The organism is Actinomadura sp. SCN-SB (genome assembly GCF_043906805.1).
In the GTDB taxonomy this organism is placed as follows: Bacteria; Actinomycetota; Actinomycetes; order Streptosporangiales; family Streptosporangiaceae; genus Spirillospora.
This window is the reverse complement of record NZ_JBIMPP010000070.1, coordinates 1-40,721: the sequence shown is the minus strand read 5'-3', so window position 1 is coordinate 40,721 and position 40,721 is coordinate 1. Positions and strand designations below refer to the sequence as shown.

Annotated in this window: 34 protein-coding genes, 1 tRNA gene, 1 pseudogene and 3 riboswitches; of the genes and pseudogenes, 17 read left to right on the top strand and 19 right to left on the bottom strand. The window is 67.2% G+C overall.

Translation table 11 applies throughout. The annotated features are described in order from the left end of the window. A partial coding sequence (locus ACGWYJ_RS32205; RefSeq protein WP_395110209.1) for a hypothetical protein occupies positions 1-1,496 on the top strand: 1,496 nt, incomplete at its 5' end. A gap of 1,070 nt (positions 1,497-2,566) precedes the next feature. Here the strand turns inward: ACGWYJ_RS32205 and ACGWYJ_RS32200 are convergent. Then, positions 2,567-2,631, bottom strand: a tRNA-Lys gene (locus tag ACGWYJ_RS32200). 789 nt (positions 2,632-3,420) lie between these two features. Between ACGWYJ_RS32200 and ACGWYJ_RS32195 the strand changes: the two genes are divergently transcribed. Both ACGWYJ_RS32195 and ACGWYJ_RS32190 read left to right on the top strand, forming a co-directional pair. Next, positions 3,421-4,377 carry a hypothetical protein gene (locus ACGWYJ_RS32195; protein ID WP_395110208.1) on the top strand — a complete coding sequence of 319 codons (957 nt, stop codon included), beginning with the start codon at positions 3,421-3,423 and terminating at the stop codon, positions 4,375-4,377. 216 nt (positions 4,378-4,593) lie between these two features. Continuing rightward, positions 4,594-5,646, top strand: coding sequence for a hypothetical protein (locus ACGWYJ_RS32190; protein ID WP_395110207.1), 1,053 nt, complete (start codon positions 4,594-4,596; stop codon positions 5,644-5,646). Positions 5,647-5,756: 110 nt separating this feature from the next. Here ACGWYJ_RS32190 and ACGWYJ_RS32185 read toward each other — a convergent pair whose 3' ends face one another. Continuing rightward, positions 5,757-6,704, bottom strand: a complete 948-nt coding sequence (locus ACGWYJ_RS32185; RefSeq protein ID WP_395110206.1) for a hypothetical protein — start codon at positions 6,702-6,704, stop codon at positions 5,757-5,759. 502 nt (positions 6,705-7,206) lie between these two features. On the opposite strand from ACGWYJ_RS32185, the gene ACGWYJ_RS32180 reads away from it, so the two are divergent. Both ACGWYJ_RS32180 and ACGWYJ_RS32175 read left to right on the top strand, forming a co-directional pair. Then, on the top strand, positions 7,207-8,766 hold the full coding sequence (locus ACGWYJ_RS32180) for an LVIVD repeat-containing protein (protein ID WP_395110205.1): 1,560 nt from the start codon (positions 7,207-7,209) through the stop codon (positions 8,764-8,766). Positions 8,767-9,104: 338 nt separating this feature from the next. Beyond that, positions 9,105-10,979: a PA domain-containing protein gene (locus tag ACGWYJ_RS32175; protein WP_395110204.1), complete on the top strand. Its 1,875-nt coding sequence runs from the start codon at positions 9,105-9,107 to the stop codon at positions 10,977-10,979. A 76-nt stretch (positions 10,980-11,055) separates the two neighbouring features. On the opposite strand, the gene ACGWYJ_RS32170 is transcribed toward ACGWYJ_RS32175, so the two are convergent. Both ACGWYJ_RS32170 and ACGWYJ_RS32165 read right to left on the bottom strand, forming a co-directional pair. Then, the gene (locus tag ACGWYJ_RS32170; protein WP_395110203.1) at positions 11,056-12,495 is read right to left on the bottom strand and encodes an MFS transporter; all 1,440 of its coding nucleotides are present in this window, start codon (positions 12,493-12,495) and stop codon (positions 11,056-11,058) included. Between the two features lie 221 nt (positions 12,496-12,716). Then, positions 12,717-13,577: a CHAP domain-containing protein gene (locus ACGWYJ_RS32165; protein ID WP_395110202.1), complete on the bottom strand. Its 861-nt coding sequence runs from the start codon at positions 13,575-13,577 to the stop codon at positions 12,717-12,719. 13 nt (positions 13,578-13,590) lie between these two features. Beyond that, positions 13,591-13,742, bottom strand: a riboswitch (cyclic di-AMP (ydaO/yuaA leader). Positions 13,743-14,356: 614 nt separating this feature from the next. Between ACGWYJ_RS32165 and ACGWYJ_RS32160 the strand changes: the two genes are divergently transcribed. The 3 genes and pseudogenes from ACGWYJ_RS32160 (at position 14,357) to ACGWYJ_RS32150 (ending at position 17,221) form a co-directional block, all read left to right on the top strand. After that, positions 14,357-14,962: a TetR/AcrR family transcriptional regulator gene (locus tag ACGWYJ_RS32160; protein ID WP_395110201.1), complete on the top strand. Its 606-nt coding sequence runs from the start codon at positions 14,357-14,359 to the stop codon at positions 14,960-14,962. 308 nt (positions 14,963-15,270) lie between these two features. Next, positions 15,271-15,346, top strand: a riboswitch (cyclic di-AMP (ydaO/yuaA leader). A gap of 24 nt (positions 15,347-15,370) precedes the next feature. Beyond that, positions 15,371-16,135: pseudogene (locus ACGWYJ_RS32155) on the top strand (CHAP domain-containing protein); the annotation flags it as partial. 162 nt (positions 16,136-16,297) lie between these two features. Then, positions 16,298-17,221: a C40 family peptidase gene (locus ACGWYJ_RS32150; protein WP_395110213.1), complete on the top strand. Its 924-nt coding sequence runs from the start codon at positions 16,298-16,300 to the stop codon at positions 17,219-17,221. 52 nt (positions 17,222-17,273) lie between these two features. Here ACGWYJ_RS32150 and ACGWYJ_RS32145 read toward each other — a convergent pair whose 3' ends face one another. Further along, entirely contained in the window at positions 17,274-17,771 is a 498-nt protein-coding gene (locus ACGWYJ_RS32145; protein WP_395110200.1) for a peptidoglycan recognition family protein, read from the bottom strand. Between the two features lie 608 nt (positions 17,772-18,379). Continuing rightward, positions 18,380-18,528: riboswitch (cyclic di-AMP (ydaO/yuaA leader) on the bottom strand. 297 nt (positions 18,529-18,825) lie between these two features. Here ACGWYJ_RS32145 and ACGWYJ_RS32140 point away from each other — a divergent pair. Next, positions 18,826-19,131, top strand: a complete 306-nt coding sequence (locus ACGWYJ_RS32140; RefSeq protein WP_395110199.1) for a metal-sensitive transcriptional regulator — start codon at positions 18,826-18,828, stop codon at positions 19,129-19,131. 505 nt (positions 19,132-19,636) lie between these two features. Here the strand turns inward: ACGWYJ_RS32140 and ACGWYJ_RS32135 are convergent. Continuing rightward, positions 19,637-20,422 carry an AraC family transcriptional regulator gene (locus tag ACGWYJ_RS32135; protein WP_395110198.1) on the bottom strand — a complete coding sequence of 262 codons (786 nt, stop codon included), beginning with the start codon at positions 20,420-20,422 and terminating at the stop codon, positions 19,637-19,639. A 149-nt stretch (positions 20,423-20,571) separates the two neighbouring features. Between ACGWYJ_RS32135 and ACGWYJ_RS32130 the strand changes: the two genes are divergently transcribed. After that, the gene (locus ACGWYJ_RS32130; protein WP_395110197.1) at positions 20,572-22,044 is read left to right on the top strand and encodes an MFS transporter; all 1,473 of its coding nucleotides are present in this window, start codon (positions 20,572-20,574) and stop codon (positions 22,042-22,044) included. Positions 22,045-22,092: 48 nt separating this feature from the next. Here ACGWYJ_RS32130 and ACGWYJ_RS32125 read toward each other — a convergent pair whose 3' ends face one another. Beyond that, complete coding sequence (locus ACGWYJ_RS32125) at positions 22,093-22,272, bottom strand: hypothetical protein (RefSeq protein WP_395110196.1); 180 nt, start codon at positions 22,270-22,272, stop codon at positions 22,093-22,095. Between the two features lie 212 nt (positions 22,273-22,484). Here ACGWYJ_RS32125 and ACGWYJ_RS32120 point away from each other — a divergent pair, with 212 nt between their 5' ends. From ACGWYJ_RS32120 to ACGWYJ_RS32100, 5 genes are all read left to right on the top strand, one after another. Continuing rightward, positions 22,485-22,691, top strand: a complete 207-nt coding sequence (locus ACGWYJ_RS32120; protein WP_395110195.1) for a heavy-metal-associated domain-containing protein — start codon at positions 22,485-22,487, stop codon at positions 22,689-22,691. A 1-nt stretch (position 22,692) separates the two neighbouring features. After that, complete coding sequence (locus tag ACGWYJ_RS32115; RefSeq protein ID WP_395110194.1) at positions 22,693-23,655, top strand: hypothetical protein; 963 nt, start codon at positions 22,693-22,695, stop codon at positions 23,653-23,655. A 33-nt stretch (positions 23,656-23,688) separates the two neighbouring features. Further along, positions 23,689-26,013 (top strand): heavy metal translocating P-type ATPase, encoded by a 2,325-nt coding sequence (locus tag ACGWYJ_RS32110; RefSeq protein ID WP_395110193.1) that lies wholly within the window; start codon positions 23,689-23,691, stop codon positions 26,011-26,013. Positions 26,014-26,289: 276 nt separating this feature from the next. After that, positions 26,290-27,123, top strand: a complete 834-nt coding sequence (locus ACGWYJ_RS32105; RefSeq protein ID WP_395110192.1) for a F510_1955 family glycosylhydrolase — start codon at positions 26,290-26,292, stop codon at positions 27,121-27,123. A 168-nt stretch (positions 27,124-27,291) separates the two neighbouring features. Beyond that, entirely contained in the window at positions 27,292-27,834 is a 543-nt protein-coding gene (locus tag ACGWYJ_RS32100) for a GNAT family N-acetyltransferase (protein WP_395110191.1), read from the top strand. Positions 27,835-27,888: 54 nt separating this feature from the next. Here the strand turns inward: ACGWYJ_RS32100 and ACGWYJ_RS32095 are convergent, their stop codons facing one another. The 5 genes from ACGWYJ_RS32095 to ACGWYJ_RS32075 form a co-directional block, all read right to left on the bottom strand. Then, a complete protein-coding gene (locus ACGWYJ_RS32095) occupies positions 27,889-28,509 on the bottom strand; it encodes a M23 family metallopeptidase (RefSeq protein WP_395110190.1) in 621 nt (206 codons plus the stop codon). A gap of 259 nt (positions 28,510-28,768) precedes the next feature. Beyond that, entirely contained in the window at positions 28,769-29,992 is a 1,224-nt protein-coding gene (locus ACGWYJ_RS32090) for an IS110 family transposase (protein WP_395110212.1), read from the bottom strand. A 319-nt stretch (positions 29,993-30,311) separates the two neighbouring features. Then, a complete protein-coding gene (locus tag ACGWYJ_RS32085; RefSeq protein WP_395110189.1) occupies positions 30,312-31,094 on the bottom strand; it encodes a transposase family protein in 783 nt (260 codons plus the stop codon). Positions 31,095-31,137: 43 nt separating this feature from the next. Further along, the gene (locus tag ACGWYJ_RS32080; protein ID WP_395110188.1) at positions 31,138-31,677 is read right to left on the bottom strand and encodes a carboxymuconolactone decarboxylase family protein; all 540 of its coding nucleotides are present in this window, start codon (positions 31,675-31,677) and stop codon (positions 31,138-31,140) included. Positions 31,678-31,775: 98 nt separating this feature from the next. After that, positions 31,776-33,239 (bottom strand): MFS transporter, encoded by a 1,464-nt coding sequence (locus ACGWYJ_RS32075; protein ID WP_395110187.1) that lies wholly within the window; start codon positions 33,237-33,239, stop codon positions 31,776-31,778. A 245-nt stretch (positions 33,240-33,484) separates the two neighbouring features. On the opposite strand from ACGWYJ_RS32075, the gene ACGWYJ_RS32070 reads away from it, so the two are divergent. Together ACGWYJ_RS32070 and ACGWYJ_RS32065 are read left to right on the top strand one after the other, a co-directional pair. Next, a complete protein-coding gene (locus tag ACGWYJ_RS32070; RefSeq protein ID WP_395110186.1) occupies positions 33,485-34,675 on the top strand; it encodes an MFS transporter in 1,191 nt (396 codons plus the stop codon). 532 nt (positions 34,676-35,207) lie between these two features. Further along, positions 35,208-35,468, top strand: a complete 261-nt coding sequence (locus ACGWYJ_RS32065) for a hypothetical protein (protein WP_395110185.1) — start codon at positions 35,208-35,210, stop codon at positions 35,466-35,468. Positions 35,469-35,628: 160 nt separating this feature from the next. On the opposite strand, the gene ACGWYJ_RS32060 is transcribed toward ACGWYJ_RS32065, so the two are convergent. From ACGWYJ_RS32060 to ACGWYJ_RS32030, 7 genes are all read right to left on the bottom strand, one after another. Next, positions 35,629-36,849, bottom strand: coding sequence for an Ig-like domain-containing protein (locus ACGWYJ_RS32060; RefSeq protein ID WP_395110184.1), 1,221 nt, complete (start codon positions 36,847-36,849; stop codon positions 35,629-35,631). A 157-nt stretch (positions 36,850-37,006) separates the two neighbouring features. Continuing rightward, a complete protein-coding gene (locus tag ACGWYJ_RS32055; RefSeq protein ID WP_395110183.1) occupies positions 37,007-37,354 on the bottom strand; it encodes a hypothetical protein in 348 nt (115 codons plus the stop codon). Further along, entirely contained in the window at positions 37,351-38,202 is an 852-nt protein-coding gene (locus ACGWYJ_RS32050; protein ID WP_395110182.1) for a ferric reductase-like transmembrane domain-containing protein, read from the bottom strand. Before ACGWYJ_RS32050 ends, ACGWYJ_RS32055 begins: the two co-directional genes overlap by 4 nt. 37 nt (positions 38,203-38,239) lie before the next feature. Further along, positions 38,240-38,428 (bottom strand): hypothetical protein, encoded by a 189-nt coding sequence (locus ACGWYJ_RS32045; protein WP_395110181.1) that lies wholly within the window; start codon positions 38,426-38,428, stop codon positions 38,240-38,242. Positions 38,429-38,611: 183 nt separating this feature from the next. Further along, positions 38,612-38,890, bottom strand: coding sequence for a sensor histidine kinase (locus tag ACGWYJ_RS32040; RefSeq protein ID WP_395110211.1), 279 nt, complete (start codon positions 38,888-38,890; stop codon positions 38,612-38,614). A 24-nt stretch (positions 38,891-38,914) separates the two neighbouring features. Beyond that, positions 38,915-39,973, bottom strand: coding sequence for a histidine kinase dimerization/phospho-acceptor domain-containing protein (locus ACGWYJ_RS32035; RefSeq protein ID WP_395110180.1), 1,059 nt, complete (start codon positions 39,971-39,973; stop codon positions 38,915-38,917). Continuing rightward, positions 39,970-40,698 carry a response regulator transcription factor gene (locus ACGWYJ_RS32030; RefSeq protein ID WP_395110210.1) on the bottom strand — a complete coding sequence of 243 codons (729 nt, stop codon included), beginning with the start codon at positions 40,696-40,698 and terminating at the stop codon, positions 39,970-39,972. Before ACGWYJ_RS32030 ends, ACGWYJ_RS32035 begins: the two co-directional genes overlap by 4 nt. Positions 40,699-40,721: the final 23 nt, after the last annotated feature.

Genomic DNA, 40,721 nt, shown 5'->3' with positions numbered 1-40,721 from the left:
AGGATTTGCTGCACCTAGCGGCGGTCCACGCTCCTCAAGCACTCGCGCTGCGGGTCAGTCAACTCGTCCCTGCCACGCTGCGATTGGGCCGGCAGCCCATGGTGCTTAATGCCCTTGGTCCGACTTTGGTCCCAGCGCTGCGCGAAGTCATGGAACGCTTGCTAGAAACCCTCTCGGCGCAACTGGAGATCGTCCCGCGAGCCGCTGGTGCAACGCTTTTGGAGATACCACAGAACGATGAGGCGCAAGCGGCAGCGGTGCGCACCTGGCATAGCCTTCTCCGTATGCTGCTGACAACGGCCAGCGATGTCGTGTTCAACCTTGTGGACTCCGTCGTCAGCAGCGCGCTGGCCGATCAGCAGTATCGCGTGCTGGTGGCGCAATCTTTGCTGGTCACGGATCCCGAGACGCACTGGCCTCGCGTCCGAACTCTCATGGCAGAGGACAACGAGTTCGGGCGTCGCGTGGCCCGGGCGTGCGCGGAGACCCACGTGACACCGCTCGTGCAAGAGGGCCTCGACGAGTCGGGTGTGGCCGACCTCTACCTATCCCTCAGCGCGCTGTTCGTCCCGGAGGATGATCCAGAACCGCAGTACGGCGTGGGTTGGATCAGCCCTGATGACCAAGCACGGAAATGGCGTGATGATCAGCTCCGCGAACTGAGCCGCCTAGGTACGGCGGATGCGGTCCGACAGCTGCGTCGCCTCGCGGCTCGCTACCCGAATCGCATCGCTGTTGCGGCGGCCCTCGTCGCTGCGGCACGACAGTATGCGATCATGAATTGGGCCTTGGTGCGAGTGGAGGACGTCATACAGGTCCTGCGGGATCCATCACGGCGCCTTGTGCACTCGAGCGCCGCCTTTCTGGACGCAGTCATGGAAGTTCTTGAAACGATCGGTGAGGAGCTTCCACCCCATGGCGAGCTCCTCTGGGACCGTATTCCCGGCAAGCGTCCGGGGAAAGCAGCTCCGACCGGTACGGACAGCGAGGCGCGCCCAGATGTCTGGCGGCCGAAGCCGGAAGCCGCCCTCTGCGCCTACCTCGCCCACGAACTCAACCTTCGTATGGCCGGTGATCGAATCGCCGTTAACCGAGAAGTCCTGATCCAACCCAACGACGCGTACGGGGCGGGCGATCGCACTGACATCCTGCTGGAAGCCTTCCCCTCACCGCAGCACGGTCCGAGCGCCACGCCCGTGAAACTCGTGGTCGAGGTCAAGGGCTCGTGGAACGCAGATCTCATGACTTCGCAGGATGAACAATTGGTGAGCAGGTACTTGCCTGAAGTAGGAGCCGACGCAGGAATTTATATTGTCGGCTGGTATCCAATCGAGCTCTGGGACGCACCAGATTACCGAAGATCAACAGCAAGAAAGCACACCATTGAAGCGCTGCGTACCGATTTGGACAGCCAGGCGGCCAACCTTTCCCTAGTACGAGGCGCGCATATCCGAACCACCGTAATCACCATCCCGCGTCCGCATAAGCAACGGTGAGCACACCGCCATCGTGCTGGCGGGCGACACGACGGGTGAGGCCGCCGCGTTCGGGGACCCGCTCATCGATATTCTGCCGGATTGCTGGGCGCCGACCACTCGTCACCTTCACAACTTGGCGCACCCGGCGGGCAACAACCGACCTTGAACGGGAGCCGCCCCCTCGCCAGCCACATCCCGCGCCAGACGGACGGCCTCGACCAGGGAGGTGCCGATGCCGCACATCGGATCGACCACCAGATGCCAGCCGGTTCTGCGCCGTCTTGACGAGCGTCCGGTCATCGGCAGCGCTGGACGATCTCACTGCGACGTCATCGACAGGTGGTGAGCTCGGTTGGCGGCAGAAGAGTTCGACCTGTTCGCTGCTGTGCTCGCGAACGTGTCGCCGCTTCTGACAGAGTTTCGGTCCCTGTCGTGATCGCTGCACCACAGCCAGGTGGCTGAGGTGGGTGACCTGCTCTCCGAGCGCCTACTGCGGCATCACTACCTCTCTGAGGTTCGTGAACGATCGGGCGGCCGGAGCCACCGCCGAGACATTGCCGAGTGGGTAGCTGTCTTTGGGCTTTGGTGGCGCAGGAGGCTAGCGACTTGATCGATCGCTGTGGTGGGCCGACTGATTGATGTCCAGCCCTCGGTGCGTGCCCGGGTCGATCGGACGGCCTCGACGCCGTTGAGCGCGGCCAGTAAGGCGGGTGACGCATCTTGGCGGACGGTGACCCCAGGCGCGGCTGGCGTTGAGGCGGACGAACTGGCTGATCTGGCCGGGTTCAGCGGCCCGAGTCGATTCTGTTGCGTGGCCTTGATGAGGCTCTGGTTTCGATGGAAGGCCGCTTTGCAGAGCCGATCTGCTCCTTCGTGGCTTCTCGAACGGCACAGCTCACTGGTGCAGCGGAGCGGACTTCGCGCCGTGGGCGGGTGTCCGGTTTGGGGTGGATGGGGCCGGCGGTCAGGGTCATGATCGTCCCCGGTCCGACCCCGCGAGCTCGCAGCGAGCAGGCAGGGGGACGAAGTGGAGCGTAGCGGGTGGGGGACGTACCGGGGCGAACTCGTGTTTGGCCAGGTCACGCGGGTGGGTCGCGTGGGACTCGAACCCACAACCTACGGATTAAAAGTCCGGAGCTCTCGTGTCAGAGCAGTGCTCTCAGTGTCAGTCTGTGCCGCTCTGTCCGGGTCCAGCCAGGTTTTCGTGTCGGCCTGTGCCACGGCGTGCCATCCTGTACCGATGCCGCCGAGCGAACAACGAGCGAACATGGCCCGCACTCTGTGGACAGGCTCGACGTTGAGCTTCTCATGTGCTCCGGAGATTTGCCGTCAAGGACGAACCACAACGCCGAGTTGGTGAACTCTTTGGTTGGGTGGCACGAGTGACCGCTCTCCGCATAGCGGCCCCTGCGTCCGTCACGCATACGGGGTGCACACCCGTGGCGCCATGGAGGCCGTCGACGAGTTGACGCTCCTGGTCCGGGACCGCGATGACAAGTTCACCGCGGTGCTGAGGACGGGCAGGTTCTGGAGTACGGCACGGGATAAGGGGTGGCCACTGGCCTACTGGTCACCCCAGATACCGTCTGCCGTGTTCATCGAGAGTACGCCCGGGCAGCGGAGCTTGGTCGCGTGTGCGAGGTGGGAGGACGTCGCATCCGGTCAGTCCTATCTGAGCTATGTCATGAGCGTGGCGTGCTCAGGTCATGAATCTCTCAGGAAGGTGTGGCGGGCTGGGGAGCCGAGGACGGGTCGTGGACACTTACGGGCAGGGAATCTCCGGGCGGCGTGGACGCCTCGTCCCGGTGGCCGACCCGGCTTGGTCACCTCACGGACCCTAAGGGCTCCGCCCTACCACGAGCCTCGTCAGACACCTGACCGCAGTGAAGCGCTTGCTTCTCCGATGTGCGCCGAGCCGGGCGGCGGAACCGGGGAGTCCTGCATGCTTCGTTCTCAGCGTGAACGCCGTGTCCGTACTCGCACCACCTACACGGGCGAGCCGATCTCCACTGCGGGCCGTCATCTCGCCCGTATGGGCGAGGATGAGCCGCCCATCCCGGCAGCCGCTGAAGAGCAGGCCGCGCTGGAGACGCGGCTGCTGGCCAAGTGGGGTTACACCGAGTACCGAGCTTGGGACGTGCCATTCGACCGATCCGCAGACCGCCGCCGGAAGGCGTATCCGCCCTTCGGGTTCAGGTACGTCGTCCCCCTGACGAACGAGTTGCAGATCAGCGTGCATCCCGACCTGCTGCCGCAGTTCATCGACCGCGTGCTTCCATCAGTCGACCCTGATTCTGGAGAAGTCTGGGGGATCCCGGGCCTGCGAGCTCGCGTGCACAACCGCTACGTGCTGCTGGCCCGCCCCGGCATGGACGCCCGGATCAAGATCTGGGTCCGTCGGACACACTGGGACAACGCGGTGGCTCGTGCGCTTCAGGGCCTCGAACTCGACATGGTCGCGTGGCTGACGCGCCCCGACGAATGGACTCTGGAAGAGACCCTTTTCATCGAGCGTTATGGGCACCTCTACGACTACCGAGTGGTCGGCAATGCGTTCATCTCTGGGTTGTTGCGGCGCTGCCATGCGCTGCACGGCCAGGTGTACACGCGGTACTGGCACCTGTGGATGGACAGTGTTGTCAAACTCGAGTGGGCAGGTGGCCTCACCCATCGAGTCGTGATCGACCGTCTCCAAGACCCCGACTTCGGTCTCCAGGCGGCCTTGGAGGACGAGACCTGGCAGTGCCGTTGCGAAGAGACCGAGGGAGACCGCCGCAACCCCTGCTACTGGGCCACACTGATCGACCACAGCGGACTGGAGCTCGATCTCCGGCGCCATCCAATCGGTATCTGGGAGGAAACGACCGACTCCCGGTGGCATGACGGCGGCGAGGGATAGGCGTGGTCGGTGTGTCGCGCTCCCAGGGCGGTTGATGGAGTGCCAAGGTTGGTCTTGGCGCTGCGGGCGCCGTGCCCGGTGACAGAGCCCGGCCTCTGGTCACAGGAAGGCAGAAGAGTTCGTCGTCCCGCGTTCCCACCATCGAGATCAGCAGAGCCACGCGTAGGTGGTTCCTTGACACGCGTCTTGGCCGGGCGACGCAGTCGGGGGACAGCCATGCCCAGCTTCACGCGCCTGCAGAAGATGGCCCGGGATCGTCAGAAGGTCACCGGCGAGGAGTACCAAACCGCCCTTCAAGAACTACGGACCCACGTGCCGAACCCTGCCCTCATCCCGAGGGCGGCAGTCGGCCAGGCCGGGTTCGAGGCCAGCCTGCTCGACCTGCTCGGCCAAATCGACATCTCACTGTGGCCGACCGGCACACCAGCCTGGGGATTCACCAGGCTCACGCCCCGCCTCAACGAACTTGTGGCCGAGTTCGATAGACGATGTTTGATCGACTTCATCAAAGAGATCATGCCCTGCGATGGGGGAGACGCACAGGTCTACGGCTACCCCGGGCTCCGCATCGAGAAGGCCGGCAACGGTGTAGCGCTCCTTCGCCCGGGGCCGCCGGGCAGGCTCATCCTGCGTGTCTCCTGGTCCGACTGGAACAAGGCCGCAGCGATCGCACGTCAGGAACTCGCCGAGGACCACGAAGGGCAACCGCCCGCCCCGTTCTGGGTGGAGCGGCCGCAGGACTGGCACCCGAGAGAGCGCGCCTATGTCGCCCAATGGCCAGGGCGTCATGACAGCACCGGCCCGTTCTACCGGAACGCCAGTCCGCTTTCGGTGCTCTTGCGTCACCTGATCGTGTGGAACGGCGGCACGAACCTCGACTACATCAAGTTGTGGACCAACGGTGCCATGCACGACGGCCACGCCTACCCGATCCACTTCGCGTGGGCCAACGGCCCGACGCACCCACAGATACTGGCACTGCTTCAAGATCCGATCTTCTGTCGAGATGAACAACTCGGTCGGCTCATGTCGCGGTGCCGCTGCTACCAGGGCGCCTGCTGGCTGACCCTGCGGCTTGCAACCGGCAACAAGCTGTTCTTGCGCCGCGACACCGAGCCCGTGCGGCTGACTACGACCAAACTCCCTGACAGAGAGCACTACCGCCGACGCCTGCAACGCCGGGCGGCCTTCTGCGCTGACCACGGCCTACCGGGACCATTCGATAACCCGACTTCACCAACCAGGAAACACGGGACGTTCTGGCGATGAGGGGGTGGCGCCTCGACCATGTCCACGCAGGCGGTTCGGGCTTGGCCGCCCACGGCTTATCGATTTCGCAGAACATCGCGAATCTGCCAGCCTTCATCACCCAAGGGGAGTCAACGCCGGAACGGCCGACGGCCGTCACGCGCTTCCCTGTTGTTGAAAGGGACGAACCAAGCGGAAGGGCGATAATCGCCCATCCCTATCTCGCGGTTGAGGTCATCATCAGGATCTTCGATGCCGTCCAGTTCCAGGTCGAATAGAGCCAGGATGTCGTTGTCCTGCGAGAGAACCTCACCCGTCATGCCCCAGTCCAGGTCATCTCGGTGCTTGGGCAACTCCGACAGGCTCTGCTGCCACTCAGCCCAATCGTCCTCCAAAACAGCAGGTGCTTCCTGCAGCATCAGGTGCAGAGCCATCTCTTCACCTGGACAGGTGGGGTGGGGCCACCGCCCCGTCTCGATGTCATCCACCAGATCGTCGAAAGCGCGGGCTGCTTGACGGCGCCACACCGCATCCTGGCGCCATGTGATCGCCGGATACTGAGCAAAGATCCTCCATTGGTTTGGATCCGACACCGGGTCGTCGCCGTGCTCCTCGACATCGTCGAATGCTTGGTCGGCCAGGGTTTCACCCGCCACCCACAACGTCGCGGCCGTACGCGGTGTCAACTGGAACCCCGAGCAGGTTTCGCAAGTCCCTTTACCACAACGGCATACTGGAAAGAGAGCAGTGAAGTCGGGTAGTGATAGTGGCGAGGTCTCGTTATCGGTCTCGTATTGATCGGCTTCATCTACCTCGTACGTCGTGCTCACCACGCGTGTGCCCGGCAGGGCGACCGTAACCGCGCCTGCCTCGGCGAGGCGGGCCAGGCCTGCTGTCAGCTTCTCATTCGTCCCTTTGATGATCGGCCGCGATGGGTCGCCCACGTGACGGTCCTCGGCGTCCTCGGGGGAGCCGCTCGTCGAATCGATGGCCTGCTCGAGCGTTGCTTGATCAATTATTTCTAGATCAATCTCAACGGTAAGGAGCATCCGGGACTGGCTGGGGTCTTGATCGGTCACTTGCTAAGATTACAACCCCACTCCTGAAAAAAGGTGTCGAGCGGTCGAGGCCGTAGAGTCATTTCTGGCCTATCTACCTCGGACCCGTCCCCTCGGAGGTTCTGCCGCTAGTTGAATTACCCTGGCCACTCAGGGGCAGAGTGAGGAGTGCCGGTGGTGTGTATCGGCGATGCGCGGATCCGGACGTCGGCCGGGGGAGCCAGCTGATGGTGGCCGAGTAGTTGCGGAGCCGTTGGGCGACTTGCAGTCGACGGAGGTGTCGGTCGCGCACATGGAAGAGATGTGCGTGGTCATCGTTCGAAGGCACCAGCAGGCTGGGCGGGCGGCTGAGGGCCGCCACGCTGGCCCGGATCCGCGCCGTTCCGCGTGCGGCACTGGGGGATCCATGTGGCCGGATCGGGACTCGGCGGGCATATCGACGTGGATCAATCTCCGACATAGTGTCGGAGCTCGCCGCCCTGCCGGGGGGAGGGTGTCCAACCAGCGTTGATTGGAGGCCCCGATGCGCCGTTCGTTGCGCCTGCTGCTCGCGGGTGTCGCCGCCACCGTCATGGTGGCCTCAGGGTTACCCGCCGCCGCGGACCCGGGGGAGGACCACAGTCACGAGAGTCATAGCGGGCCGCCGGAGCTGCCGCCCTTCACCGGCCCGTCGTCGGAGAACATGACGTTGAAGGCCAATTCCGACAAGGACGGGGTGGTCAACTCCGACCTGGCGTTCTGGGGGAACCTGGCGTTCGCCGGGAACTACAACGGCTTCCGGATCCTGGACATCTCCAATCCCAGGAGCCCGAAGGTCCTGTCGGACTACTTCTGCCATGGTCCGCAGAACGATGTGTCGGTGTGGAAGGTCGGCCGCCGGTTGGTCCTGTTCCAGTCCGTCGACCGGGCGCAGAGCAAGGCCGACTGTGACGGTACGGCGGCGGGGTCCAGCGTGGACACGCCTCTGATCACCACGGGCCCTGACGCGGGGCGTGCCACGTTCGGGTTCGAGGGGATCCGGATGTTCGACGTCACCGACCCGCGCAACCCCAGGTTCCTGGACGCGATGCCGACCGCCTGCGGGTCGCACACGCATACGTTGATCCCTGAGCCGCGTAGGCAGCGCCTGCATCTGTACGTGTCGTCGTATCCGCTGGGTAGTGGGGTGACTCCCGGTTCCTTCACCGGGCCGGGCCCGCGTTGCGCCTCGCCGCATCAGAAGATCTCCATCGTGACCGTGCCGTTCCGCGATGTCCGGGATTGGTCGGTACGGGAGAAGGCGCTCAGCGATGACACCGACGTCTATCCGGGTACGGTGCCCGGCGATCCGCTCAATCCGCCGTTCAAGGCCTGCCATGACATCCAGGTGCTCATGAAGCGGAACATCGCGGTGGGCTCGTGCGCCGGCGACACCCAGATCTGGGACATCTCCAACCCAGCCAATCCGACGACCGGCAACGGGGAGCGGCACACGCATGTGCGCAGCCCGTCGGCCCAGGACCGGTTCGAGTTCATGCATTCGGCGGTCATCACCTGGGACGGCAAGTACTTCGCCACCATGGACGAGACCGGCGGTGGCGGCACCGCCGAATGCGACGGGTCGGCCGAGGAGAAGGGCGGCCAGAGCGAGAACGGCTTCTACTACTTCTACAAGCTGGTCAGGCCCGGGGACCCGGCTCCAGCGCTGCTGTCGCGGTACATGATCCCGCGTCCCCAGGGCGCGCAGATCTGCGTCTCGCACAACGCCAACGTCATCCCGGTGCCGCACCGGTACGTGATGGTCGCCGCGTACTACCAGGGCGGCAACTCGATCGTCGACTTCACCGACCCGCGCAACCCGACCGAGATCGCCTACAGCGACCCGGAGGACACCACGGTCGGAGCGGCCGACTCCTGGTCGACGTACTGGTACAACAACCACGTCTACGCCAACGGCGGCCTCAACCGCCGGGGAGCCACCGCCAACCGCGGTCTGGACGTCTTCACCGTGACCGACGATCGGGGCAGGCCGCTACGGGCTCGGCTGTGGCACCACTCCAACCCGCAGACCCAGGAGGTCTTCCAGGGGTGGGGTGCCCACTGACCGACGACCCCAGCAGATGATCCACTGACCCGAGGGCGGAGCCGGTGGCCGTGCGGTGCGCGGCCACCGGCTCCGCCTTTTCGGCGGTGGGTGCTCCTTGGAAATTGGTACTCCGGCGTTGAAGCGGAAATGCCAAGAAACCAATCCATCGACCTGATGGCCGAATTTGGCCGACCGAATTCCATCGGTCCTACAGCTCGTAGGAGACGAATTGCTTACGATTTGATGAGTGCAATCCATGAAGGGCCGAATTGCGGCTTACCTTAGCGCCGCCACCTCCCCTTTCGGGTGGCGATCGTCTCTGGCCGGACGATCGGCCAGACGGCTGCAGGAGGAACATGCGCATCATCCGTAACCGGGTCGCCGCGACCTTCGTCGTGACGGCGACCCTTGCCGCGACGGCCCTGACCGGGACAGGTCTGGCTCATGACGGCGCCTCCAGTGACGACGGCGGGATCGACAACGCGAAGGTCACCCACGATCACCATCAGCACGGGGGTGAGAGCGGGCATCTGCCTGCCGGCAGTGAGAACGTCCGGCTGGTCAGCAAGCTGGGGCTGAAGAACGTGGTGCCCGAGAAGATCGCCGACGTCGGGGTCTTCAACGGCTACGCCTACCTGGCCTCGTGGGGCGATGTGACGTGCAAGTACAACGGGGTGCACGTCGTGGACGTCCGCACCCCCGCCGCGCCGAAGGAGGTCGCCTTCATCCAGGCCAAGGAGGGCAGCTACCCGGGCGAGGGCATCCAGTCGCTGCACATCGACACGCCTGCGTTCAACGGCGACGTCCTTGTCAGCAACAACGAGGTCTGCAAGCCGGCCGCCGGGTTCGGCGGTATGAACATCTACGACGTCAGCAACCCCGACCACCCGACGCCGCTGGCCGAGGGCGTCGGCGACCACACGGTGACGGGCCAGGGCAAGAAGGACGCCAACGAGATCCACAGCGTCTTCGCTTGGGATGCCGGCGACAAGGCCTATGCCGTCATCGTGGACAACGAAGAAGGGCCCGACGCCGACATCGTCGACATCACCGACCCGAAGAAGGCCAGGGTCATCGCCGAGTACGACCTCGACGAGCGGTTCCCGCAGATCGTCCAGAACGCGCCCGCCAACCTCACCGAGATCTTCCACCACGATGTGGTCGTGAAGCAGATCGGCGGCAGGCAGGTCATGCTGGTGTCCTACTGGGACGCCGGCTACGTCAAGCTCGATGTGACCGACCCTCGCAACGCCACCTACATCGGTGACACCGACTTCGCCAACCCCGACCCCGAAGCGGCCGAGAGCGGGCTGAACGTCCCACCGGAGGGCAATGGCCACCAGTCGGAGTTCACCCTCGACAACCGGTACGTCATCGCCGCCGACGAGGACTTCGGACCGTTCGGTGTGGGCGGGCGGAACGTCGACGATGGCACCACGATCGTGGCGTCCCAGGGCAGCAACACCCGGCCGCTGGCCGACGGACAGACGATCACGGGTCAGGCCGTCTTCGCCGGGCAGGCGTGCGACACCGATCCGGCGGTTCCCGCGGGCGACCCGAACATCGTCGACATCGCGGTCGTCGAGCGCGGCGTGTGCGACTTCACCGTCAAGGTCGCCAACGTCATCGCCGCCGGCGGGTACGACGCCGTGCTGATCTTCAATCGCACCGGAACCGACGCGTGCGACCAGACGCTCGGCATGAGCGTCGAGGGTGACATTCCCACCTTCGGCGTCGCGCCGCGCGGACAGGGCTTCGCCATCTTCGACCAGCCCTACAACAACGCCGACTGCCTGGCCGGTACGGGTCCGGGCGCCCTTCCGGTGGCGCTAGGCACCAAGGGCGACACCCTCACCTTCTCCTCCTTCTTCGACGGCTGGGGGTACGTCCACCTGTACCGCAACGAGGCGGGCAAGATGACCGAGCTGGACACCTACGCCCTGCCTCAGGCCCACGATCCGGCGTTCGCCACCGGTTCGGGCGACCTGTCCGTGCACGAGGTGGCCACTTCGCGGAAGCGGGCTGATCTGGCGTACTTCTCGTACTACGCCGGAGGCTTCCGGGTCACCAAGATCGTGAACGACAGGATCGTCGAGGTCGGACACTTCATCGACCAGGGAGGCAACAACTTCTGGGGAGTCGACGTCTTCCAGTCCGGCGGCAAGGAGTATGTCGCCGCCTCCGACCGTGACCACGGGCTCTACATCTTCGAGTACACCGGCTCCCAGTAGCGCAGTGCCCGGCGGTCCCTTGGTGGTCGCTCCCGATACTCGGCAGCGACCACCAAGGGGCACCGAATCGTGGTGTTCAGTGGGCGTGCGGGGTGCCGGTCATCTGGGGTTTGCCGGGTGGGACCATCGCGAACGCGAGGGCGGTGGTCACCGCGGCCGCGATGGCGGTGGCGGTGAAGGCGTCGGTGAAGCCGTTGATGGACGGGGCGTCGGTCAGGCCGGCGGCGGCGAGCGTGGAGGCGGTCGCCACGCCGATCGCGCCGCCGAGTTCGTGGAAGGTGTTGATGACCCCGGAGGCCAGCCCTTCCTCGCCGTGGTGGACGTAGGCCAGCGCTGACGTGGTGGCGGTGACGAAGACCGGGCCGACTCCGGCGGCGGCGATGACCAGGCCCGGCAGCAATCCGAGCAGGACGTTCCCGTCCACGGGGAGCTGGGTGAGCAGCGCGGTGCCGATCGCGACCAGGGCCAGTCCGGTGGCGGCGACGGGGCGGGTGCCGATGCGGCTGACGAGCCGTCCGGCCAGGTGCGCCCCGGCGCCGGTGGCCAGCGCTGCGGGCAGGAACATCAGGCCGGTCTCCAGCGCGCTGAGCTGGCGCAGATGCTGCAGGTAGAGGGAGCCGAGGAAGAACAGCGAGATCAGCAGGCCGGACCCGGCGAGCATCAGGAAGGCTCCCACCGCCACGGGACGGCGCGTCAGCATTTCCACGTGCATCAGCGGCGAGCGCACCGCGCGTTCGATGAGGGCGAAGGCGCCGTACAGGATCACGGCGGCGGCCAGTGGCAGCAGCGTTCCGGCCGAACCCCAGCCGTTGTCGCCGGCTGTGACCAGGCCGTAGATGAGTGATCCGGTGGCGGCGGTGACGGCCAGCGCGCCCAGCACGTCGATCCGCGGACGCGCGCCGTGCGGGGTGTGGGTGGCCGGGACCGTCGCGGGGAGGGCGGCCAGGACGGCGAGGCCGACCGGCACGTTGACGAAGAACACCCAGCGCCATCCCGGACCGGCCGTGAGGGCGCCGCCGATCAGCACTCCGGCCGCGAATCCGATGCCGCCCAGTCCCGCCCACACGCCGAGCGCCTTGTTGCGTTCCTCGCCGTGAAAGGTGGTGGTGATGGTCGACAGGGCGGCGGGAGACAGCAGTGCTGCGCCGATGCCCTGGGCGATGCGGCCGCCGATCAGGAGAGTCGAGTTCTGGGCCAGGCCGGTGGCCAGCGAGGCGAGGGTGAACGTGGCCAGGCCGATGAGCATGAGGCGGCGTGCGCCGAAGAGGTCGGCGAGGCGTCCGCCCAGCAGCATCAGCCCGCCGAAGAACAGCGTGTAGGCGGTCACGGCCCAGGTGAGGGTCGTCCTGCCCAGCTCCAGGTCTGTGCCGATCTGGGGGAGCGCGACGTTCACGACGGTGACGTCGAGGATCAGCATGAACTGGGCGACGCTGATCAGGGTGAGCGCCGTCCAGCGACGCGGGTGAGGTTCGTTGGGAACGGTCTTGCCATGCGCGGTGGGGGAGGGGTGAGACATCCTTGTCCCCTTAACTCGAACAGGTCTGTTCGGCTTACGCTACCCCGTGGGGGTAATAAGTCAAACAGGTGTGTTCATGTTCTTCGTTCGCCGCGAGGCGCGGAAGTGGGGTCGACGAGCCGGAGGGCTTAGAAAGCAGTGCGCCCCGCCACCGATATTGGTGGCGGGGCGCACTGGGTGGTTCTCAACGCGCTGGTTGGACGGGCCGCGCGTTGTGGGTCTTACTTGCGGTACTCGGGGTAGCCGTAGCCGACGACCTCGGAGTTGTCCCGGATCCGCTTCTCCACGGCGTCGTTGGAGTTGCCCTCGATGGTGCTGATGGTGCCGTCGCCGTTGACCTTGTCGACCAGGCCGACGTGCTCGATGGAGCCGATGCTCTTGTCACCATCGAAGTTGAAGAACACCACGGCGCCGGGGCGGGCCTTGGTGCCCCAGCGGTCGTTGTCCTTGAACCACTCGGCGTGGGAGACGGTGTAGGCGTCGGCGCCCATGCCCCTGGCACCGGTCTGCTCACCGACCCAGGAGATGAACATGTCGCACCACTGGGCACCCTTGTAGTCGGAGACGCTTCCGCCGTCGCGCTCGGCGGTGCGCTGGGCGGCGTCGCTGCTGATGTACCACTTGTGGAACTTGGTGTTGCCGTCCTTGCCCTCGGTGATGCCGACCTGGTCCTTGGCCAGCTCGATCACATCATTGGCAGCGGCGGCGGACCTGACGGTCGAGGACTCGGCCGCGTTCGCCTCCTTGCCGGCGAACTCCTTGGTGGCCTTGGTCTCGGTCTTCTCCGCGAGCCGCTCGCCCTTCTCGGGCAGCTGCTCGGGGCGGAGGCCGGCGGCCTCGCCGGCGTTGCCTGCGCCGACGGCCTGCCCGGCCACGGCGGCGGTGGTGGTCACCTCTTGCGGGCCGGCGTCGGCGAGCGCGGCGGCGGCCGAGCCGAAGGTCAGCGCGCCCAGGGCGGCGGCACCCACCGCACCGGCGGCGGCGCGTCCGCGCAGGGACAGGGTCTGGCTGGTCAGGTAGGTGGTGCGCTCGCGGGCAGAGGCGAGCAGGGTCGTATACGAGAGGTTCTCACGGAACGACAAGGCAGGGGTCTCCTGATTCCTTCCAGGCCGCCTACCGGGTTAGCTGTCGGATTCGGGCGTGGAAGTCGCCCTACGGCACACGCCAGGCGTGCGCCGATTCACCCCAGAAAGTTGGGTCCCCGGCTCCAGGCGCCCAGGCCTGCGGGCCGTGGGCGCTGAAAGGACTCGGCGGTCCGGCGGCCAGGCAGGCCGCCGGCATGCGATCAGATGGATGACGGTTCGCGGGGGGTCATGGTCTCCGCACACGCGACCGTGGAGGGGGCGTCCCTTGAGGGGTTCGCCCCCGTCCGTATCGGCGACGCATGGGGTGCGTCACCAGATGGGGACAGACAGTATCAAACATCCAGCTCAGGGCAAATCCTGGGCAAACGCACTGTCCGAGGTACAAAAACCCGTCCTAGGGGGCATCTATTCCGGTTCTGGCCGGTCTCCCCTCGCTGCGGTGGCCGAGACTGGCGCGAAAGGGCGGTGGGCAGGGCGTATCGAACGGCCATGCAGGCACCCGCCTGCGCGCCATTGGGCGCAACGATGACCGCCACGCCCGCCCGACGCGGCTTTTTGCGGGGATGCCGGGGATACCGGGGATGAGACCCTTGATCGTGACCTTTGAGGCCGAAGTGAAACTTGGGGCAAAAGGGGACAGGTTCGGCATGGTGACGAGGGTCCTCAGCCTGGATCGGCCGATCCCGGTGAGGCTCCTCCTGCGCGCTGGGGGAAGGTGAGAGTCTCCCACTCGTTAACTCAAACAGGCCTGTTCGGGTTCTTGTTAGGATGCGCTCATGGCGCAGGGTGCGGACGTGCGGGGGCGGCGAGCCGGAGAGCGCAGGCGGGCGGATGCGGAGCGGAATCTCGCGGCGATCGTCTCCGCGGCCACCGAGTGCTTCGCCCGCGATCCGGACATCAGTATGAGCGACATCGCCAAGGCGGCCGACGTGGCCCGGGTCACTCTGTACGGGCACTTCGCCTCCCGTGAGGACCTGCTAAGAGCGGTCCTGGCCGCGTCCATCGCCGAGGGCACGAACGTCGTCGAGGAGGCCGCGCCCGCGCAGGGGCCGCCGGCCGAGGCGTTCGCCCGGCTGATCCGCACCTGCTGGCCGCTGCTCAACCGATTCGGCAGCCTGCACACCGCCGCGCAGCACGCCCTCACCGCCGAGGAGGTGCGGCGCTACCACGACGAGCCGATGGCCCACGTGGAACGCCTTATCGTCCGAGGCCGGGAAGCTGGGGTCTTCCGCGCTGACCTCCCCGTCGACTGGCTGGTGACCACGGTTTACTCGTTGCTGCATGCGGCCGCCGACGAGGCCGCCGCCGGACGGATGATTGCGGAGAGCGTGGGCGAGATTCTGGAGAAGACCTTGCTCGGCGTGCTCATGCCGGTCCGGTGAGGTCTGCCTGCGGCGCCAGGCCGTTGGTGAGGTCAAGAACCGCATCAACGTGCCACCCTGACTCAGTAGAAGAGCCCAGGTGGGGGCAAACCGTACTTTAGTGAACGAAAGAGATCTTCCTGCATGCGGAGGCAGCAGTGCGCTGCTCATGCCCGCGGCGACGTACGCGTACCTCGTCCCGGTCAGGCGGTCCATTCCATCGTAGTTTGGCTCGTGATCTACCTCCGCCCGGGAGGTCGAGCCACCCGCCGAGTCCTGTCGGCACGTGCCATGCAGCTCTCCCTTTGCCGCCTACCTGCCGGGGGAGCCGGGGACCCATGTTCCTGAGGTGAATCCGCCCATGCGCGGTAGGGCTCTCCTGGCCCGAACCCGTCAGCTAACCCGAAGCAGGACGCATGGGGCACCAAGCCCGAACCGGGCGCGCTGGTGTTCTTCGCATGGTCCGGCTCGAAGGATCTCGACGCCATCCAGCACGTCGGGATCGTGGAGAAGGTGAACGGCTCCACCATCCGCACCATCGAGGCCAACACCGACGGCATTCACCTCAAGCGCAAGACCCGCGACACCGACTCCGTGGTGGGGTACGGCTACCCAGGCAAGGTGAAGGTCGTCGGCAAGGAGTTGCCGTCGGAGCGGCCCGCGACGAATCGTGACTACTTGCCCAAGCACGCTGCACAGGCACCTGGGATTCAAGGCGTCAAGCCCGAGCCGGTGGGCGAACTGACCGTCACATGTCATGCCGAGCCGGCCAAGCCGGATACACCGGTGGTAACGCAGGATACCGTCCTGGGCGGGCTGGTAGGAGTCGCAGTGGTCGGCGCCGTCGCGGTCTCAGCGGGCAAGGCCGCCGCGGCACGCGTACCCACCGAGGCGCCGGTGCGCATCCGCAAGCGCGGCAAACACCACCGCATGCCCGTCTCCCTGCCGGTCGACATGACGACAGGCGATCTCGACGAGGCCGAGGCGAGGACGATCCCCATGCCGACGATCAGCGCGGACGTCGCAGCGGAGGCCGAGGACCAGGAGTTCTGGAGCAGGATCTCCACTCTCGCCGACGACCAGGAACTGGCCTTCTGGGACTCGCTGCACGCAGAGCTGGGTCCGCTGGCCACCTCTCGACGGTCGTCGGGCGCCGGGGACTCACTGCCGAACGGGGTCGAGCAGCCGATGTGAGACCTGGGGCCGGCCCGCTGACCGCCTTAACGTCGTTTCGGGCGACCCGGGAAAATGCAGGTCAGCTACCGACTTCTTGCACGATGCCACCTAGTACTAGGGCTTGTAGTAGCTTGTCCTCGATCAAGGCAGGGGAAGGCTGAGGAGGACCTCGTGCATCGGATGCCGGTACGCGCCGCGGTGATGGTCTTCATCGCCGGATCAGGTCTGCTCACGACTGGGGCCGTCCAGGCGGCGCCCGCTCCGGATCCGGAGAAGCTGGGGCGTCAGGCCGAGATCCTCACCGAGCAGTACAACGGGAAGCGCCTTGCGCTGAAGAAGGCGCGCCTGGCCCAGCGTGCTGCGGAACGGCAGGCGCAACAGGCTGGTGCCGAGTACGAGACGGCACGTCTCAAGGCCGGGGCCCTGGCCGCCTCGCAGTACATGATGCCCGGAGCGGAGTCCGAGGTCTCCCTCTTCACCGGGGACGACGTCCAAGCGGCGCTGGACCAGTCGGCGGCCTCCCGCTACCTGGCCGCGCAGCAAGTCCAGCAGCTGCGCCAGCTGGCGCTCACCCGGATGCGATACGAGCGCAGTGCCGGCGCCGCTCGCGCACGCACCGCCGAGATCCAGAAGCTCACCAAGGACCTGGCCGCCAAGAAGGCCAAGATCGAGAAACTGATCAGCAAGATCCCGGCGTCGCGCGGCGGGACGGGCGGGGCACCGCCGGTGTCGTCACCGGCATCCGGAAAGGCCGCGGTCGTCGTGAACGCCGCCCTGTCACGCGTGGGCAAGCCGTACGTGTACGGCGCGGCAGGCCCGAACTCCTTCGACTGCTCAGGCCTGATGCTCTGGGCGTACGCCAAGGTTGGCATGAGCCTGCCGCACTACACCGGCGCGCAGTACAACATGGGGACACGCATCTCGTCCCGCGGTCAGGTACAGCCGGGTGACATCCTGTTCTTCTATCCGGACCTGGGCCACAACGGCATGTACATCGGCAACGGCAAGATGGTCCACGCCCCCCGCTCCGGCAAGAATGTCGAGGTCGTGGATCTCGCCCAGTACTGGTGGGGACAGTTCAGCGGCGCCTCACGGCTGCTCTGAACCTGCGAAGCCGACACCACTGGCTCCGGCATACCGAACGGATGGTCTCGCCCTAGCCGAGCAGCTTGGGAACGGCCTTCTCGACCTCGTTACTGAAGCGGGGCAGGGTGGGGGCGAACTTGTCGCCGCAGCAGTCGGTGTCGTTGAACTTGCGGTGCGGGACGATGGCCTTCTGCGGGTCCAGGTCGTACTGGACGCACAGCCACGCGCACATGCGTACCAGGGACGAGAGCAGCTTCCGGGGCGGCAGCACGGTGTTGTAAGTACCTTCGCATTCGATGCCCACCGAGTAGTCGTTGGCCTCGCGAGCGTGCGTCCCAATAACGAAGTCGCCCTTGCGAGCTGCCGTGAGGCTGCCGTGGCGTCCCTCGAGGATGTGGCCACCGCGGCTGATGGTGAAGTGCTGGCCGGTGTCGGGCCAGCCCTGGTCGTTCATATGGGCGTTCTGAATCCCGCGAGCCAGGAGTTCCGCACGGGCGAGCGAGTAGTCGTCGACGTTGGGCGTGGAGGTGTGGTGGATCACGATATAGCGGGGAGCGTGGGAGACCACGGTCGCCTTGCGCCCAGGTTCGCGTGCTCCCCAGTCCTCAGTCGTGTGGACCAGCGGAGCCGCGGCAGCCGAACCCCGGCGTTGTCGGGAAGCGCGGGGCCAGTCTTCCCCGGAGGCATCGTTCGAAGCCATGCCAGCCCGTTGCACGCTTCTCTCGGTCGACGGGCCCAGAGCCCCCGCCATGCCGAAAGCTGCTCCAGTTGCGAGGACGCCGCTGCCAATCAGGACGGCCCGACGGGAGAGAGGGGAAACAGAAGGGTCGGCGTCGCGGTGCTTACCGTTGTAGTTCATGAGGCCTCTTTCGAGCGCTGGACCTTGGGCGCTGCCGAAGAATCGAGCAGGCCGAAGGGCAGGCGGTATCCGCCGCCTGTGGTGAAGTCGTGAATTGCGCGAAGGCGCGCGTGAAGCACTGAGTTGAGGCGCTCAGGCCGCGACTAAGGGAGGTAGCGTCGGGGGTTCGGGTGCATGCCTGAGCGCACTGAAGTCAGTTCGCAGGGGAAGAAAGAAGCTGGATTCCGCTACCGCGCGGTGATGCGATCAGGGCGCTGTCCGCAGCCGATGCGGGCGTCCACGGTGGCCACTACTTCGGTGAACGTGCTCGGGCATGGCTCTCCTCTCCTTGACTGCCGACCGGGTTAGCTGACGGGTTCGGACCAGGAGAAGGCCCTACCGCGACCACGGGATCGCGGACTCACCCCGGAAATTGGATCCCCGGCTTCCAGGCGTCGGGCGCCATGGAATTAGGCGTTCGGCCATCCATCGCCATGTGGGATGGTGGCCGGGCTACTATGGAAGATAGGAGATGAGGTGGGGGTTTGCCAAATCCTTCCAGGTAAAATCCAAAAGCGATCTACCTATGGGTGGGGTGGCGAGCGTTCCGGCCTGCGATGCCCTGGCGTGCGCTGCAGGAGCCATGCCGGTAGGTCCCCGCCTGCTCATGTGATGCTGGTGCGCTGCTCGACCGCCAATGGTGGGGCGATGCGGCGGAGAGTGTGAGAGCAGCCGGCTGATCGGCACATCTATACCCCATGGGGGTTGGGGTAGGCTGGGTGGTATGACGATGCCGAACAGTTCCGCGCCGACGCGTGGTTACAGCGCCACCAAGGATCAGCTGCAGAACCGGCTGCGGCGTCTTGAGGGGCAGGTGCGTGGCGTGCAGTCGATGGTCGAGCAGGACCGGTACTGCATCGACGTGCTCACCCAGATCTCCGCGATCCAGGCCGCCCTGGACAAGGTCGCCCTCGGACTCTTGGACGATCACGTCGGTCACTGCATGAAGGATGCGCAGACGGAGGGCAGGGAAGGCGAGGCCAGGGAGGAGATGATGGCCGCCGTCGGGCGCCTGATGCGCCGCGGCTAGTGCGCTGCCGATGAAGCCACAGCCCGCTGAGCGGCCCGAATCCGGCAAGGTCGGCTGCCGCGCCAGGCTGGGCGCCGCAGCCGGCCCCGCTCCCCCGGGCCATCGGAGGACATCGCTGATCACCTACATTGCGTAGGTGCTGGAGACCGTTCCAGTCCTTCGCGGAGCGCATGAGTTGACTATGGAGTTCGAGATGAGCACGCACGACCAGCACGTCAACCGCTGGATGATCGGCCGAGGCAAGGGCCACGCGGTCGTCCACCAGTACCACCACTGAGCGCCCGACGAACTCCCCGGGACGGCCAGACCGCGCCCGGCCGGGTCGTCCCGCGGTGCGAGGGGGCACACGTGATTACCCGTCATGTTCGTTTGCTGGACAGCATGTAGGCCGGAGCGGGTCCGTGAGGTCCCGGGACGTCCGGCTGGCCGGTGAGCTGGTCAAACTGTGCTGGTTCGCCTCGGCCGTCATTTTCAGGCAAGGCCGTGCACCGACCTATTGCCCGCACTAACGATAGACGTCGGGAACGGCGTCTCCGTTGAGGTAGCGCCCAGGTGAGGTGCCGACGGTTCGGCGGAACGCCGCGAGGAAAGCGCTCGGGGTCGCGTACCCCACGGCGTGCGCGGTTTGCGACACCGTACGGCCTTCTGCAAGGAGGGGCAGGGCGGCTCGCAGCCGCATGTGGGTGCGCCAGCGGTCGAAGCTCAGCCCCGTGTCGCGGACGAACAGCCGGGTCAGGGTGCGTCGGCTCACTCCGATAGAGCGTGCGTGGGCTTCAAGGCTCCGCGGGTCCGAAGGGTCGGCGAGCAGGGCGTCGGCCACGGCGCGCACGCGTTCGTCCACGGGAAGCGGGACATCGATCGGCAGGGCAGGCAAAGGGTGCAACAGGTCCGGCACAACGGCCTCGGCCCGCAGCCGCGCGTCATCGGGGAGGTCCTCGCGGGCGAGGTAGCCGATCAGGTGGGCCAGGAGCCCGTCGACGCCGACCGCTGTGGGCTCCGCCCAATCCAGAGCGCACCGCTCCGGATCGAGGTAGAGGCTGCACAGCACCGCGTCGCGGGTCGCGCCGGTGCGGTGGACGACTCCCGCCGGCAACCACAGGGCCCGGGTGGGCGGAAGGACCCAGTACGAGTCGGCGACGGCGATGCTGAGCACACCGCTGCGCGTCCACGCCAGCTGGTGGTGCGTGTGGCTGTGCGGGGAGATCCACTGCCCGGACGCCAGCGGGAACTGGCCGACAACGATCACCCCCGCCCAGGTCGGGACGGCGGACTCGACGGCCTCGATGAGCATGCGTTCCAGGGTATGTCCTCAAAGCGATATGACCTGGCCTCATCGCGGATTGTGGCCAGCCCGGTCGGCGCATAGCCTCGTCGGGTGCTGATCGATCCTTGGCCTCACCGCTGGACGAACGTGCCACTCCCACCGACGGGACGCCGGTCATGACGCCGGTGTCCGGCGCGGTCACCGGCCGTCGCCGGGCCACGCTGGTCGTGCTGTGCTTCGTGCAGTTCATGCTGGTCCTGGACGACACCGTGGTGAGCGTCGCCCTCCCAAGCCTCCGCGACGACCTGGGCTTCAGCGACGCGGGGCTGGCCTGGGTCGTCAACGCCTACTACCTGGCCTTCGGCGGGCTGTTGTTGCTGGCCGGCCGCGTGGCCGACCTGCTCGGCCGGCGCCGCGTCTTCCTCATCGGGGTGGCGCTGTTCGGCATGGCGAGTCTGGGATGCGGGCTCGCCCAGCAGCCCTGGCAGCTCGTGGCCGGGCGGTTCGTCCAGGGCGCGGGCGCCGCCATGGCCAGCCCTGCCGCGCTGTCCATGATCACCCTGTTGTTCCCGGACACCGGGGAACGCGCCAGAGCACTGGGCCTCTGGGGTGCAATCGCGGGCCTGGGCGGCACCACGGGCCTGGTGATCTCCGGTGTGCTGACGGACCTGACCTCCTGGCGCTGGATCTTCCTGATCAACCTGCCCGTGGCGGCGGTGGCCCTCGCGCTGCTGCCTCGCTTGACCGCCGAAAGTCGCGCCGGCCGCCGGGCACGCGTGGACGTGCCCGGCGCCGTACTGGGCACCGCCGCTGTGGTGTCCCTGGTCTATGGCCTGCACCAGGCTGGGGAATCCGGTTGGGCAGACGCTGCCGCCATCGCTCCCCTGTTCCTGGCCGCCGTCCTGGCCGCCGTGTTCCTCCTGGCGGAGTCGCGGACGGCCCAGCCGCTGGTGCCGATGTCGTTTCTAGCCGATCGAACGCGTGCCGTCGCCAACGGCGCGACCTTGCTGTTCTCCGCGGCCTTCTATGCGATGGCCTTTCTGCTGATGATCCACCTGCAGACCGTGCTCGGATACGGTCCGTTCCAGGCTGGCGTCGGCTACCTGCCCTTCGGCGCCGGGATCCTTGTGGGCATGCGGCTTTCCGCCCACGCGATGATGAGGATGGGGGTGCGCCGGGCGCTGGTCCTGTCATTCCTGATCAGCTCGGCTGGGCTGCTGCTACTGTCCGGCGTGGCGGCGGGCGACCCGTACGTGGTGGGCGTGCTGCCGGGCCTGCTCGTCACGAGTCTGGGATGCGGGCTGAGCCTGCCGGTCTTGACGGCGGCCGCGGTCGCGGGCACCACCGAGGAGAACGCCGGTCTCGGCTCCGCCTTGTTCAGCTCCCTGCAACAGGTCGGCGGCGCGATGGGGGTGGCGGTACTAGTCACGCTGGCCGAACGTCACCATGACGCATCGGCCGGCCCCGCTCGTTCGGCGTCGGAGGGCTTCTCCTTCGCGCTGATCGTCGGCGCCGCCCTCCTCCTTCTCGGTGCCGTTCTCATCGCCGTCCTGCTCCGAACCCGCCCGGCCTCCGCGTCCGACCCCACCGCCCACCAGACTCCAGCACGTCACGAATCTGGCAGGGCGGAACAGGATCGCCGCATGTGAGGCCGTTGACCGTGCCCCTCCAGCACCTGCGGATCCCGCCCTAGACGATCATGATGACCTGACGGTCACGCAACTCCAGCCCACCCAGTTCGTCCCTCGGGTCAGGGCGCTCTTGGGCAGCGGCGGCAGGTTGTAGGGGAGGTGTGGTTCGGCATCGGTCAAGGCGAGGTCGCCGGTGTGTCCTTCGTCCCGCAGCGCCTGCGTCGCGCGGGCCTGCCGGGGATGCACTGACGACCACCATTCGGTCGAACGTCCTCACGATGCTGTCTGCCCTGGTCGAGTACGGATCGATCGTCCGGACTCACCCCGGCTCGTATGTCGTCAAGGCCGACGTGTTGGATAACCCCTAGGGGGTAGGGGTTGCAATCGGATCCTCCCCGTGGCACTATGGGGGCGATTGAGAGATACCCCCCAGGGGTAAGTATGAAGGAGACGAGCTGATGAGCACCGCCACCTACACGGTTTCTGGGATGACCTGCGCGCACTGCGTGAACTCGGTCAAGGAGGAGGTGGGCCAGGTCGCCGGTGTGAGCGACGTGGCTGTGCACCTGGCGACCGGCCAGGTGACCGTGACCAGTGAGGCTCCCCTCGACGAGGCCCAGGTTCGGGCGGCCGTCGAGGAGGCCGGATATGAACTGAAGGCGTGAAATGAACACCGCGACCAAGCTTGGCGCGTACGCCCTGGGCCTGGCCGCCGTCTTCGGTGGCGCCTTCGGGGTCGGTGAGATCGCCGGTCCCGTCGGCGCCACCACCGAGACGGCAAAGCACTCCGCCGGCGGGCATGCCACGACCGAGCAAGCCGGTGGGAACGCAGGCGGCGGTGCCTCAACCGCCGTGCCAGGAGGTCTGCAGGTGTCCCAGGACGGCTACACACTCAGTCCCAAGACCACCACGATCGAGCCCGGGAAGCGTACCGACTTCCGCTTCACGGTGGACGGTCCTGATGGCAAGCCGGTGACCCGGTACACGCTGCTGCACGGCAAGAAGTTGCACCTGATCATTGCTCGCCGCGACCTGTCGGGCTTCCAGCACGTCCACCCCACCGAGGCCGGTGGCGGCGTCTGGACGATCCCGCTCACGCTTGGCGACCCGGGTGCGTACCGGTTCTTTGCCGACGTCCAGCCTGAGGGCGTGAAGAAGCAGCTCACCCTGGGTACCGACGTCACTGCGCCGGGCGAGTACCGGCCGCGGGCGCTGCCGAAGGCCGAGCAGGTCGCCAAGGTGGACGGCTATGAGGTGAGGCTGGACGGGCAGCTCGTTCCTGGCCGGTCGAGCAAGGTCACGCTGACGGTGAGCAAGGACGGCCGGCCGGTCACCAATCTGGAACCGTACCTGGAGGCCTACGGTCACCTCGTCGCGCTGCGGGACCGCGATCTCGCCTACCTGCACGTCCACCCGGACGGCGAGCCGGGTGACGGCAAGACGAAGCCGGGTCCGTCGATCAGCTTCTTCGTCGAGGCCCCCAGCAGCGGCGCGTACCGGCTCTACCTGGACTTCCAGCACGAGGGGAAGGTCCGTACCGCCGAGTTCACCGCGCTGGCCGGCGGTGCCGTCCAGCCGTCCCAGGAGCCCTCCAAGGCCGAAGACGACCACGGCGAACACCCGCACTGACATCCCGCACGACGATCACACGAAGGAGGAGCGATGACTTCCGGCAACCCGCTGGACCGGGTCGAGCTGGCGATCGGCGGGATGACGTGCGCTTCGTGCGCCGCTCGTATCGAGAAGCGCCTGAACAAGCTTGACGGCGTGAACGCGACGGTCAACTACGCCACCGAGAAGGCACGGGTGGAGTTCCCTGAGGGCGTCAGCGTCGATGATCTGATCGCGCAGGTGGAGAAGGCGGGCTACACCGCCGCCCCGCCTCCACCGCCCCAGCCCGAGGCCCAGCCCGGTTCTGCTTCCGAGGAATCCGCGGAGGACACGGGGCTGCGGTCGTTGCGGCAGCGGCTGGTGACGGCGATCGTGCTGTCGGTTCCGGTGGTCGCGATGGCCATGGTGCCCGCCTGGCAGTTCGAGTCGTGGCAGTGGCTGTCGCTGACCCTGGCGGCGCCGGTGGTGGTGTACTCGGGGTGGCCGTTCCACAAGGCCGCCTGGACGAACCTGCGGCACGGCGCCGCCACCATGGACACGCTGGTCTCGATGGGCACCCTGTCGGCGTTCGGCTGGTCGCTGTGGGCGTTGTTCTTCGGAACCGCAGGTGAGCCCGGGATGCGGCACCCGTTCGAGTTCTCCATGACCCGCAGCGACGGGTCGATGAACATCTACCTCGAAGCGGCCGCAGGAGTGATCGCGTTCATCCTGGCCGGACGGTACTTCGAGGCCCGCGCCAAGCGGCGCGCGGGGTCGGCGCTGCGCGCGCTGATGGAATTGGGTGCCAAGGAGGTCTCCGTCCTCCGCGAGGGGCGGGAGGAGCGGATCCCGGTCGAGCGGTTGGCGGTCGGCGACGTGTTCGTCGTCCGTCCCGGCGAGAAGATCGCCACGGACGGCGAGGTGGTCGAGGGATCGTCCGCGGTGGACGCCTCGCTGCTGACGGGCGAGTCCGTCCCGGTCGAGGTCGGCCCCGGTGACGCCGTGACGGGCGCCACCGTCAACGCCGGGGGACGGCTGCTGGTGCGCGCCACCCGGGTCGGGTCCGACACGCAGCTGGCACAGATGGCGCGGCTGGTGGAGGAGGCCCAGAACGGCAAGGCCAAGGTGCAGCGGCTCGCGGACCGGATCTCGGGTGTGTTCGTCCCGATCGTGATTGCCCTGGCGGCGGGCACGCTCGGCTTCTGGCTCGGCACCGGGACGGGCACGGCCGCGGCGTTCACCGCCGCGGTGGCCGTGCTGATCATCGCCTGCCCGTGCGCGCTGGGCCTGGCCACCCCGACCGCGCTCATGGTCGGGACGGGACGCGGCGCCCAGCTGGGAATCCTGATCAAGGGTCCGGAGGTGCTGGAGTCGACCCGGGCGATCGACACGGTCGTCCTGGACAAGACCGGCACCGTCACCACCGGCCAGATGGCCATGGTCGACGTCGTCACCGTCGACGGCGCCGACATCCAGCAGGTGTTGCGCCTGGCGGGTGGCCTGGAGAACGCCTCCGAGCACCCCATAGCCCAGGCCATCGCCGCGGGCGCCGTCGAGCGCGCCGGGGAACTGGCCACGGTCGAGCACTTCGCCAACGTCGAGGGCCTGGGCGTCCAGGGGATCGTCAACGGTCACGGCGTCCTGGTTGGCCGACCCCGGCTGCTGGCCGAATGGTCCCAGCACCTGACTCCCGCGCTGGAGCGGGCCATGGCCGCGGCCCAGAAGCTGGGGCACACCGCGGTCGCGGTCGGGATCGATGGCGCCGCCCAGGCGGTCATCACCGTCGCCGACCAGGTCAAGCCGTCCTCACCCGAGGCGATCGAACGGCTGCGCGCGCTGGGCCTGCGCCCGGTGCTGCTGACAGGCGACAACGAGGCGGTGGCCCGTACCGTCGCCGACGCCGTCGGGATCGACGAGGTCATCGCCGAGGTCCTGCCCGAGGGCAAGGTCGATGTGATCAAGCGGCTGCAGTCCGAAGGCCGTACCGTGGCGATGGTCGGGGATGGGATCAACGACGCCGCCGCCCTGGCCCAGGCCGACCTCGGCTTGGCCATGGGCACCGGCACCGATGTGGCCATCGAGGCGTCCGACCTGACCCTGATCAGCGGTGACCTGCGCGCCGCCGCGGACGCCATCCGGCTCTCGCGGCGCACGCTGGCCACGATCAAGGGCAACCTGTTCTGGGCATTCGCCTACAACGTGGCCGCGCTGCCACTGGCCGCCGCGGGCCTGCTCAGCCCGATGATCGCCGGTGGCGCGATGGCGTTCTCCTCGGTCTTCGTCGTCACCAACAGCCTCCGCCTGCGCCGCTTCAAGGCACTCAAGGGAGAGCCGATCGACTCCGCTCCGACGACCGGCGCCCAGGTCAAGCGGGAGGTCCAGACCGCCAACCCTTAACCAGAGCCCGCAGCACGTTCGCGGATAGATGAGCAGGCCCGGCGCCCATCCTCGGCGCCGGGCCTCGGGCGGTGCAGTCGCCCTCGCCGGGCTTCAGGACACCTCCTCGCCCGATGATTACTATGATGTTTAGTATTATGCTTCGCTGCGGCCGGTTCGTCGTCGAGCCGATTACCCGGTGAACCTGCTCTCTTCGAACTCTTCAGGCTTCCGGGGGATCCGATGCACACCCATCCGACGTCCCTTCGCGGCCGTACGGCGGCCGGGACGGCCGTCTTGGTCGCGCTCGCCATCGCGCTGACGGCCTGTGGCGGCGACCCGCCGCCGAGAACACCGGGTGCGGCCGACCCAGGAACAGGACACGTTCACGGTGTCGGTGTCGACCCGTCGGACGGGGCGGTGTACATCGCCGCACACTACGGCGTGTTCAAGATCGTCAATGCGGCGCGCGCTGATCGGGTGGCCGGACGGGTGCAGGACACGATGGGCTTCACGATCGTCGGGCCGAAGACGTTCCTGGCCAGCGGCCATCCCTCGGCGGCGGACATCGGCCCCGGCGTCTCTCCTCACCTCGGTCTCATACGTTCGACCGACGCCGGTAGAACCTGGTCCTCGGTCTCTGAGGCGGGGAAGGCCGACTTCCATTCCCTGCAGCCCGCCGGCGACTACCTCTATGCCTACGACAGCCAGACGGCCAAGGTCCGATTCAGCCGGGATGGCGGACGAACGTGGACGCTCGGCGCCGGTATGGAGCTGATCGATCTGGCTGCGCACAAGGACCGTCCCGAAAAGGTGTACGCGACCACCCCGCAAGGACTCCAGGTCAGTGACGACTCCGCAGCCGCCTTCAAGCCGGTGGCAGGGGCGCCGCTGCTGACCCACGTCGACTCCCCCACGGCCGGGACCCTGCTAGGTGTCACCCCCGACGGACGGATCCTGGCAAGCCGAAGCGCTGGAGGCTGGGAGCGGCGAGGCCAGGTTCCAGGCGGCCAGGCAACCGCGTTCACCGCGGTCGACGAACGCCGGCTGCTTGCGGTGATCGAAGACGGCACCGTTCACCAATCACGTGACGGCGGCCGCACCTTCAGTGCCGTCTATCGCAACGGCTGAGGCTGCACATCAACATTGCCCGTCTGGGTTCGCATGGGCACGGCTGCGTCAGGGCGTGGTTGTTCGGATCCGAACCCGTCTACTATGGCGGATAGTAGTACGTGGAGCGGTCGTTCTCTGGCGGTGGTCTCGCGGATGATGACAGGAGCGCCCGGGCCGGAAGAGCCCATGGCGATGCTGCGGGTGATGGAGCCCGGCGATGTTCCCGTGGTCGCCAGCCTGCATCGCCGGTACCTACGTCGTGGCTTCCTTGGTGATCTCGATGGACGCCGTCTTGAACGCCACTACCAGACCTTCGTCGGCAGTCCGGCGGCCGTGGCACTGGTCGGGGAGTGCAGGGGCGCACTGGTCGGGTATCTCGTGGGCACGGTCGACGAGTTCACTCACTGCCGAGTTGCGTCACTTCGGACCAGGTCACGGCTGACGGCCGGATTCGAGCGCGCGCGTGCGAGCCGCCAAACCACAGGACCTGCAGAAAGGGTCGGAGTGCTCCATCACCTGGTGGTGGCGCAAGGTGCACAGCGCCGTGGCCTGGGCCGCACCCTGGCCTACGCCTTCGCGGACATCGCGCGGACCGAGGGGACGCACCGGCTCACACTTGAGGTGCGGCAGGACAATCAGGCGGCCCAAGATTTCTACCGCGACATCGGGTGGACGCCCTGTGGAGATGACAGAAGCAGACGGTGGCTTGCCTATGGACTGCAGCTCTGAAACCGCATTGGCGCCCCTGTCATCTAAGGCGAGGGTCTCTCCCGCTACCTGGTATCACGGCTCGTGTGCGGTGATGACCTCGCCGTTGCGCGGTAGAGGTCCTCTGAACGTCAAGGGCACAGCGTTGGCGTGCTCGACGTCACGGTTGTCGATGGCTTGGACGTGAACGTGCGGCTCGGTGCTGTTGCCGGAGTTCCCGCAGCGGCCGAGCAGGTCGCCGACCAGAACGCGTTGCCCCAGCCGAACCTCGACGGTGCTGTGTTGGAGGTGGCAGAGGGCGACCACGACACCACGACTCTCGATCAGCACATGGTTGCCGGCGAGCGCCACCCAGCCTGCTGCGGCGCGGCGGCGCTGAGTCAGCGCGTAACTGATCGAGGGCAGGCCGCGATACGCCGCATGGTCGGCCTCGGCATCGTGCGCGGCAACGACGACCCCCTCGACAGGCGCCAGGATCGGGCGTCCGAAGCCGGGGAACTTCTCGGGCGGTTCCGGGCGCACGAGGGAGCCGAACGTGACCGGTGCCGTGCGTCCGCTGTCACCGACGGGCACGAAGTCGATCGCGTAGGACGTGGCGAACAAGGTCGTACCGTGGCTGGGCACCCGGTTGGCGGGACTGTTCTGTACGAGCCACCGGCCCGCGAACGGGTATTCCAGGTCGATGGAAGCAGCCATGCGATCCCTCCCTCCGCCCTAACGCCGGCCCATGAACAGGACCGAGTATCTGTTCCTTGCCCGTGCTCACATTCTCCATCACGCTTGATCGGCACCCAACGACAGCAGACGACCAGAGGCAAGTGCAGAGTGGGCCCGTCGGCAGGCGGCCGGGACGACGCTCGCCGTCCGCTACCTGGCCACCCTCCACATCACCGCCGTCACGAATGGCTCCACCTACTTCGAAACGCGCCCTAAAGACATCCCAGGGGCTTAGATGTCAAGCCGCGAGCGATGTTGGGTGATGTGACCAGGCGGTCGCTTCGTTGTAAGGGGTGCCGGTCTTGAGGCATCCGTGGAGGATGCCGACGAGACGGTTGGCGAGCTGGCGGAGGGCGGCGTGATGGCCGACGTCGCGGGCTCGGAGCCGGTCGTAGTAGGCGCGGGCGCCGGGTGAGGCCGTCAGGGCTGCGAACGCCTGGGCATCGAGGGTGTCCAAGAGCCGGTCGTTGTGCACGTATCGCGCCATGACGACCTTCCTCTTGCCGGAGCTGGGAGTGATCGGGCTGGTGCCGGCGTAGTTCTTTCGGGCCTTGGCGCAGGCGTACCGGTCGGGATCATCACCGAACTCCGCGAGCACCCGGGCGCCGAGAATCATCCCGATCCCGGGCTGGGACAGGATGACCTCAGCGGCCGGGTGCGCCCCAAAATGGGTCTCCACCTGCCCCTGCAGCGCCTTGATCTGCTCGTTCAGCACGGCGAGGATCGCAGCCTGGGAGCGGACCGTGGCGGCGTAGGCCGCGGCGACGATCGGAGGCTGCCCCAGCTGGTCGGCGTGCAGCGCCTGACGGATCCTTGCGGCGCGCTCGGCGACACCGCGGCGACGGGCGCGTTTGAGCGCGGCGCTGATCTGGGCAGTGGTCAGCCTGGCGGCGGACGCGGGGTCGGGAGCCTTGGTCAGCAGCTCGAGAGCGTCAGCGGCGTCGACGTCCTCAAACGCTTCCAGGGCGGCGGGGAAGTAGTCGCGCAACGCGTGGCGTAGCCGCTGGGTATGACGGGTACGTTCCCAGATCAGAGTCTTGTGCGCCCGAGCCACCACCTTGATCGCTTCGGCTTCGGCGCTGTCCCCTGCCACTGGCCGCAACTGGTGGGAGTCGGTCCGGACCATGTCGGCCAGCATGTGCGCGTCGGCCGCGTCGCTCTTGGCACCCGAAACACTGAGCCGCTCGCGGTACCGGGCCGCCTGCACCGGGTTCACGCCGAACACGCGATAACCAGCGGCGAGCAGCGCCTGCACCCACGGGCCCCGGTCGGTCTCGATCCCCACCAGGACCTCGATGTCCTCAGCGGCATGATCCTCTCCAGCCTGCTCGGCGATCATCGCGTGCAACCGGGTCATCCCGGCGACGCCCTCAGGCAGACGGGCCTTGGCCAGGACCCGGCCCGAGACCTCCATCACCTCGACATCGTGATGCTGCTCGGCCCAGTCGTCTCCGACAAACAGACGCACGCTTCCCCTCCACCCTTCTGATCGGCCACCGCCGCACCGTAGCCCGCGGGAGAATCATCGCGACCTAATCGAACAGTGCTCACATCCACCCGACGGGCGGGGGCACGACATCCCAGCAGCGATCAGTTCTCCCAGCCGACCGGTGGGGGCACGATCTTTAGCAAGAACTCAAAGTCCAGGCTGTCCGAGTGCTCACCCGCCGGCGGCTACCGGGCCCGAGTCTGCCGGACGGCAGCCCCGTTAGCTCCGATTAGGCTGTCACGTAACTCGCCTCCCAAAAGAGTGATGTCCGTCCCGCGCACTGGTTGATGGCTTAGCCGGTAGAGGCGAGGTTGTGCAGGAAGGCGATGCCGGCGACGGTGTCGTTCAGGGCACGGGCCTTACGACGGTGGTCGCGCAGGATCTTCCAATTCTTCATCCGGGCCAGCGTGTGCTCGACACGGGCGCGGACGCTGCGGTGCACTGCGTTGAGGTCTTCCTGCCAGTCGGTGAGTTCGCCGCCGTCCCGGGGCTTGCGGTAAGGGATGATCACGCCGAGGTTGCCCCGGTAAGCGCCGTCCGCCATCACATGCCGCCCGGCCAGGCTCCGGTCCATCCCCGAGTCGCGGTAGGCCTGGCAATCGTTGCGGTTGCCCGGCAACGCCCTGCCGGTGGCGATCACCAGGCGGGTATCGGCGTCGATGGCGACCTGGACGTTGGCCGAGTAGCGGTAGTTCTTGCTGCGCGCGGCCAGGCTGCGGTCGCGCAGCGGCACCAGGGTCCCGTCCACGATGCACACCTGGTCAGCGCCGCGGCGCACCGCCGGGGCCAGGGCCAGCAGCGGAGACAGGGTGTCCACGACGCGGTGGGCGGCGGCGTGGGAGATCCCGAACAACGGCCCGACCTGCCGCAAGGTCAGGTTGGTGCGCCAGTACACCGCCACCAGCAGCACCCGGTCGGCCAGCGGTAACGCCCACGGACGGCCGGGCCGTCCATCGGCGATCTGCGCACCGCCACGCTCGGCCACCACCCGCACCAGCCTGCGGAACTGCCGGGCCGACAACCCCGTGAACGGGCCGATCCACTCCTGCTCGGCAGCCGTGATCACCTGCGCCACAAAAGATCATCGGACGGAGCCGCCCGGCGTTACGTGACAGTCTTTAGATGGCCCGGCGCGTGTCGTCGTTGGTGGGTTCGATGCCGGCGACGAGGTTGAAGGCGCCGGTGAGCAGGTTGAGGGTGACCAGGCCGACGACCTCGGCGATGATCCGGTCGCTCCAGCCGTGCTCGCGCAGGTCGGTCATGTCATCGGCGGTGAGGGCGGCGGGTTCGGCCAGGACGCGTACGGCGAAGGCCAGCAGTGCCGCTTCCCGCGTGTCGGTGGCGGTGCCCTGCCGGGCCAGAGTGATGTCGGTTTCGCTCAGTCCGGCGGCGCGTCCGGCTTCGGTGTGGGCGGCCAGGCAGGTGCCGCAGCCGATCCACTCCTGTACGGCCAGGGCGAGTTTCTCGCTGAGCGGTCGCGGGAGTTTGACGCGCTTCATGGCGCGGGAGAGGTCGAGGTAGCCCTGCAGGAGTGCGGGGGAGTGGGCCATGGTGCTGACCATGTCGCCGACGGCGCCGCGCCGGTCGATGATGTCGCTGAGGATTTCCGCGGACTTGGCGGGGGCGTCGGCCGGGTCGAGCGGGCGCAGGTTTCGCATGGTGGGGTTCCCTTGGAGTTGGTGGACGGCACCGCCGGGCGAGGCTGGTCCCTGCCCGGCGGTGCCTTCGCTTGGCAAATCGGTGGCCGTGGCGGATGTCAGCGGCGTCCCGTCGCTTGGTGATCAACCGGCCGGTCGCTGATGTCCTTCTGCCGTGGGGCGCGCAGGGTCAGTACGGCCAGCAGGGCTCCGGCCAGGGCGATCAGGCCGGCGCCGACGAAGGCCGCGGAGAACCCGTCGGTGAGGGCGGGCAGGTCACCGAGGCGGTCGGCTCCCTGGGCGGAGGCCAGGGCGGTCATCGCGGCCAGGCCGAGGGCGGAGCCGACCTGGTAGCTGGTGTTGACGATGCCAGAGGCCAGCCCGCCCTGCTCGGGACGGGCCGAGGAGATGGCCGTGCCCAGTGAGGGGATGAAGGCCAGCGACATGCCGAACGCCGCCACCAGGGAGGCGGGCAGGACGTCCACCCAGAAGGTGCCGCTGGGCCGGAGCAGCGACAGCCAGCCCATTCCGGCCGCCAGGACGGCCAGGCCGGCGACGGTGATCGCCTTGGGGCCGAACCGGCCGATGGCGCGCGGCGCCAGCACGATCATCCCCACCATGATCAGGACGGTCATCGGCAGCAGCGCGGCACCGGAGGGGAAGGCGCTGTAGCCCAGGACCTGCTGCAGGTAGAGGTTGAGGAAGAACCACATCGGTATCCACGCCGCGCCCAGCAGGAACTGCGCGAGGTTGGCCGCGGCCAGGTTCGGCGTCCGGAAGATCGACAGCGGCATCAGCGGTGCGCGGCGCGCGGCCTGGAGTCCCAGGAACGCCGCCAGCAGGATGATTCCGGCCGCCATGACGCCCCAGGTCTGGGCCGAACCCCACCCGGCCTCGGGAGCACGGACGATGGCGTAGACGACGGCGCCCAGGCCGAGGGTGACGGTGAGGGCGCCGATCGCGTCCACCGAGCCCCGTGCGCCGCCACCGCCGCCGGGCATCAGCTTCGGGATCGCGATCAGAGCCAGGACGGCGATGGGGATGTTGATGTAGAAGACCCACGGCCAGGAGGCGTACTCGGTGATGACTCCGCCCAGGAACACTCCGGCGGTGCCACCGGCCGGGGCGGCCGCCCCGTACAGGGCCAGGGCCTTGGTGAGCTCGCGGGGTTGGGAGCCGAACAGCATCATCAGCAGGGTCAGGGCCGAGGGTGCGATGAGCGCGGCGCCGGCGCCCTGCACGGCACGGCCGGTCAGTTCGACGGCCACCGTGCCCGCGGCTCCGGCGACCGCCGACCCGGCCAGCAGGACGAGCCAGCCGGTGGCGAACATCGTGCGGGCGCCGAACAGATCGGCCAGCCGCCCGCCGAGCAGGAGCAGGCCGCCGAGGGCGATGACGTAGGCGTTGAAGACCCAGGACAGGTCTTGCTGGGAGAACCCGAGGTCCTGCTGGATGCGCGGCAGTGCGACGCCGATGATCGACGTGTCCATGATCACCATGAACTGGGCGGCCGCGATGAGGGCCAGGGCCCATCGACGGCGCGAGGCCGGTGGTGAGGCGGCTTGATTCGACGCGGGAGACATGAAACTCACTCCATACACCTAGGGGGTATGTTTCAGGACTGGCAGCATACCCTAGGGGGGTAGTAACCAAACGCGCAAGTCCCCTTGCTAGGCAATCCAACTAGGACGCGAACATTCGGCTCCGCCTTGGCCGACAGGCAGCTGCTCAGTAGAGGAATAGATACGGGGTAGGGGTAGTTCGGCCTTGACCGACAGGCGTCCCCCGGGCCATCGGCGTGCGCCGGGCCTGACCTGAGGAGGCAGCTGTGCCCCACGTCATCAGCCGTCCCGGCATCGTGTCGTCGGGAACTCAGATTGCTGCGTACTTGGCCTTGGTGCACGCGGTCAACGACGTCATGACGGCGATCCTTGGCGCGTTGCTGCCTACCTTGCAGGCACGGTTCGCGGCCGGCACCACGACCCTGGCACTGCTCGTGGCCGTCTTCAGCATCAGCTCATCGGTCACCCAGCCTTTGCTGGGCGCCTTCGCCGACCGCGCCGGACTGCGCCACGTCGCGAGCGCCGGCGTCGCCTTGGCAGCGGTCTCACTCAGCCTGGTCGGAGTCACCGGCAGCATTCCCCTCGTACTGGTCCTGCTCGCGCTGGGCGGGCTCGGGTCCGCGGCGTTGCACCCGGTGTCGACCAGCATCGTCGGCGGAGGAACGACCAGGAACCCAGGCCTGGCAGTCGGTCTCTTCACCGCCGGCGGTATGGCGGGCTTCGCCGCCGGGCCCGTCCTGATCCTCTACCTGGTCTCCGCCCACGGCACGGGCGTCACCCCTTGGCTCATGCTGCCCGGGCTGCTCCTCGCTCTCGGCGTCCTCACCCTGCTGCCGGATTGGCGACCGCACGGCACCGGATCCCTCACCCGACGGCTCCTCGACCGCCGCGTCGTCACCGGACCCGTCGGCTTGCTGACGGTGGCGGCAACCCTGGTCAGCCTGGTGTTCATCACCTTCACCAGTGCCGTCCCGCTCTGGCTGGTCGCCGAGCACGGCATCGCCCCGGACGCAACTCAGCTGGGCTGGATCCTGGGAGGCTTCTCTCTCGGCGCCGGCCTTGGAGCCATCGCCGCAGGCGCTGTCGCGGCCCGGTACGGCTACGCGCGCACCACCGCCGTCTCGCTCGTGACCGCGACGCTCCCGCTTGCAGCCGTCCTGCTTCTGCCAGGGCGGATCGTTCCGCTCATCGCGGCCGCAGTCGCGGCGGGTGCGCTCGTCTACGCAAGCCAGCCACTCTTGATTGTCGCCGCCCAGAACGCCGCACCCAAAGCACCCGCGGCTGCCGCCGGCGTGGTGATGGGTGTTGGAAACGCGATCGCAGGACTTCTCTACATCCCGCTGGGCACCGTTCAGGCCGCGTTCGGTCTGACCACCACCATGGCGGTGACCTTTGCGGTGCTGCTTCCCGCCGCCGCCATCGCTCACATCGCACTTCGAACCAGCAACGCTCCGTGAAACCAGGCCTCACGTTGTGCAACTCACCATGTGAAACCCTGTCGATGGGACGTGGGGCAGTGAACTTCACCGGTCCCTCTCAATGTTCACGTCCAGCTGGACGGCCAGTGACGTACATACTATCCTTCATAGTATATGGAGAGCGATTCCCCATCGCGAGAGGGCGTCCGTGATGTCAAGGGGCTCGCGGTGTTGGATGCACCGAACTGCCCTCTCCCGCTCCATGGGTGCCACGGGGCGGCCGACTGCCCCGTGGCACCTCTCACTTAGGCGGAAGAAGGGCGTCTACGCTGGCACGCCTCAGGGTGATGCCAATGGGGTTACGCGGCAATTCGCTAGTGTGTTGAATATTCACCGGGCGGCGGCCTCCGGGTTATCACCGGATCCTCGAAAAGTCGTGCTATTCAATGCCGTGATGAGCTGGCGATCCCTGAGATACTATTTACCTTAGTCTCCAACCCAGGTCTACTCGGTGGCGTGGTGGTGGCTTTGCGATGTGGCTCGATGCCGGCGTGATCGAACGGGACGGTCCATGACCGAAGTGGTCCTGCTCACGAAGGGCGACGATGTGCTGAGCGCGCTCGCCAGGAGGATCCTGGTAAGTGTGGCCCGCGATCACTCCCTGACCGTGACCGAGGTTGCGATGGCCACCGAGCTGGGCCGCATGCTCGCGGCGGACGCGGGAGCGGTGACGGCGCCCGCGATAGTCGTGGACGGACGGCTCTTCGCCTATGGCAGTGTCTCCGAGAGTGAGCTCCGCGAGCATCTCAGGCAGGTGCGGCCAGGACCTTGACCAGGATGACCCGCAGGTGAACGCCAGGTAATCCGGTTCGTCGAGCCAGCACCTTGGATGAGCGAAGGCGGCCGAGTCGTCGACGGGCGCCGCTCGCCGCGGCGCCTGGACACTTCCCGCAGTGGCTCGGTGCGGGTCCTGAATCGCTCGTTCTTCGCCGTCAGCCTGTGGGCGGCCGGACGGGAGCGGCGGACTCGGGAGGCGTGCCGCCCTTCCTCCATTGCTCCCACGGCATCTGCCAGAAACCCCAGCCGTTGTTCCACTCGAGTTCACGGTCGGTTCCGGTGACGACGACGACGTCGCCCCGCTGCGTCTGCTTGTAGAACCACTCCGCGTTCTGGGGGCTGGCGTTGACGCAGCCATGGCTGACATTCCGCTTGCCCTGGTCTGCCACCGACCAAGGGGCGCTGTGGACGTACTCTCCGCTGTTGGAGATCCGGATGGCCCAGTAGAGGTCGAGCTTGTAGTACTCGGGGTCGCCCTTGGGGATGCCGACCGTGGCCGAGTCCGCGACCACCTTGTATTCCTTGGACATGGTCAGATGCACGCCGTTGGTGGTGGTGTAGGCACGCTTGGTCGCCCTGCCGGCGCTGATCGGTACCTTCCGCGTGGCCTTGCCGTTGCGCTTGACGGTCATCGTGTAGGCCTTGGTGTCGACGGTACTGATCACCTCGTCCCCTACGGTGAACCTCAGGTTCAGGTCGCGATCGCCATAGGTGTCCTTCGCGCCGCGCACGCCGCTCAGGTGCGCCTTCACAGTGACCTGTTCCCCTGGGGTCCAGTAGCGACGTGGCCGGTAGACGATCTCCTGCCGGCTGGTCCAGCGCCACGCGCCTTCCACGGTCTTGGACGCCTTGACCTCCAACGCCTTCTCGACCTCGGCCTGGTTGTACACGGGACGAGTGAAGGCGAGGATGATCGGCATGCCGACACCGACCTTCTCGTTGCTGAAGGGGGCCCGGGCGTCCGCGTGGAAGGTCTGGCTCGGCCTCAACGTGGTGAAGGAACCGCGCCGGGTGACCGGCTTTCCGTCCCGGCCGGTCACCGTCGCGGTCACCTGGTGAAGCGTCGCGGGCGACAAGGTCCAGCGTGAGCGCCACCTGGTCCTGTCGGGACTGAGAACGCCTTCGATGCCCCGGCCGTTGGCGGTGGCGATGACATCCTTGATCTTCCCACCCGCGGCCTGCACGGTGATGGGGGTGTCAGGCCGTACCGTGCCCCCTGCGGGCGTGATGGTCACTTTCGTGCCGGCGGCGCCCGAATTCCCCGTGCCGCTTCCTGCGCCGTTCTGGCAGGCGGTGACCAGGACGGTCAGCGCCGCGAGGGCCGACATCGGCGCCACCGTCCGCCTGCGGGATCCGCCGATCTCCTGAAGTCGCATCCTTGCCGTCCCCGGGTAGAGATCCTATCGCCCTACTACTGTCTCAGTTAGTAGATGCTTTGGTGGCCGGTGAGGTTCATGCCGTCGTTCAGTCACCCTACCCGTGGGAAGCGCCCAAAACAGATCAACGAAGCGATGTAGTAGTGATGCCCGGATGCTAGACGAGCGGTGCGGGCAAGTCGCTCAGGAGGAAGTAGCCCACCAGCATCAGGAGAGTTGCCGCTACCGGCACGTACTGCCAACGCCGGGGATGCTGGACCCGCCACAGTCGGCGGAGCGTGACGACGATGGATACCGCGGCGATCACGTCCAGCGTCAGGAGGACACCGAGTGCGGCCCCTGTGACCACGTCGAGTGTGGCGCCCGGAGCGATTCCCAGCAGTGGGAAGCCGAACGGCAGCGCGACGTAGCGAAGCGTGCAGCGTGCCGCGGAGACGAGCAGCGGCGTTTCGAACGGCGGTCTGGATCTCGTGGCGGTGGCATGCTGTGGCTGGGTGGTGCTCATGCCGGCTGGGCTCTCTTGGGGGAGCGCGCGTACCTTCGCCGCCACAGCCCGATCCCTACTACCTGTCCAACGAGGACGACGGCGACGGTGAGGATCAGGATCAGCGTGAAGAGGGATGAGGCACGCAACAGCGCGCCGTAGAAGAAGGCGTGGAGCACCACGAGTGCGAACAGGGCGTAGTTCAGGCGCTGGATGTGCTTCCATCGCTTGGCCTTGAGTTCCCGCATGGAGCCGTCCGTGGAAATGGAGAGCAGTGCCAGCACGATCAAGAGTGCGGCGAGGCCCGTCCAGTTCGCCAGGCCGAAGCTGCTGAGCTGCAGTCCGCCGGAGCGTCTGAAGAAGTAGTTGATGATCTCGGCGTGCACCTGAAACCCGAGGACCACATGGACGGCGCTGACGATGGCCGTCCATGCCCCTGCGTCGCGACGCAGATAGTTGGAGACGGGATTCCGCTTGCGGAGCAGGAGGTTGGCCGGCCCGATCAGGAGCGTGAGCCCGAGGAGCACGGTGGCGACGTATCCCGTGGCGGTGGTGGACTGCCTGAGGAACCAGGCGCCCCCCTGTTCGAAACTCAGGGTGAAGAAGGGGACTTGGCCGGTGCTTTCATTGGGACGTCCGGCTTGGCCGGCGAGACCTGGGGAATCCGCTGGGAACGTGCCACCGAAGATGTCGCCGAGGGTGCGTGATTCGCTCGTGATGAAGGGCGAAAGTCCCATGAAAAGGACGAGGAGCACGCCACACCCGAGCGCGAGCGGCAGGTGGTGGCGGAGAAGGCGGCGGCGCCAGGAGCGGTTGGCGCCCAGGGTGCGCGTGCGATCCGGTGAAGGGGTGGCCGTCTTTATGCTCATGCCGGTCCTCGCTTATCTGGTGGCGACGTGGACACGGTCAATGCGGACCGCCCCCTCCGTGATTCATCCTCTGGTGTTGTTGCTGGTTCCCGTTCTGGTTTTGGTTCTGGTTCTGTCCCCTCATGTGGTCCATGCCACCACCCTGCATGTTCCCGCCGCCGATGTCCGCGGTGTTCAGCAGCACCGCCGCGGCGAGCACCGTGGCCAGGATGAGCGCAACGACCATGGGCGCCCTCACCGAGATAGGCACTCTGGGCATCAACTGGTGTTCAGCCATATGCGCCTCTTTCTTGCCGGGTTTTGTGACGCCCTAGGTCTTTAGCGGTCGGTGCGCGTCCCCGAGCAGTGCGGTCATCAATGTGTCTCGCTCATGTTTAGCGCGACACTTTGAGTCCGCTGTGAGGCGACCTTAAGAGGGTCGTGAGGTTCCATTATGATCTTCGGGATCGGTGCCCGCAGCCGGGAACCGCAGCTTGAACAAAGCCCCTCCGCCGGGAGCGGTCGTCACCGTGACCGTCGCGCCGTGACCGTCCGCGACCTGCTTGACGATCGCCAGACCGAGCCCGGAGCCGGGCATCGTGCGGGCTTCGGGCGCGCGGTAGAAGCGATCGAAGATATGGGGGAGGTGGGCGGGATCGATGCCCGGGCCGTGGTCCCTTACGGTCACCGTGCGGTCGCGAACGCCGATCTCGACCTCGGCCCTGGACTGACTTCACTTGGCGGCGTTGCCGATCAGGTTCGACACCGCCCGCGCGATCCGGCCGGGCGCTCCGCGGACCAGGGTCGGGGCGCTGTCGACCCGGAAGACGATCGAGGGATGGTTGCGCTCGGCGGCATCGACGGCGCGCCGCGCGATCTCCTCGAGATCGACGACCGCGAACGGCTCCTCCTGGCCATCGCCCCGGGCCAGCTCCACCAGGTCCCCGACGAGCCCGGTCAGTTCCTCGACCTGTGCGACCGTCTCCCGGATGAGCAGTGCCCTGTCGTCGGGGACCAGCTCATCGGCACGGGCGAGGACCTCCACATTGGTCCGCACGGTCGCCAGCGGCGTCCGCAGCTCGTGTGACGCGTCCGCCACGAGCTGGCGTTGCCTGCTCAACGACTCGCTCAACGCGTCGAGCATCGTGTTGAAACTGGCCGCGAGACGGCCGAGGTCGTCTCCGCCCGGAACGGCGATGTGATGGGAGAGTTCTCCCGTCCGGGCGACCGTCTCGGCGGCCTCGGCCACCCGGTGGACGGGGGCGGCGGCGGTGGCGGCGACCATGCGGCCGATCGCCGCGGCCAAGCCGACGGCGGCGACGGAGACGGCGATGAGGGTCCACACCAGTCGGCTCAGTGCCTGTTCGACCTCGTTCAGAGACCGGCCGACCTGCAGCGCCGTCCCTTGCTCCGATGAGGTGACGTAAACCCGCACCGATGTGCCGTCCACTTCGGCGTCGAAGAAGGTCTCCTCGCGTTCGCCGCGCGCAACGGCGAGCACGTCGCCGGTGATGGGCAGGGGACGGTCGTCGAACCGTGAGACGACGTCGCCGTCCCGGTCCACGATCTGCATGAAGACCTGCTCTATCAGCGGCAGATGATCGGGCGCCGTCGAAGTGCCGTGGGAGAAATCGCGCTGCTCCGCGGAGTCGCCGTGGCGGCGGCTCAACGACTCGTCGATCTGGTCGCGCAGGTTGTCTCGGACGAGGAGGTACACGCCGACCGACACCGTCACCACCGCGAGAAGCACGGCGAACCCGGCGGCGAGCGTGACCCGGGTGCGCAACGTCATCCGCCGCGCAGCACGAATCCGACTCCGCGTACCGTGTGGACGATGCGTGCCTCACCTCCCGCCTCCGTCTTGCGGCGCAGGTAGCCGACATAGACATCGAGCGTGTTCGACCCGTCGGGGGCGGCGACTCCCCACACCCGCTCCCGGATCGCGTCGCGAGGCAACACCGTCCCGGCATTGCGCATCAGCAGTTCGAGCAAGGCGAACTCGGTGGGGGTCAACGTCAGGGGACGCTCTCCACGCGTCACCTGCCGAGTCCGCGGGTTGAGCTCCAGGTCGTCGACGTGTAGACAGCCGTCGTGTTCGGAGTGGCTGCGGCGCAACAGGGCGCGGACGCGGGCCAGCAGCTCTTCGAGGGCGAACGGCTTGGTCAGGTAGTCGTCGGCTCCTGCGTCCAAACCGACCACCCGGTCGGCGACCGTATCGCGTGCCGTGAGCATGAGAATGGGTGTTCGGTTGCCGCCTTGGCGTAGCCGGCGGCACACCGTGACGCCGTCCAGGACGGGCATGAGCACGTCCAGCACCACGAGATCCGCCTTCAGCCCGGCAAGGCGATCGAGCGCCGCCGCTCCATCGGCGGCGAGCTCGACGTCGTAACCCTCGAGTCGCAGAGCGCGGCGCACCGCGTTGCGAAGCGCCTCGTCGTCATCGACAACGACTATCTGGGCCGGCACGCCGGGGTCCTCCTCACACACGGCATGAGTTGAATTTAACCTTGTCCCCATAAGCCGGGCTTGAGCGAAGCCTG

Coding starts and splice junctions, on each gene's coding strand:
- ACGWYJ_RS32180 (WP_395110205.1), top strand. CDS start 7,207: ATGCGCCGTTCGTTGCGCCTGCTGCTCGCGGGTGTCGCCGCCACCGTC.
- ACGWYJ_RS32140 (WP_395110199.1), top strand. CDS start 18,826: ATGACGATGCCGAACAGTTCCGCGCCGACGCGTGGTTACAGCGCCACC.
- ACGWYJ_RS32030 (WP_395110210.1), bottom strand. CDS start 40,698: ATGGGGACAAGGTTAAATTCAACTCATGCCGTGTGTGAGGAGGACCCC.
- ACGWYJ_RS32065 (WP_395110185.1), top strand. CDS start 35,208: ATGACCGAAGTGGTCCTGCTCACGAAGGGCGACGATGTGCTGAGCGCG.
- ACGWYJ_RS32060 (WP_395110184.1), bottom strand. CDS start 36,849: ATGCGACTTCAGGAGATCGGCGGATCCCGCAGGCGGACGGTGGCGCCG.
- ACGWYJ_RS32045 (WP_395110181.1), bottom strand. CDS start 38,428: ATGGTCGTTGCGCTCATCCTGGCCACGGTGCTCGCCGCGGCGGTGCTG.
- ACGWYJ_RS32150 (WP_395110213.1), top strand. CDS start 16,298: ATGCCGGTACGCGCCGCGGTGATGGTCTTCATCGCCGGATCAGGTCTG.
- ACGWYJ_RS32160 (WP_395110201.1), top strand. CDS start 14,357: ATGGCGCAGGGTGCGGACGTGCGGGGGCGGCGAGCCGGAGAGCGCAGG.
- ACGWYJ_RS32115 (WP_395110194.1), top strand. CDS start 22,693: ATGAACACCGCGACCAAGCTTGGCGCGTACGCCCTGGGCCTGGCCGCC.
- ACGWYJ_RS32035 (WP_395110180.1), bottom strand. CDS start 39,973: ATGACGTTGCGCACCCGGGTCACGCTCGCCGCCGGGTTCGCCGTGCTT.
- ACGWYJ_RS32095 (WP_395110190.1), bottom strand. CDS start 28,509: ATGGCTGCTTCCATCGACCTGGAATACCCGTTCGCGGGCCGGTGGCTC.
- ACGWYJ_RS32100 (WP_395110191.1), top strand. CDS start 27,292: ATGGCGATGCTGCGGGTGATGGAGCCCGGCGATGTTCCCGTGGTCGCC.
- ACGWYJ_RS32195 (WP_395110208.1), top strand. CDS start 3,421: ATGCTTCGTTCTCAGCGTGAACGCCGTGTCCGTACTCGCACCACCTAC.
- ACGWYJ_RS32120 (WP_395110195.1), top strand. CDS start 22,485: ATGAGCACCGCCACCTACACGGTTTCTGGGATGACCTGCGCGCACTGC.
- ACGWYJ_RS32170 (WP_395110203.1), bottom strand. CDS start 12,495: ATGTCTCACCCCTCCCCCACCGCGCATGGCAAGACCGTTCCCAACGAA.
- ACGWYJ_RS32080 (WP_395110188.1), bottom strand. CDS start 31,677: ATGCGAAACCTGCGCCCGCTCGACCCGGCCGACGCCCCCGCCAAGTCC.
- ACGWYJ_RS32055 (WP_395110183.1), bottom strand. CDS start 37,354: ATGAGCACCACCCAGCCACAGCATGCCACCGCCACGAGATCCAGACCG.
- ACGWYJ_RS32050 (WP_395110182.1), bottom strand. CDS start 38,202: ATGAGCATAAAGACGGCCACCCCTTCACCGGATCGCACGCGCACCCTG.
- ACGWYJ_RS32190 (WP_395110207.1), top strand. CDS start 4,594: ATGCCCAGCTTCACGCGCCTGCAGAAGATGGCCCGGGATCGTCAGAAG.
- ACGWYJ_RS32135 (WP_395110198.1), bottom strand. CDS start 20,422: ATGCTCATCGAGGCCGTCGAGTCCGCCGTCCCGACCTGGGCGGGGGTG.
- ACGWYJ_RS32110 (WP_395110193.1), top strand. CDS start 23,689: ATGACTTCCGGCAACCCGCTGGACCGGGTCGAGCTGGCGATCGGCGGG.
- ACGWYJ_RS32175 (WP_395110204.1), top strand. CDS start 9,105: ATGCGCATCATCCGTAACCGGGTCGCCGCGACCTTCGTCGTGACGGCG.
- ACGWYJ_RS32130 (WP_395110197.1), top strand. CDS start 20,572: ATGACGCCGGTGTCCGGCGCGGTCACCGGCCGTCGCCGGGCCACGCTG.
- ACGWYJ_RS32075 (WP_395110187.1), bottom strand. CDS start 33,239: ATGTCTCCCGCGTCGAATCAAGCCGCCTCACCACCGGCCTCGCGCCGT.